The organism is Pseudomonas brassicacearum, assembly GCF_003732175.1.
Classification (GTDB): domain Bacteria; phylum Pseudomonadota; class Gammaproteobacteria; order Pseudomonadales; family Pseudomonadaceae; genus Aquipseudomonas; species Aquipseudomonas brassicacearum_G.
Map to the genome: position 1 here is coordinate 57,672 of NZ_MOBI01000027.1, position 55,867 is coordinate 113,538.

The window sequence follows — 55,867 nt, forward strand, 5'->3', positions numbered from 1 at the left end:
CCAGAAGTACTCGTCCGCAGCACCATTGACCGACAACTGATAGAGACCGAACGAGGCGATATAGACGATGTAATAGAGGTAACTGGTGTCACGCACGCTCAGGTAGATGAACAGGTTGTAGACCAGCATCCCGAGCAGTACGCCGTAAATCAGACCGAGCACATACAGGCGCAAGGGCAGGTCTTCCAGATAGGCGGTGCTCGACCAAAGGGTCAGTGGCGCCTGGATCGAACCCTCGCTTTGCAGGCGCAAGTACAGCGTTTCGCGCTGATCGGGAACGAAGTCCAGTTTGAACAGGTAGTTGTTTTGCCGGATCTGCCTACTGGAGAAAGGCAAGGTATCGCCGGTACGACTGGCCAATCGATATTCGCCGGTGCTGTCCGGCAGATAGAGGTCGATATGATCCATCGGCGGATAGGCCAACTCCAGCAGCCAGGTGCGTTGAGCGTCGGGGTTGTTCGGGCGGTAGTGCAGATCGACTTTCAACCAGAACACCGAATGCGAGTAACCGGCGTTCAGCGTGTCTTTGTCGTGGGTCTTGAAGTTGCCGGCCGCCGCTTGCGCGCGTACATCGGCGATGGATGCAGTGCCGGCGACATCTTCGTACACCTGCATGACTCGTCCCAAGGGGAGGCTTTGGGTGAGCTCATCAAAATCGGCTGCGGCCGCCGACATCGGCAAGCTCAACAGCAACATCAGCAAATAGCGCATAAAGCCCCAGCGTGGCCAGTCCGGTTGTGTCAGGAAGCCCCCCATTCCCTTTGAGTAGACGTAAAACCGGCATTACCTGTTATTGGTTTGGATCCACTCTAGCATAGCCGTTGATGGCCATTGAGCACCATTGGAAAATTTAGTCTAAAGGCTCTAGAGCGGGCGTTTCAGCGCAATCAATTGAGCTAGAGCGATTCGTTCGCCGCGAGAAAATCGTCCGAACGCGGCCCGAACCTTCGGCAACTCCTGCGGATTGGCTTTCATTCGCGACCTCTGTAGGAGCTGGCGAAGCCTGCGATCTTTTGATCTTCCAACAGGCAGCACTGACGAGCATGCACACCGAAAAAAGATGTTTGGTGGTAAGCTCGCGCACCATGAATATCTACAGCTCTCGCCCCGTTGTCCTCTGTCTCTCCGGCCACGACCCAAGTGGTGGCGCCGGCTTGCAGGCAGATATCGAAGCCCTGCTCGCTCAGGGTTGTCACGCTGCCCCGGCAGTTACTGCGCTGACCGTGCAAGACACGGTCAACGTCAGCGACTTCCGCGTTCTCGACCGTGAGTGGGTGCTGGCACAAGCCAACGCCGTGCTCAACGACTCGACGGTCGCGGCGGTCAAGCTGGGTATGCTCGGTTCACTGGAAATGGTCGACACCGTGGTCGAACTGCTTCAGGCGCATCCGCATTTGCCGGTGGTCTGTGACCCGGTGCTGCGCGCCGGCGGTGGTGGACGACTGGGCAAGGACGAGGTCGGCTACGCCATGCGCGAGCGCCTGCTGCCACTGGCGATCATCGCCACCCCTAACCTCCCGGAAGCACGCATCCTTGCCGAACTGCCCGAAGGCACGGCGGATGAATGCGCAGAGAAACTCCTGCCTTACGTCAAACACCTGCTGATCACCGGCGGTCATGGTGACGAACACGAAGTGCATAATCGCCTGTACAGCCGCGACGGCAGCCGCCACACCTACACCTGCCAGCGTCTGCCCGGCAGCTATCATGGTTCAGGCTGCACCTTGGCCAGCGCTCTGGCCGGACGTCTGGCCCAAGGCGAACACCTGGCCAGCGCGGTACAGTCGGCACTCAATTACACGTGGCGCACCCTGCGAGACGCCGAACAGCTGGGCAAAGGCCAGTTCGTGCCACGCCGTCTGCCGCTGGACTTTTGCTCGTAACGTCATGAGGCCTGCACGATGAGATTACGTGGCCTGTACGCCATTACCGACAGCCAACTGCTGGCCGGCAAGTTCCTGCCTTACGTGGAGGCTGCGCTGGACGGCGGCGTCACGCTGCTGCAGTACCGCGACAAAAGCAGCGACGAGGCCCGCCGACTGCGTGAGGCCGAGGCCTTGCATGACCTGTGCGGACGCTACAAGACCCAGCTGATCATCAATGACGACGCCGAACTGGCCGCGCGCCTGGGCGTCGGCGTACACCTGGGGCAGACCGATGGCCCGCTGACCCCGGCCCGTTCGCTGCTGGGTCGCCAGGCGATTATCGGTTCGACCTGCCACGCACAACTCGAACTCGCCGAACAAGCAGCAAAGGAAGGCGCCAGTTACGTCGCCTTCGGCCGCTTCTTCAATTCCAATACCAAGCCCGGCGCGCCGACATGCAGTCTCGAACTGCTCGACCAGGCCCGCAGCAAACTGCACCTGCCGATCTGCGCGATCGGCGGCATCACCCTCGACAACGCCGCCCCGCTGGTGGCCCACGGGGTTGATCTGCTGGCCGTGGTTCACGGGCTGTTTGGTGCCCAAGACACTCAAGAAGTGACGCGCCGTGCTCGCGCCTTCAACGACTTGTTCAAAGTTTAAGTATTCAATTACCGATTTTTGAGAGCCCAATCATGTCTCGTTCCGAAACCCTGTTTGCCAATGCCCAGAAACACATTCCCGGCGGTGTGAACTCGCCTGTTCGTGCCTTCAAGAGCGTCGGCGGCACGCCGTTGTTCTTCAAGCACGCCGAAGGCGCCTACGTGACGGACGAAGACGACAAGCGTTATGTCGATTACGTCGGCTCCTGGGGCCCGATGATTCTCGGCCACAGCCACCCGGACGTGCTCGACGCCGTGCGCAAGCAGCTTGACCACGGTCTGTCCTACGGCGCCCCGACCGAGATGGAAACCGAGATGGCCGACCTGGTCTGCTCGATCGTGCCGTCGATGGAAATGGTCCGCATGGTCAGCTCCGGCACCGAAGCGACCATGAGCGCCATTCGCCTGGCCCGCGGCTTCACCGGCCGCGACAGCATCATCAAGTTCGAAGGGTGCTACCACGGTCACTCCGACAGCCTGCTGGTGAAAGCCGGCTCCGGCCTGCTGACCCAAGGCGTGCCAAGTTCTGCCGGGGTTCCTGCCGCCTTCGCCAAACACACCCTGACGCTGCCATTCAACGACATCGACGCCGTTGAAAAAATGCTCGCCGAGGTTGGCCAGGAAGTGGCGTGCATCATCGTCGAGCCCGTGGCGGGCAACATGAACTGCGTGCCGCCAGCGCCAGGTTTCCTCGAAGGCCTGCGTACCTTGTGTGACAAACACGGCGTGGTGCTGATTTTCGACGAAGTGATGACCGGTTTCCGCGTCGCCCTCGGTGGTGCCCAGGCACACTACGGCGTGACCCCGGACCTGAGCACCTTCGGCAAGATCATCGGTGGCGGCATGCCGGTCGGCTGCTTCGGCGGCAAACGCGAAATCATGTCGCACATCGCACCACTGGGCCCGGTTTACCAGGCAGGCACCCTGTCGGGTAACCCACTGGCCATGGCCGCTGGCCTGACCACCCTGCGCCTGATCAGCCGCCCGGGCTTCCACGCCGAACTCAGCGAGTACACCAGTCGCCTGCTCGATGGCCTGCAACAGCGCGCCGACGCCGCTGGCATCCCGTTCGTGACCACCCAGGCCGGTGGCATGTTTGGCCTGTACTTCAGCGGCGCCGACGACATCGTGACCTTCGATGACGTGATGGCCAGCGATGCCAACCTGTTCAAGCGCTTCTTCCACCTGATGCTCGAAGGTGGCGTCTACCTGGCACCGAGCGCTTTCGAAGCCGGTTTCACCTCGATTGCTCACGGCGAAGCCGAGCTGAAGCTGACGCTGGACGCCGCTGAACGTGCATTCGCTGCGTTGAAGTAAGCGATAGACGCTGACGTCGACGATTGTCGGCGTCAGCTTTATCCCACATGCCTACGTTAATTTCTTACGCAACACCGATAATTCCGCAAAAAGCAGCAGATATAATCCCCGCGCGGCAGAAAAACGAGTAAAGACTTTGTAAGGTGGGTCCTGCTTATTTCATAATGCGCGCTTATTGGATCCCTCGACGGGTCCGCGCGCCCTTCAGAGGTAAGTCGATTCCCATGAACCGCACCGGCCGCGCCCTTGCACTGGGCTGCCTGTTGCTCCTTCAGCCCCTGCTCGCGCATGCACAAGCAGGCGGCAACTCGTTGTTGATCCCAGCGATGGGTCGTTGCACCCTCAATACCCAGCCTGAAGACCTGAAGGAGGCGCTCGCCGCCTGCCAGAAAGCGTCAGACGCCGGGGATGCGGAAGCGCAATACGAGTTGGGCGAGTTCTACTACGACGGCAAACGCGTGCCGCGCGACCTCAATCAAGCCCTGAGCTACTTCGAAAAAGCTTCGCTGCAAGGCCACGCTCAGGCGCAATTCAAACTCGGCATCATGTTCTTCCATGGCGAAGGCGTGCCGGCCAATAACGTTCAGGCGTATATCGTGCTGAAAATGGCCGCGGTCAACGGCGCAGAAGATGCGCTGGACACCGCCGACGAAGTCGCCGAGCACATGCAACGCAATGAACTGGAAGTCGCTACCCAGGTGCTGGGGCAAATTTTCCGTAAATACCTGATGGAACTGCAAAGCGCGGACGGGCGTACGCCTTTCTCACCTCTTCCTTAAGGTAGTCAGCTAGTTCCCACGCTCTGCGTGGGAATTCATCCAGTGACGCTCTGCGTCACCCGACGCAGAGCGTCGGCAGCGGCATTCCCACGCAGAGCGTGGGAACGATCACTCAATCAACTACTTCTCAGGCATCGGCATCGGAAACGGCATGACATTGCCGACCGCGCCACGGGCTTCGCTGATCTTCGGGGTGCCCATACGCTCGACTTCGTCGATGCGCACAATCGAATGCATCGGCACAAAACTGCGCACCACGCCCTCGAACTGAGCCTTGAGCTTCTCTTCGCTCGGATCGACGACCACTTGCGTGCGCTCGCCAAAGACGAACTCTTCCACTTCCAGAAAGCCCCACAGATCACTTTGATAGATCTGCTTGGCGTACATTTCGAACACCTGGCCCTGATTGAGGAAAATCACCTTGTAGATTGGAGCTTCACGTTTGGTCATGGTGGGCGAGCAACACATCGAGGGATAAAAATGAGGGCGCGAACTATAGCATAGCCGCTGGACGCACGACGGTAGGAACCTGGGGACTTGTTCCCTATAATGCACGGTTCTTTGAATCACGTGATGAACCCGTCCATGGCCAAGAAGCTTTATATCGAAACCCACGGTTGCCAGATGAACGAGTACGACAGCTCGCGCATGGTTGATCTGCTGGGCGAACATCAGGCCCTGGAAGTGACGGCGCGCGCCGAAGACGCAGACGTCATCCTGCTCAACACCTGCTCGATTCGCGAACGCGCCCAGGACCGGGTGTACTCCCAGCTTGGCCGCTGGCGCGAACTGAAGCTCGCCAACCCGGAAATGGTCATCGCCGTCGGCGGTTGCGTGGCCAGCCAGGAAGGCGCGGCAATCCGCGACCGTGCGCCCTATGTCGACGTGGTCTTCGGCCCGCAGACCCTGCACCGCCTACCGGAAATGATCGACGCCGCGCGCCTGACCAAACTGCCGCAAGTCGACGTCTCGTTCCCGGAAATCGAAAAATTCGACCACCTGCCAGAACCGCGCATCGATGGCCCAAGCGCCTATGTGTCGGTGATGGAAGGTTGCAGCAAGTACTGCACCTTCTGCGTAGTGCCCTATACCCGTGGCGAAGAAGTCAGCCGGCCGTTCGACGACGTGATCGCCGAGATCATTCACCTGGCCGAGAATGGCGTGCGTGAAGTCACCCTGCTGGGGCAGAACGTCAACGGCTATCGCGGCCTGACTCACGATGGGCGCCTGGCCGATCTGGCCGAACTGATCCGCGTGGTGGCGGCTGTCGATGGCATCGACCGCATCCGCTACACCACGTCGCACCCACTGGAGTTCTCCGACAGCCTGATCCAGGCCCACGCCGATGTACCGGAACTGGTCAAACACCTGCATTTGCCGGTGCAGTCGGGTTCGGACCGGATCCTTGCAGCCATGAAGCGCAACCACACGGCGCTCGAATACAAGTCGAAGCTGCGCAAGCTGCGGGCCGCAGTGCCGGGTATCTGCATCAGCTCGGACTTTATTGTCGGCTTCCCCGGCGAGACCGAAAAAGACTTCGAACAGACCATGAAGCTGATTGAAGACGTCGGCTTCGACTTCTCCTACTCGTTCGTCTACAGCCAGCGCCCGGGCACCCCGGCTGCCGACCTGGCCGACGAAACCCCGGAAGAGCTGAAAAAAGAGCGCCTGAACGCCCTGCAACATCGCCTCAACCAGCAAGGTTTCGAGATCAGCCGACAAATGGTCGGTTCGACCCAGCGGATCCTGGTGACCGATTACTCGAAAAAAGACCCGGGCGAACTGCAAGGCCGGACCGAGAATAATCGAATCGTAAACTTTCGCTGCGATAATCCGACCCTGATCGGCCAGTTCGCAGACGTGCACATCGACGCCGCACAGCCGCACTCGCTGCGTGGCTCGTTGATCCAATAACACCACATGCCACTGTGGGAGCGAGCCTGCTCGCGATGGCGCCAGGTCAGACGGCATAGATGTTGAATGTCAGACCGTCATCGCGAGCAGGCTCGCTCCCACAGGGTTGGTGTTTGACGCTGCGTTATTTAAGAGCTTTCGCACGTAGCTTGCTGGCGTTATCCTTGATTTATCTCCATTGCCCCAGGGCGGCTAAAAACAACCTTGAACGCACCCATAGAACCACATCGTTTCATCCTCGAGCCCTTTGAGGCTCATCGCTTCGCCAATCTGTGCGGGCAATTCGACGAGCATTTGCGCTTGATCGAACAGCGCCTGGCGATCGTGATCCGCAATCGCGGCAATCAGTTCGAATTGATCGGCGAACTCAAGCACACCACCTCTGCGGAAAACCTTCTGCGCCGCCTCTACCGTGAAACCAAGGCTAGCGAGCTGTCGCCAGACATGGTTCACCTGTTCCTGCAGGAATCGGCCGTGGAAGAAATGGACAACCATTCGCCCGCCGAACCCTCCGTCGCCCTGCGCACCAAAAAAGGCATGATTCGCCCTCGCGGCTTGAATCAGCAGCGCTACGTGAAGGAAATCCTCGCCAACGACATCAACTTCGGCATCGGCCCGGCCGGTACCGGCAAGACCTATCTGGCCGTTGCCTGCGCAGTCGATGCGCTGGAGCGCGAGCAAATCCGCCGCATCCTGCTGGTACGCCCGGCGGTCGAGGCAGGCGAGAAACTCGGCTTCCTGCCCGGCGACCTGTCTCAAAAAATCGACCCGTACCTGCGCCCGCTGTATGACGCGCTGTACGAAATGCTCGGTTTTGAATACGTCGCCAAGCTGATCGAGCGTCAGGTTATCGAAGTCGCGCCACTGGCTTACATGCGTGGCCGTACGCTGAACAACAGCTTCATCATCCTCGACGAAAGCCAGAACACCACCGTCGAACAGATGAAGATGTTCCTGACGCGGATCGGTTTCGGCTCGACGGCAGTCATCACCGGTGACATCACCCAGATCGACCTGCCAAAAGGCACCAAGTCCGGGCTGATTCATGTGATCGACGTGCTCAAGGAAGTACCGGGCATCAGTTTTACCCACTTCAAACCTAAAGACGTCGTGCGCCACCCGCTGGTGCAGCGCATTGTCGAAGCCTATGAGCGCTTCGAAAATCGCCTGATTGACGAACCTGCAACGCTTTCCGCCGAAAAGGGCAATCGCCACGATGCTTGAGCTTGATCTGCAACTGGCGACCGAAGCGCCTGCCCCCACCGAAGCCGAATTCCGGAAATGGTGCGAACTGGCCCTGCGTCAGCGCAGCGCCGACTCCGAGTTGACCATTCGCCTGGTCGACGAGGAAGAAGCTCGCGAGCTGAACTACACCTGGCGTCAAAAGGATTACGCAACTAACGTCCTGTCGTTCCCTGCCGACGTGCCCGATGAATTGCTGGACATCCCGTTGCTGGGTGATCTGGTGATCTGTGTCGCAGTGGTCGAGCGCGAAGCGGGCGAGCAAGGCAAGGATTTGAAGGCGCATTGGGCGCATCTGGTCATTCACGGCTGCTTGCATCTGCTTGGTTACGACCATATAGATGACGACGAAGCCGAGGAAATGGAAGCACTGGAACGAACGTTGCTTGCAGAACTGGGTCATCCTGACCCGTATGCAGACGACGAAACCGAAACATCCCCTATCGTGACAACAAAGGATTCAGAGTAATCGCTATGAGCGAAGATCGATCGAGCAACGGGCAAAAGTCCTGGCTGGGTAAGCTCACCCAGGCTTTTGCCCACGAGCCGAAAAACCGTCAGGAGCTACTGGAGCTTCTGCGTGATGCCCATCAGAACAAGTTGCTGGACAGCGAAGCGCTGGCCATCGTCGAGGGCGCCATTCAGGTCGCTGACCTGCAAGTACGCGACATCATGGTCCCGCGCTCGCAGATGGTCAGCATCAAGGCGACCCAGACACCCCGTGAATTCCTCCCGGCCGTGGTTGAGTCCGCGCACTCGCGTTATCCGGTAATCGGCGAGAGCCACGACGACGTCATGGGCGTGTTGCTGGCCAAGGATCTGCTGCCGCTGATCCTCAAGGAGAACGGCGACAGCTTCAACATCAAGGATTTGCTGCGTCCGGCCACTTTCGTGCCCGAGTCCAAGCGTCTGAACGTATTGCTGCGCGAGTTCCGCGCCAACCATAACCACATGGCCATCGTCATCGACGAATACGGCGGTGTGGCGGGCCTGGTGACCATCGAAGACGTGCTCGAGCAAATCGTCGGCGACATCGAAGACGAGCACGATGTCGAAGAAGACAGCTACATCAAGCCACTGCCAAGCGGCGACTTCCTGATCAAGGCCCTGACGCCGATCGAGAACTTCAACGAGTTCTTCGACAGCGAATTCTCCGACGACGAATTCGACACCGTTGGCGGCCTGGTGATGAGCGCGTTCGGGCACTTGCCAAAACGCAACGAAATTACTGAAATCGGCGCCTATCGCTTTCGCATCCTGAACGCCGACAGCCGTCGCATTCACTTGCTGCGCTTGACCCCTATAGCCCGCTAAGGACTTACATGCGTTGGATCACCCGCCCCGGCTGGCCCGGTAACCTGCTGGCCGTGGCGGCCGGTGCACTCACCACTCTGGCCTTGGCGCCATTCGATATCTGGCCGCTGGCATTGCTGGCGGTCGGTTTTTTCTATGCGGGCTTGCGTGAACTGACACCTCGTCAGGCGCTGGGTCGCGGCTGGTGTTTCGGTTTCGGCCTGTTTGGCGCCGGCACCAGCTGGATCTACTACAGCATCCACAACTTTGGTGGCGCTTCGATGCTGCTCGCCGGATTGCTGATGCTGGCGTTCACCGCCGCGATTGCCTGGTTCTTCGCCCTGCCCGCCTGGATCTGGGCGCGCTGGTTGCGCCGTAACGAAGCGCCATTGGCCGACGCCCTGGCATTCGCGGCGCTGTGGGTGGGGCAGGAAGCCTTCCGTGGCTGGTTCCTCACCGGTTTTCCATGGCTCTATTCCGGTTACAGCCAACTCGACGGTCCGCTCGCCGGATTGGCGCCATTGGGCGGCATGTGGCTGATTTCCTTCAGCCTGGCCCTGACCGCCGCGCTGGCGTACAACCTGCCACGCCTGATCAAGGCCGGACACAAAGGCTTTATCGTCGCCGGCCTGCTGTTGCTGGCTGCGCCTTGGGTCATCGGCCTGTCGTTCAAAGGCCACGCCTGGACCAGCCCTTCGGGCAATCCGCTGAGCGTCGCGGCGATTCAGGGCAACATCGAACAAAGCATGAAGTGGGACCCGGCGCAGCTCAACGCGCAACTGGCGCTGTACCGCGACATGAGCTTCACCTCCAAACGTGTCGACCTGCTGATCTGGCCGGAAACCGCGGTCCCGGTGCTCAAGGAGTCTGCCGAGGGCTACCTGAACATGATGGGCAGCTTCGCCGCCGAACGTAACTCGGCACTGATTACCGGCGTGCCGATTCGCCAGGAAGTGCATCACGAGAAGCGCTTCTACAATGGCATCACGGTGGTTGGCCAAGGCGATGGCACTTACCTCAAGCAGAAACTGGTGCCGTTTGGCGAATACGTACCGCTGCAAGAGTTACTGCGCGGCCTGATTGCTTTCTTCGATCTACCAATGTCGGATTTCGCCCGCGGCCCGACTGATCAACCGTTGTTGCAAGCCAAGGGTTATCAGATTGCACCGTTCATCTGTTACGAAGTGGTCTACCCGGAATTTGCTGCCAGCCTTTCGGCGCGCAGCGATTTGCTGCTGACCATCAGCAACGACACCTGGTTCGGCACCTCCATCGGCCCGCTACAACACCTGCAGATGGCACAGATGCGAGCGCTGGAAGCCGGGCGCTGGATGATTCGCGCGACCAACAACGGCGTCACCGGATTGATCGACCCCTTCGGCAAAATCACCGTGCAAATCCCGCAATTCGAACGCGGCATTCTCTATGGCGACGTGGTGCCGATGCACAACCTGACGCCTTACCTGCAATGGCGCTCGTGGCCACTACTCATCCTTTGTGTACTGCTGTTTGGCTGGGCATTGCTGGCCAGCCGGATCGCCAAGACGGTTTAAGCGCTGTTAAAAGATCGCAGCCTGCGGCAGCTCTACGGACTAATAGCAATCCACCGAGCTGCCGCAGGCTGCGATCTTTTTATCTTCAGCGATAAAAGATCGAATAGCCAATCTGCCCCACGGCCTCATTCAACAACTGACCCGATCGCCAGATCGATTTGAACGTCGGCATCCAGCCGCCCAACGGTTCGGCATTATCGGTGCCTAAAAAGCCCACCGGTGCCGGCACCACGGTCAACCCCGCGTGCTCGAAACTCCAGACGCTACGCGGCATGTGCCAGGCCTGCGTCACCACCACGACTCGCTTCAACCCCAAAGGCTCCAGCATTTCGGCGGTGAATTGAGCATTTTCCCACGTGGTGAGGCTGCGCCCTTCCTGCCAACGAACCGTGACACCAAAATCATCCTGCAACGAATCGGCCATCATCTTTGCTTCGGTCGGTGGCGTGCCATAGTGCAGGCCGCCACTGGTCAACACGGGGAGCCCCGATGCCTTGGCCAGTCGCGCGGCATAGCGCTCACGCTCCAGCGCCACACCCGTTGGCTGATCGGAACCCCAGGCAAGGTCACCGCGTTCGCGCCCCGCCCCCAGCACCACAATCACATCCGCGCGCTCGGCCAGAGTCGCCCATTCGCTGCGGGCCAGCGGTGCTTCACGCTCAAGGGCCTTCGCGCTCCACTGCACAACGACCGGCAAGCTCATCAACCAGAACCCACCAGCGCCCAAGGCAAAACACAGCCCCGCAAGGCGTGGTCTTGAGCGGCGCAACCACCAGGCAAGCGCAAGCAACAGAAAAAAAATACCGGGTGGCAGAAGCAGTTGTTTAACGAAATAACGAAAGGGCATCGGGCATCTCCAGAGATGCCCGAAGCCTAAGTGGGTTGAAGCAATGCGACAACTAAGATGGAAGGCCTTTTCTTCAAAAAGCCATCATGGGCGACTTCATGCGCCCGCTTGGGGCAACGAACATTTGCCTGATCACTTACTTCACCAGCAGGGACCGGACCTTTACCGCGTCTCTGCGAGACAGCTTGTCTTGTAACCAGATAATTTTTGCCGAACGGGGGACGTCCTTAGGCTTCACTGCTTCTGATAACAAGCATCCTTGCGCCTCACGCTCACTACGGTCCAGATAAGCCATGATCAGTTCGAACTCTGCGCGGCTCAACCCGCGAAGTTCCAGCTCCACCGGACGCTCATCGCGTAACCGGCCAGCTGTCCTTGCGGCATCCAGGGCCAGCCCCAGGCGCTCTATCAGTTTTTCGTACAACTGCGGCTTAGTTACTTTTCGTTGTGACTCAACCATCCCTCACCTCATTGAAGATAAGACTCACTCCCCATCTAGAGCTTAGCTTCGCTGAGAAAACCGTTCAGGTGCCGCGACCAACGGCCCTACACGTGTAATCAGGGTTTCCCTCGGTAGAGCGCGGTCATGTATGCTACGGCGCTTCCTGTAACTCCACTTCCAGCTCGACTGGGCATCGAAAACGCCACTTTTGGCGTCATCAGCGTCCAGCGTTGCATTGAAGAGGATTAGGCCACCCCTATTCAGTTCAAAAGTAGCCATGCACGAACAATACCAGCCCCGTGAAATCGAAGCCGCCGCCCAGTCGTTCTGGGACGAGCAAAAGTCCTTTGAAGTCAGTGAACAACCAGGCAAGGAGACTTTCTACTGCCTGTCGATGTTCCCTTACCCCAGCGGCAAGCTACACATGGGGCACGTGCGCAACTACACCATTGGCGACGTGATCTCCCGCTATCAGCGCATGCAAGGCAAAAACGTTCTGCAACCCATGGGTTGGGACGCTTTCGGCATGCCGGCGGAAAACGCCGCAATGAAGAACAACGTAGCGCCCGCCAAGTGGACCTACGAAAACATCGCCTACATGAAAACCCAGCTGCGCAGCCTGGGCCTGGCGGTCGACTGGTCGCGCGAAGTCACCACCTGCAAGCCGGATTACTACCGCTGGGAACAATGGCTGTTCACTCGCCTGTTCGAAAAAGGCGTGATCTACCGTAAAAACGGCACCGTGAACTGGGACCCGGTCGACCAGACCGTCCTGGCCAACGAACAGGTGATCGACGGTCGCGGCTGGCGCTCCGGCGCGCTGATCGAAAAACGCGAAATCCCGATGTACTATTTCAAGATCACCGCTTACGCGGATGAACTGCTGGAGAGTCTCGACGACCTGCCGGGCTGGCCTGAGCAAGTCAAAACCATGCAACGCAACTGGATTGGCAAATCCCGCGGCATGGAAGTGCAGTTCCCGTACAACGTCGACTCGATCGGCGAAACGGGCGCACTGAAAGTCTTCACCACCCGTCCGGACACCCTGATGGGCGCGACCTACGTTGCCGTGGCAGCCGAGCACCACCTGGCGGCCCTGGCCGCGCAGAACAACCCTGAGCTGCAAGCGTTCATCGCAGAATGCAAAGGCGGCAGCGTGGCCGAAGCCGACGTTGCCACCCAGGAGAAAAAAGGCCTGCCGACCGGCCTGTTCGTCGAGCACCCGCTGACCGGCGAAAAATTGCCGGTATGGGTCGCCAACTATGTGCTGATGCACTACGGCGACGGCGCGGTAATGGCGGTTCCGGCCCACGACGAGCGCGATTTCGAATTCGCCCACAAGTACAACCTGCCGGTTAAATCAGTAGTGCGTACCAGTTCCGGCGATAGCAACCCGACACCGTGGCAAGACGCCTATGGCGAACACGGCACGCTGATCAACTCCGGCGAGTTCGACGGGCTGGACTTCGCGGGCGCGTTCGACGCCATCGAAGTGGCCCTGATCAAGAAAAACCTCGGTGCCTCGCGCACCCAGTTCCGCCTGCGCGACTGGGGCATCAGCCGCCAGCGTTACTGGGGTTGCCCGATCCCGATCATCCACTGCGATACCTGCGGTGATGTGCCGGTGCCGGAAGATCAACTGCCTGTCGTGCTGCCGGAAGACGTCGTACCCGATGGCGCCGGTTCGCCATTGGCGCGCATGCCCGAGTTCTACGAATGCACGTGCCCGAAATGCGGTGCACCGGCCAAGCGTGAAACCGACACCATGGACACCTTCGTCGAGTCCTCGTGGTACTACGCCCGCTACGCCTCGCCGCACTATGAAGGTGGCCTGGTAGAAAAATCCGCGGCCGACCACTGGCTGCCGGTAGATCAATACATCGGCGGTATCGAACACGCGATCCTGCACCTGCTCTACGCGCGCTTCTTCCACAAGCTGATGCGCGACGAAGGCTTGGTGAGCTCCAACGAGCCGTTCAAGAACCTGCTGACCCAGGGCATGGTGATCGCCGAGACTTATTATCGTCGCGAAGCCAACGGTGCTTACACCTGGTTCAACCCGGCGGACGTAGTACTCGAGCGCGACAGCAAGGCCAAGGTCATTAGCGCCAAGTTGATCGCAGACGGCTTGCCGGTGGAAATCGGCGGCACCGAGAAGATGGCCAAGTCGAAGAACAACGGCGTCGACCCTCAGTCGATGATTGACCAGTTCGGCGCAGATACCTGCCGCTTGTTCATGATGTTCGCTTCGCCACCGGACATGAGCGCGGAATGGTCCGACTCCGGAGTAGAAGGTTCGCACCGCTTCCTCAAGCGCGTCTGGCGTCTGGCTCAAGCGCACGTCACTCAAGGCCTGCCGGGCAAACTGGACGTCGCCAGCCTGAACGACGAGCAGAAAGTCATTCGTCGCTCAATCCACCAGGCTATCAAACAGGCCAGCCACGACGTGGGCCAGAACCACAAATTCAACACCGCCATCGCCCAGGTGATGACGCTGATGAACGTGCTGGAAAAAGCCGCGCAAGGCACCGAACAGGACCGCGCGCTGATTCACGAAGGCCTGGAAACCGTGACCCTGCTGCTGGCCCCGATCACTCCGCACATCAGCCATGAGCTGTGGCATCGACTGGGTCACGCCGACCCAGTGATCGATGCCGGCTGGCCGATTCTGGACGACAGCGCTCTGGTTCAAGACAGCCTGCAACTGGTGATTCAGGTCAACGGCAAGTTGCGCGGCCAGATCGAAATGCCGGCCAGTGCCAGCCGCGAAGAAGTCGAAGCCGCCGCACGGACCAATGAAAACGTGCTGCGTTTTGTCGACGGCCTGACTATTCGTAAAGTGATCGTAGTGCCCGGGAAACTGGTCAATATCGTCGCTAGCTAATTGGATCAGGCGCCAGGTCGTATACCTGGCGCCGAACAGAACCTTTCGGGTCGCATGCTCGGCCCACATGGTTTCAAGGGGAGCAACAAGATGATCAAACGCAATCTGCTGGTGATGGGGCTCGCCGTTCTGTTGAGCGCCTGCGGCTTCCAGCTGCGCGGTACCGGCACCGCCGAACTGGCGATCAGGGAACTCGACCTGAGCGCACGCAACTCATATGGCGAAACCGTGACGCTGATGCGCCAGGTGCTTGAAAGCAGCGGCGTCAAAGTCTATGCCGGCGCACCTTACAAGCTGGTATTCACCGATGAACAGGAAAGCCAGCGCAGCCTCAGCTACTCCGGCGGCGGCCATTCGGCCGAGTATGAGCTGACCAACGTGCTGAACTATCAAATCGTGGGCCACAACAAGCTGTCCCTGCTCGACGACAAACTGCAAGTGCAGAAGGTCTTCATGCACGATGGCAACAACATCACTGGCTCCGACCAGGAAGCTGCCGAAGTGCGCAAGGAAATGCGTCGCGACCTGGTGCAACGCATGATGCTGCGTCTGCAACAGCTCACCCCGGCTCAGCTTGATCAGTTGCAACAGACTGCCGATGACCGTGCCAAAGCGGAAGCCGACGCGCTGGAAGCAGCCCGTAAAGCTGAAGCGAACACTCCGCGTCAGTCACCTATGCAAGTGCCGACCGAGTAAGTCGTACGGGGCGCTCCGGCGCCCCGTTCGCCCTGTCTTATGAAACTAGCCCCCGCCCAGCTCGGCAAACACCTGCAAGGCGCCCTTGCGCCCGTTTACATCATCAGTGGCGATGACCCACTGTTGTGCCAGGAAGCCGCCGACGCCATCCGCTCTGCTGCCCGCCAGCAAGGTTTTGACGAACGCCAGGTGTTCAGCGCAGACGCCAGTTTCGACTGGGGTACGCTGCTGCAAGCCGGCGCCAGCATGTCGTTGTTCGCCGAAAAGCGCCTGCTGGAGTTGCGCTTGCCATCCGGCAAACCGGGCGACAAAGGTGCAGCAGCGCTGATGGAGTATTGCTCGCGTCCAGCCGAAGATACCTTGCTGCTGATCAGCCTGCCAAAACTCGACGCCAGCGCGCAAAAAACCAAGTGGGGCAAGGCGCTGGTCGAAGGCCCGCAGACCCAGTTCGTGCAGATCTGGCCGGTGGATGCCAACCAGTTGCCGCAGTGGATTCGTCAGCGTTTGTCCCAGGCTGGGCTCGCTGCCAGCCAGGACGCTGTCGAACTGATCGCAGCAAGGGTCGAAGGCAACCTGCTGGCGGCCGCCCAGGAAATCGAAAAGCTCAAGCTGATGGCCGAAGGTGGCCAGATCACGCTCGAAACAGTGCAAGCCGCAGTTGCCGACAGCGCGCGCTTCGATGTTTTCGGGTTGACCGATGCCATTCTTAATGGCGAAGCGGCGCATGCGTTACGCATGCTTGAAGGTTTGCGCGGCGAAGGCGTCGAACCACCGGTGATTCTTTGGGCGCTGGCCCGAGAGCTTCGGCTATTGGCCAACCTGTCGCTGCAATACAGTCAGGGTGTGCCGCTGGACAAGGCCTTCAGCCAGGCCCGACCGCCCGTCTGGGACAAGCGCAAACCCCTGATGAGTAAAGCCCTGCAACGCCATTCGGCGCAGCGCTGGGCGCAACTGCTGCTCGATGCCCAGCGGATCGACGCACAAATCAAAGGCCAGGCCGCCGGTTCGCCGTGGATGAGCCTGAGCCGCTTGTCGTTGTTGATGGCCGGCCAGCGCCTGGCATTGCCAGCGGAATAAAGATCACATACCTCTGTAGGAGCTGCCGCAGGCTGCGATTTTTTGATCTTGATTCTTGGCGGCCTGATATCCGCCACAATTAAAAGCAAAGTCAAAAGATCGCAGCCTTCGGCTGCTCCTACTGGACAGAACCCCAACTTCGGCCGATGATTTGCTCCGCGAAATCCACTCAACGAGAGAACCGCCCATGAGCAAACACAAGCGGCCCAACAAGGCCAAATCCATTGTCGCCCAGCCACTGTTCCGCAGCCGTCAGGAACAACCCGGCAAGGGCAAAGGCAGCTACCGCCGCGAAGCCTTCCAGTCTAAAAGCTGGGAGGCTTCTTACTTTCTGGCGGCATGAAGTTTCAACATCACCTCGCTCCCTCTCGGCATGATAAGGTCTGCACCTGATTCGTATTATCTGGACCTGTGCATGCCCCTTTGTCTTTCCCGTCGTTGGCACCTGCGCCAACTGATTGCTGCCTCCAGCCTTGTTTTGCTTGTCGCCTGCGCGGAAAAACCCACCGCTGCCGACGCGCAACCGCTTCAATCCGCCCCCGTTGCGACTGCCCCGGCCATCATTCCTCCGGTAGTGCCGACTGGCGACAATCTCGACATCCAGCCGACCCAGACCTTCGAGGAATGGGAAGCCGGTTTTCGCAAGGATGCCCTCGCTGCTGGTATCAGCCCGGATGTGTTCGACCGCGCCTTCGCCGGCATCACGCCGGACATGAGCGTGATCCGCGCCGACCGCAGCCAACCGGAGTTCACCCGCCCGGTGTGGGAATACCTCGATGGCGCGCTCTCCGCCGCGCGCGTGCGCAAAGGCCAGGCATTACTCAGCCAGTACGCCGAGACCTTGACCGCCATCGAGCAGCGTTATGGTGTTGATCGCCAGGCGCTCGTGGCAGTCTGGGGCATGGAAAGTAACTTCGGCAGTTTCCAGGGCGACAAATCGGTGATCCGCTCGCTGGCGACCCTGGCCTACGAAGGTCGGCGCCCAGGCTTTGCTCACGCCCAATTGCTGGCCGCGCTACAGATTCTGCAGCAGGGTGATATCACGCCCGAGAAGATGCTCGGTTCCTGGGCTGGCGCCATGGGCCAGACCCAATTCATCCCGACCACCTACCTCACCCACGCGGTCGATTTTGACGGCACCGGTCGCCGCGATATCTGGGACAGCCCGACCGACGCATTGGCCTCCACCGCCCATTACCTGCAAAGTTCCGGCTGGCAGAAAGGTCAGCCTTGGGGTTTCGAAGTGCAACTGGCGAGTGGTTTCGACTATTCGCTGGCTGACGGTGCGATTCGCAAAAGCGTCTCCGAGTGGATGCAAATGGGCATCAAACTGCCCAACGGCGGCGTCGTTCCACCCGGTTCCGAGCAACTGTCAGCCGCCCTGCTGCTGCCAGCCGGTTATCGTGGCCCGGCGTTCCTGATCCTCGACAACTTCCGCGCAGTCCTCAAGTACAACAATTCGTCGTCCTACGCATTGGCGGTGAACCTGTTGTCCGAACGCTTCAACGGGGCGGGCCTGATCAACGGTGAATGGCCAAAGGATGACCTGCCCTTGAGCCGTTCCGAGCGCATCGAGCTGCAGAATTTGCTGAGTGCCAGCAACTACGACGCGGGCAACGCCGACGGCATCATCGGCGCCAACACCCGCAAGGCCATTCGCAGCGCCCAGCAGTCGTTTGGCTGGCCGGCAGATGGTTACCCGACGCACAAGTTGCTGGAAGGCCTGCGTAACCGCTGATTGGCTCCTGCCCCAAAAAGCTTCGCGAGCAAGCCCGCCCCCACACTGGATCCCGGTGTACACAAATATTGTGTTCACTGAAGATCTGATGTGGGAGCGGGCTTGCTCGCGAAGGCGGCCTGCAAGACAGCGAAAGTCTAAGGTTTGATCACCACATCCTGCTCCAGCCACAACTCCTTGCTCCCCGCATCCAGCCTCACCAGCGCCCCCATGGGCAGTGTCAGGTTCGGGTCGCAATGGCCGCTGCGCCAACCGGCAAGCACCGGAATCCGCAATGGTTCGAAGGTTTGCTTGAGCAACTGCGCCAATGCATCGCTGTCCACGCCGGCCACATCCCCCACCAGCACACCGCGCAGCGTGTTCAGCTTGCCGGCCAGGCGCAGATGGGTCAGCAACCGGTCGATGCGATACAACGGCTCGTTGACGTCCTCGATGAACAGAATGATCCCGTCAGTATCGATTTCAAAAGGTGTGCCCAGGGTCGCGGCAATCATCGACAGATTACCGCCCAGCAAACGCCCGCGAGCGATGCCTGGCTCGATCATGCTCAATGGGTAGGCCACCGGGTGCGCCAACTGGCTCCCGGCGTTCAGCTGGCCTCTCAGCAGGCTGAACAGCGAAGACTCGGTAGGTTGTTGCTTGCTCCCCAGCAGGTCGGCGTTGAGCATCGGCCCGTGAAAGGTCACGAACCCCGCATAACGGCTGATGGCCAGGTGCAGCGCCGTAATGTCGCTATAGCCGACAAACGGCTTGGCATTGCGCCGCAGCAACTCGAAGTCGATCCGGTCCAGCAAGCGTGGGCTGCCGTAGCCTCCGCGCAGGCAGAGAATCGCATCAATGGCCGGATCGCCAAACGCCTCATGCAAATCCTTCAGGCGAACGTCGTCACTGCCGGCCAGGTAGCCGTCACTTTCCAGGACGCCCGGAAATATCCGCAGCGAATACCCGCGTGTACGCATCCATTGAAGGGCCCTTTCGGTATCCAAAGCTGCGGGACCCGCCGGCGCAATGACACCGATCAGCCCTTCAGCGGGTAACGCCGGGACTGGAGCATGCTCAGAAATAACGAGGGTCGAGCGAGTGGTCATCCGTGATTCTCCCTGTGTGAATGCTTCAGCACACAGTAGTCAGGAACGGGGACAAACAGAAGAGGTTCAGCTGTCCCGCAGGGTGCAGGAAAAAACCGAGTGTGACGTGGTACCGAGTAGCTTTTAAACAAAAATGCCCGCAAGGCGTGAGTCTTGCGGGCATTTCAGATCAGGACGACATCAACTCGGCCTTGACCAGTTTCGCCTGCTCGTCGGCGTGATACGAGGAACGTACCAACGGGCCGGAAGCAACGTTCTTGAAGCCCATCTTGTAACCTTCCTCGGCGAACCAGGCGAAGGTGTCCGGGTGCACGAAACGTTGCACCGGCAAGTGGCTGCGGGACGGTTGCAGGTATTGGCCCAGGGTCAGCATGTCGATGTCGTGTTCGCGCATGCGCTTCATGACTTCGATGACTTCTTCGTCGGTTTCGCCCAGACCCAGCATCAAGCCGGACTTGGTCGGAATGTGCGGCATCATCTGCTTGAACTTCTGCAGCAGGGTCAGCGACCACTGATAGTCCGAACCCGGACGCGCAGCCTTGTACAGGCGCGGTACGGTTTCCAGGTTGTGGTTGAACACATCTGGCGGCTCGGCGGCGGTGATTGCCAGCGCCACGTCCATCCGGCCACGGTAGTCCGGGACTAGAGTCTCGAGCTGCACGTTCGGCGACAGTTTGCGGATTTCGCGGATGCAGTCGGCGAAGTGCTGGGCACCGCCGTCACGCAGGTCATCGCGGTCTACCGAGGTGATCACCACGTACTTCAGTTTCAGGTCGGCGATGGCGATGGCCAGACTTTCCGGTTCGTTGACGTCCAGCGGCTTCGGACGACCGTGGCCAACGTCACAGAACGGGCAACGACGGGTGCAGATGTCGCCCATGATCATGAAGGTCGCGGTCCCACCGGAGAAGCATTCGCCAAGGTTCGGGCAGGAAGCTTCTTCGCAGACGCTGTGCAACTTGTGTTTGCGCAGCAGGGCCTTGATGCGGTCGACTTCCGGGGAAACCGGGATGCGCACGCGAATCCAGTCAGGCTTTTTCGGCAATTCAGTGGTCGGAATGATCTTCACCGGGATGCGCGCAACCTTTTCGGCGCCGCGCAGCTTTACGCCAGCTTCCACTTTGGCACGCGGGGCCGGGCGCTCGGTAACATCCAGCGTCGGGATCATGGTTTGCACAGCGTCTTGCGCAGTAGTCATATCAGTCGATTCCGCCCGTTAGGGTCGTCTGCTCAGCATAGTCGAGGTGTTTGACGAGCTGCGCACGCAGCCGGGCACTTACCTCGGCAAATTCAATCGGCCCGGTGTGATCGCGCAGCTGGGTCATGGCCAGCCCGGCGTATCCACAGGGGTTAATCCGGCGAAACGGCTCCAGGTCCATATCCACGTTCAAGGCCAGGCCATGAAAGGAGCAACCGTGGCGGATCCGCAGACCCAGAGAAGCAATTTTTGCACCGTTGACGTAGACGCCCGGTGCATCGGCCTTGGCCACGGCGGTGACGCCGTAACTGGCCAGCAGTTCGATCAGGCACTGTTCCATCCGGCTGACCAGGTCGCGCACGCCGAAACCCAGCTTGCGCACATCCAGCAGCAGGTACGCCACCAACTGACCCGGGCCGTGGTAAGTCACTTGACCGCCACGGTCAACCTGCACCACCGGAATATCGCCGGGAAGCAGCAGATGCTCAGCCTTGCCGGCCTGGCCCTGGGTGAATACTGGCGGGTGCTCGACCAGCCAGATCTCATCGGCGCGGTCACTGCCACGCTCGTTGGTAAACCGTTGCATGGCATGCCAGACCGGCTCGTAAGCCAGCTGGCCGAGCTCGCGAAAGCCCAGCGGCTCGGACATCACAGCACCATGTGCACGAAACCGGTAGCCCGCAACTCGCTGTTGATGTCGTACAGCTGTTCTTGACCGGTAGCGATGATGTGCAACTGGATGGTCGTGTACTTGCCATTGGTACTCTGGCGCTCGGCCAGGGTCTTGTGGTCTACGGTGGCGTGCTTCTCAAGGATCGCGATGATCTTGTCCTTGAAGCCCACGCCGGTATCGCCAATTACCTTGATCGGGTAATCCGCGCATGGGAATTCGATCTTTGGCGCATTTACTTCGGTGTCTGTCATGGCGTAACGGCCTCGTAAGCCGTGGCAACGGACATGGCCCCGCTCCGGATTGGAACGGGGCCATGCAGGTCCACACTAATTCAGTTGAACAAGCCGTAGAAGAATAGACGGATGCTATCCCACATGCGGCGGAAGATACCACCTTGGTCGACCGCGTCCAGAGCAATCAGATCAGCGCTGTGCACGACCTTGTCGTCCAGCTTCACTTCGACTTTACCAATCACGTCGCCCTTGGCAATCGGCGCGACCAGTTGCGGGTTCATGGTCATGCTGGCAGCGAGCTTTTTCAGCTGGCCTTTTGGCAGGGTCATGGTCAGGTCTTCAGCCAGGCCGGCTTTGACCTGGTTGGTGGTGCCCTTCCAGACTGGAGCCTGAGCCAGCTCGGCGCCTTTCTGATAGAAGGTCTGGGTTTCGAAGAAGCGGAAACCGTAGGTCAAAAGCTTCTGGGTTTCAGCGGCGCGAGCGCTTTCGCTGTTGGTGCCGAATACCACGGCGATCAGGCGCATGCCGTCACGTACCGCCGAGGACACCATGCAGTAGCCGGCTTCTTCGGTGTGACCGGTTTTCAGACCGTCAACGGTCTTGTCACGCCACAGCAGCAGGTTGCGGTTGGGCTGCTTGATACCGTTCCAGAAGAACTCTTTCTGCGAGTAGATCGCATAGTGAGCCGGGTCTTCGTGGATGATCGCACGTGCCAGGATGGCCATGTCGTGAGCCGTGGAATAGTGCTCAGGGTTTGGCAGACCGGTCGGGTTCATGAAGTGACTGTTGTTCATGCCCAGGTCGGCAACGGTCTTGTTCATGAGGTCGGCGAACGCGTCTTCGCTGCCGGCGATGTGCTCGGAGAGCGCGACGCTGGCGTCGTTACCCGACTGGATGATGATGCCGTGCAGCAGGTCGCTGACCGTGACCTGCGAGCCGACCTTGATGAACATCCGCGAACCGCCGGTGCGCCAGGCGTTCTCACTGACGGTCACCGGATCGTTTTCACCGATCTGGCCGCGACGGATTTCCAGGGTCGCAATGTACGCTGTCATCAGCTTGGTCAAGCTGGCTGGCGGCAGACGCTGGTCACCGTTGTTCTCGACCAGCACGTTGCCGCTGCTGGCGTCCATGAGCACATAGGATTTAGCGGCCAGTTGTGGTGGCGACGGCATCATCTCGACCGCAAAAGCAGCGGGTGAGAGGAGCAGCGGGACTAGCAGGCACAGGCGTTTGGCAAAGGTGGTGATGTTCATCCGTCTCTCGAAATCGCTAATGGAAACTGCCCTAAGGGCAAAACTAATCAGACAACCTGCTTGGCTCTCTACGAAAACTGCCCGCGCGTCGACCAGACTGCGTTGAAAACAGGCTCGCAATGCTCATTTAGGTCCCTAAACTCCGCTTGCTCGCCTGTTTTCGCCTTGCCTGATCGTCGCTCGGCGAGTTTTCGCACGGAGCCGACTACTGCGGGTTATCGCGTGTTCAGTTGTTCACTCTCTAACCCTTGCCGGGCTTTTATTGTTCAACGAGCCAACAACTCAGGTTCACCCCCCAAACCGCAAGCGAACCTTGAATCAGGAATTACTTATTCAGCCGTCACCAGGCTCGGCGAACCGAGATTGGCCAGGCGCACGCTGTTTTGCACTTGCGTGATTTCACCCTGCGAGCCGATTGGCCCCAGGCGAACCCGATGCAGTGTCTGTTGGTTGCGCACGATCGAGCTGATGAACACCGGAGCGCTCACCATCCCGCTCAACTTCGATCTCAGGAGTTCTGCAGCGTCCGGGTTGGCGAACGCGCCCACCTGCAGATACTGGCCAGAGGCTGGTACAGAAGCGTTTTTTTTTGCATCGAGCTGCACCGGCACAACGGCCGCGGCATGTTGCTGCGGCGGTGGCGTCCATTGCTCGACGGTGCCGGCCGAAGCGGTAATCACCGGTGCGCTATTTTGCGCGACTTGCGGCTCGTTGAGCATCAACGGCGCAGGTCGGCCTTTTGCCGCCCACCACTCTTGCGGGTCGATGCCTTCAACCTTGACCCGCGCAGTGCCAATCTCGGCATACCCGAGTTTCTTGGCCGCGGCGTAGGACAAGTCGATGATGCGATCCGAATAGAACGGCCCACGGTCATTGACCCGCAGGATCACGCTCTTGTTGTTGTCCAGGTTGGTCACCCGAACATAGCTGGGCAATGGCAGGGTCTTGTGTGCGGCACTCATGCCGTACAGGTCATACACTTCGCCGTTGGCGGTGTTCTGCCCGTGAAACTTGGTGCCGTACCAGGAGGCCGTGCCCGAAGCGACGTAGCGCTTGGAATCGGCCAGCGGAAAGTAGGTCTTGCCCAACACGGTATACGGGTTGGCCTTGTAAGGGCCGGTGTGCAGGGTCGGCGTAGCGTCGGGAATGCGCGAAATGTCCACATCCCACCATGGCGCACCGTCTTTGTGGGCACGGTTGATATCCAGCCCTGGTGTCGCGCGTACGGCGGTCGTGTATTTCTGTTGCGGCGCACGACTGGTCGAACAGCTGACCACGAGCAACGACAACGCGGCGAAAGCCACCAGCTTCAGGGGTTTGCGGATTGGCGATGCCAGCATTACTTGACGCCCCGTGCTTGGACCAGCATTTCAGACAACTGATGTACAGCCATGGCGTACATCACGCTGCGGTTATAACGCGTAATCGCGTAAAAATTCTTCAGGCCCATCCAGTATTCAGGGCCATTGTCACCTTCCAGCCTGAAAGCCGTGACCGGCATATCATCGCGCAGCGCATCATGACTCGACCAGCCCAACGCTCGCAACTCCCCGACGGTTTTCGTCGGCTCGATGCCGGTGGTCAAGCCGTCGTCGACCTGATCGCCGCGCACATCGGCCCGGCTGACCACCGGTTCGCCCGCTTCCCAGCCGTGACGCTTGAAATAGCTGGCAACACTGCCGATGGCATCAATCGGGTTGGTCCAGATATTGATGTGGCCATCACCGTCGAAGTCCACCGCATAGGCGCGAAAGCTGCTCGGCATGAACTGCGGCAAACCCATGGCGCCGGCGTACGAGCCTTTAAGCGTCAGCGGGTCAACCTGCTCTTCGCGGGCCAGCAGCAAAAACTCGCGCAATTCCTTACGAAAGAATTCTGCACGTGGAGGGTAGTCGAAACTGAGGGTCGACAACGCGTCGATCACCCGATAATTGCCGGTATTTCGGCCGAAAAAGGTTTCAACGCCGATGATCGCGACGATCACCTGGGCCGGAACGCCGTATTCCTGCTCGGCGCGGGCCAGTGCCGCTTCGTGCTGACGCCAGAAATCCACGCCCCGGGCGATCCGCGCATCGGTCAGGAACATCGGGCGATATTCCTTCCATTGCTTGATCCGCTCGGCCGGTCGGGAAATCGCGTCGAGAATCGATTGTTTGCGCTCGGCTTCGCGGAACACGCCCATCAGCTGTTCACCGGCAAAACCATAGTCGCGGGTCATTTCACCGACGAATTCGGCTACTTGGGGCGAGCCTTCATAATCGCCGGCCAGCGCTTCCTGCGCTGCACCAAGGATGCTTACCAGGCCGACCCACGGAGCGTATCGAGTCACCCAGCCACGCATTACTTGCATTGAAATCTTCACCTTATTCAAACCTGTGCGATCCACTTACGATGGGTATGGATCGACATCAAAACCCCAAACGCTGACAGCAGCGTCACCAGCGAAGTTCCGCCGTAGCTAATGAACGGCAACGGCACCCCCACCACCGGCAACAGGCCACTGACCATACCGATGTTGACGAAAACGTAAACAAAAAACGTCATGGTCAGGCTACCGGCGAGCAATTTGCCGAACAATGTCTGCGCCTGGGCGGTAATCACCAGCCCACGGCCAATCAACAGCAGGTAAATCAGCAGCAAGGCGCAAATGCCCACCAGACCGAACTCTTCGCCCATCACCGCAATGATGAAGTCGGTGTGGCTTTCCGGCAGAAAGTCCAGGTGCGACTGGGTGCCCAGCAGCCAGCCTTTGCCAAACACGCCGCCGGAACCGATGGCGGCCTTGGACTGAATGATGTTCCAGCCGGTGCCGAGCGGATCGCTCTCCGGGTCGAGGAAGGTCAGGATCCGCTGCTTCTGGTAGTCATGCATGATGAAGAACCACATCGCGACCGCCACCGGCACGGCTGCCGCGACCACGCTGAGGATCCAGCGCCAGCGCAGGCCACCCATGAACAGCACGAAAGCACCGCCCGCAAGGATCAGCAGCGACGTGCCGAGGTCCGGCTGACGCACGATCAGTATGAACGGCAACCCGATCAGGAACAGACTGACCCCGACATGCTTGAGTTGCGGTGGCAACGTGCGCTTGGACAGGTACCAGGCAATCGTCGCCGGCATCAGGATCTTCATGAACTCCGAGGGCTGGAAGCGAATCACCCCGGGAATGTTGATCCAGCGCGTCGCGCCCATGGCGTTGTGGCCCATCACGTCCACCACCACCAGCAAGATCACCCCGAGCACATAGCCCAGCGGCACCCAACGTGCCATGAAGCGCGGTTCGAACTGCGCGATGACGATCATCGACACCAGGCCGATCCCGAACGACGTCGCTTGTTTGGCCAGCAGGTCCCAGCTCTTGCCACTCGCCGAATACAGCACGAACAGGCTGCCGGCCGCGAGGATCAGCAGCAGGATCAGCAAGGGGCCGTCGATGTGCATGCGTTGCAACAGCGTCGCGCGGCGACGCATCACATCCTCACTGGAGAGGATGCGATCAAAATTACTCTTCACGGGCCGTAGCCTCCGCGCTGATAGGGCTGTCGTACTCGGGCTTGAGTCGGCCATCCGGGCCCAGGAGCCAGGCATCCATGACTTGCCGCACCACTGGCGCCGCGACACCGGAGCCGGACTCACCGTTCTCGACCATCACCGCCACGGTGATTTTCGGGTTGTCGGCCGGCGCAAAGGCGACGAACAAGGCGTGGTCGCGGTGGCGTTCCTGAACCTTGGAGCGGTCGTACTTCTCACCCTGTTTGATCGCGACCACCTGGGCGGTACCCGACTTGCCGGCAATCCGGTATTGCGAGCCGATCGCCGCTTTACGTGCGGTGCCGCGGGCACCGTGCATCACTTGCTGCATGCCGTGATTGACCTTGGTCCAGTCCGACACATCACGCAGAACGATGTCCGGCATCGGGTTCGGATCCTGCGGCTTCTGGCCTTCAATGGTTTTCGCCAGGTGCGGACGGTTCCACTTGCCCTTGTTGGCGACCAGCGCCGTGGCCTGGGCCAACTGCAACGGGGTGGACTGCATGTAGCCCTGGCCGATCCCCAGAATCAGCGTTTCACCCGGGAACCAGGCCTGACGTCGGGTCGCGCGTTTCCATTCGCGGGACGGCATCAGCCCCGGCGACTCTTCGAACATGTCCAGCGAGACCTTCTGGCCGATGCCGAACTTGCCCATATAGGCCGCCAACCGATCGATCCCCAGCTTGTGCGCCAGGTCGTAGAAGTAGGTGTCGTTGGAACGCATGATCGCCGTGTCCAGATCCACATAGCCGTCGCCGGTGCGGTTCCAGTTACGGTATTTGTGATCGTAGTTGGGCAGCATGTAGTAACCCGGGTCGAAAACCCGGGTCGAGGCTGTCACGACGCCAGAGTCCAGTCCGGCAATTGCCACGGCCGGCTTGATGGTCGAACCCGGCGGGTACAGACCGCGCAGCACGCGGTTGAACAGTGGTCGGTCGATCGAGTCACGCAACTCGGCGTAGGCCTTGAAGCTGATGCCGGTCACGAACAGGTTCGGGTCAAAACTCGGCTGACTGACCATTGCCAGCACTTCGCCAGTGTTCGGGTCCAGCGCCACCACCGCACCACGGCGCCCACCCAATGCGGCTTCCGCGGCTTCCTGCAGCTTGATGTCCAGGCTCAGGACGATGTCCTTGCCGGGGATCGGATCGGTACGCTTGAGCACCCGCAATACGCGGCCACGGGCGTTGGTCTCGACTTCTTCGTAACCGACCTGACCGTGCAATTCCGGCTCGTAGAAGCGCTCGATGCCGGTTTTGCCAATTTGATGGGTGCCGCTGTAAGCCACCGGATCCAGAGTTTTCAGCTCTTTCTCGTTGATCCGCCCCATATACCCGACCGAGTGCGCGAAATGTGGACCCTGCGGATAGTGACGTACCAACTGCGCAACCACTTCAACGCCCGGCAGGCGGAACTGATTCACCGCGATCCGGGCGATCTGCTCTTCCGTCAGCTCGAACAGGATCGGCACCGGCTCAAACGGCCGGCGCCCCTGCTTCATGCGTTTTTCGAAGACCGCCCGATCTTCAGGCGTCAGTTGCAGGACTTCAACGATCACATCGAGCACTTGCTTCCAGTCACCGGAGCGCTCGCGAGTCATGCTCAGGCTGAAGCTGGGCCGGTTGTCGGCCACCACCACGCCATTACGGTCATAGATCAACCCGCGAGTCGGCGGAATCGGCTGAACGTGAACGCGGTTGTTTTCCGACAGTGTCGAGTGGTACTCGTACTGAATCACTTGCAGGAAATACAGCCGCGCGATCAGCACGCCGATCAGCGTGACCACCGCAATTGCCCCGAACACGACCCGGCCGCGCACCAGACGGGCGTCTTTCTCGTGGTCCTTGATGCGGATCGGCTGAGACATGGGAGCGCTGAGCTACTTGTGGTAAGGGTGCCCGGACAGCACTGTCCAGGCGCGATACAACTGTTCACCGATCAGGATCCGCACCAGCGGGTGCGGCAGGGTCAGGGGCGACAGCGACCAGCGCTGATCAGCCCGCGCGCAGACTTCCGGCGCCAGCCCTTCGGGACCACCGACCATGAAGTTCACCGTACGCGAGTCCAGCCGCCAGCGGTCCAGTTCGACCGCCAGTTGCTCGGTACTCCAGGGCTTGCCGTGAACCTCGAGGGTGACGATGCGCTCATTCGGGCCGACCTTGGCCAGCATGGCTTCGCCTTCCTGGCGAATGAAGCGCGCCACGTCAGCGTTCTTGCCACGGGTGTTGAGCGGTATTTCCACCAGTTCCAGCGCCAGCTCGGAAGGAAGACGCTTGGCATATTCATGCCAGCCTTCCTCCACCCATTTGGGCATGCGTGAACCAACGGCGATCAGACGCAGTCGCACAGTGAACCCTTATTGCTGGTCTTTGTTGAGCTTGGTGAAATGCTCGTGACCGACTTCAGGGCTGTGGTGCTTGCCATCGGTAGCACGGCTCAGCTCGGCACCTTCCCACAGACGCTCCAGGTCGTAGAACTGGCGGGCCGAGGCGGTCATCATGTGTACGATGACATCGTCCATATCCAGCAGTACCCAGTCACTGTCGCCCTTGCCTTCTTCACCCAGCGGCTTGACGCCTTGGGCCTTGACCGCCTCGCGGACCTTATCCAGCATCGCGCCGATCTGACGGTTGGAAGTACCTGTAGCGATGATCATGAAGTCAGTGATGCTCTGCTTTTCACGAACGTCGATCACCAGAATGTCCTGGGCCTTGACGTCTTCCAGAGCCGCTACGGCGACCTTGACCAGCTCTTCGCCGACGAGTGCCGGGCCGGTTTCAGCCACTACTGGCAGCGGGGCGCTCTTGAACGAACCTTTGCGCTTTACTTTAGTTACGTCTTTGTCAGTCATATAAAACTCGTTTTGCTCGTATGTTCGGGCGCTTCAATACACGTTGTTGCCACGTGCCTCAAAGCACTCCTATTCAGTTCGACGCACGGTAAAGTCCGTGCGCATCGATATAGGCCAGGACCGCGTCGGGCACCAGGAAACGTACCGACTTACCGCTGGCCAGCAGTTGACGGATCTGGGTGGCGGATACCGCGAGCGGCGTCTGCCAGACGAATGCAATCTGTCCGCTCGACCCTTTGAGGGCCAGCGGGTCGCTCACCGAGCGCGCTGCCAGCAGGTTGCGCAAGGCATCCGGCGGTTCGCTGTCGGCATCCGGGCGTTGCAGCACCAGGATGTGGCAATGCTGGAGCAACTCTTCCCAGCGGTGCCAAGTGGGCAGGCCGCAAAATGCGTCCCAGCCCAAAAGTAGAAACAACTGGTCATCAGCGGCGAGTTCCGCACGCATCAGTTCCAGGGTGTCGATAGTGTAGGACGGCTTGTCGCGCTTGAGCTCGCGGTCATCCACTACCAACGGTGCTATACCGGCCACCGCGCACTCGACCATCGCCAGACGGTCCTGCGCCGAAACCTGTGGCGTATCCCGATGCGGCGGCCTGGCGCTGGGCGTCAGGCGCAACTCATCGAGAGCCAGTGATTCAGCCACTTCCAGTGCACTGCGCAAATGGCCGATGTGCACCGGATCGAAGGTCCCGCCCAGGACGCCAATGCGCCGAGGGCCGGTTTCACTGGCGGTCACTGCGGCGCTCTGGCCGAGATCGCCCAAGTCAGACCGGCTCCTGGCCGCGCAACTGGCCATCACCGACCACGATGTACTTCTCGCAGGTCAGACCTTCGAGGCCCACCGGGCCGCGGGCGTGCAGCTTATCAGTAGAAATGCCAATCTCGGCACCCAATCCGTATTCGAAGCCATCGGCAAAGCACGTCGGCGTGTTGATCATCACCGAGGCCGAGTCGACTTCAGCCACGAAACGCCGGGTTTCACCCAAGTGTTCGCTGACGATCGAGTCGGTGTGGTGCGAGCCGTAATGGTTGATGTGCTCGATCGCCTGGTCCAGGCCGTCGACTACCAGGATCGACAGAATCGGCGCCAGGTATTCGGTGCTCCAGTCTTCTTCAGTCGCAGCCACGACGTCGATGATCGCCCGGGTGCGTTCGCAACCGCGCAGTTCGACGCCTTTTTCGCGGAACTGTTCAGCCATCGCCGGCAGGAATTCCTTGGCGACCGCTTGATCGACCAACAGGGTTTCCATGGCGCCGCAGATGCCGTAGCGGTAAGTCTTGGCGTTGAACGCAATGCGCTGGGCCTTCGGCAACTCGGCGTGGGCACTGACATACACGTGACAGATGCCGTCCAGGTGCTTGATAACCGGCACGCGAGCGTCGCGACTGACCCGTTCGATCAGGCCCTTGCCGCCGCGCGGTACGATCACGTCGACGTACTCGGGCATGGTGATCAACGCACCAACGGCAGCACGGTCGGTGGTTTCGACCACTTGCACCACGGCCGCCGGCAAACCGGCTTCAGCCAGGCCGCGCTGAATGCAGGCGGCAATCGCACGGTTGGAATGAATGGCCTCGGAACCACCACGCAAGATGGTTGCGTTACCCGACTTCAGGCACAGGCTCGCGGCATCGATGGTCACGTTTGGCCGCGACTCATAGATGATCCCGACCACGCCCAGGGGTACGCGCATCTTGCCGACCTGAATACCCGACGGCCGGTAACTCATGTCGCGGATCGAGCCGACCGGGTCGGGCAGCGCCGCCACCTGACGCAAACCGACGATCATGCCGTCAATGCGTGCGGGGGTCAGGGCCAGACGTTCGAGCATGGCCGGCTCAAGCCCATTGGCCCGGCCTGCGGCCAGATCCAGCTCATTGGCGGCGGTCAACTCGGCGCGAGCGTTATCCAAAGCGTTGGCGGCAGCCAGCAGGGCGCGGTTTTTCTGCCCTGTACTGGCATGGCCGATCACGCGGGAAGCGTCGCGGGCAGCGCGACCCAAACGGGTCATGTAGTCAAGAACGGACTCAGTCATGGTCTCTGTGGTCTTGGCAAAGAGGAAAGCGGCAGATTATAGCTGTCGCGCGCTCCTACTAACAGCAGTGACGGGCGGATGGTCGAAATGGGCAGTGTTCAGCCTCGATTAAGTCCGCAGTTGTTATCATTCCGTCATATTTACCTGATCTCTTCGGCCGCCATGCCTATTTTGACCACAGAGAAGTTGCCAAAAGCCCTGCCCGACAGCTTTTTCAACCGTGATGCTCAGCTACTTGCCTGTGACTTGCTGGGTAAAGTGATCCGCCATCGCGTCGGCGACCTGTGGCTTTCGGCGCGGATTATCGAGACCGAAGCCTATTACTGCGAAGAAAAAGGCAGCCACGCCTCGCTCGGCTACACAGAAAAACGTAAGGCTTTGTTTCTGGATGGCGGCCACATCTATATGTATTACGCCCGTGGTGGCGATTCGCTGAACTTCAGCGCCCACGGGCCGGGCAATGCGGTGCTGATCAAGTCGGCTTACCCGTGGGTCGATGAATTCTCCGGACCGGCAAGCCTGGCGCAGATGCTGCTCAACAACCCCGACGCCAAGGGCCGACCGCGCCCCTCGCAAAAGCTCTGCGCCGGTCAGACCTTGCTGTGCAAGGCGCTGGGCCTGAAAGTACCGATCTGGGATGCCAAACGCTTCGATCATGAAATACTGTTTGTCGAAGACGTTGGCACACCACCCGTGCATGTCATCCAGACCACACGCCTGGGCATTCCCCACGGCCGCGACGAACACCTGATGTACCGCTTCGTCGACAGCGCTTACGCACCCTACTGCAGCCGGAACCCCCTGCGACGTGGCCAGGTCGAAAACCGCGACTATTTTCTGCTTCCCTGAATGGCTCTGCGGCTAGCAGCAAAAACACTCACTGTGGGAGCGAGCTCGCTCCCACAGTTCATTTGATGATCTGATGGAGTTGTATGTATGGGCCCATGGCTCGATAGCCTGACCGCCTGGTTGACGGTCAACCCGCAATGGCTGGCGGTGGCGGTATTCATAGTGGCCTGCATTGAGTGCCTGGCAATTGTCGGGTTAATCGTGCCCGGGATAGTGTTGCTGTTTGCTATCACGGCGCTGGCCGGCAGCGGCGCGCTGTCGCTGGGTGAAACGCTACTGCTGGGTCTCCTCGGCGGCTTGTTCGGCGATCTGCTGTCGTATTTCCTGGGCAGACACTTCCACCAGAACATTCGGCGCTTGCCGGGGTTGCGTCACCATCCGGAATGGATCAATGGCGCCGAAAACTATTTCCAGCGTTATGGCATCGCAAGCTTATTGGTCGGGCGCTTTATCGGCCCTTTGCGCCCGATGCTGCCAATGGTTGCCGGGATGTTCGACATGCCGTTCCTGCGTTTCTTCGCCGTCAGCTTACTGGCGGGGGCCGGCTGGTCGGTGGTCTATTTACTGCCGGGCTGGGCCACGGGCGCAGCGATTCGCCTGCCGCTGCCGGAAGGTTTCTGGCCTCAAGCCGGTCTGATAGCCGGTAGCATCGCGGTATTGGTGGGCCTGAGCATCAACAGCAGCTTGCGCGGTCATCGCCAGGCCACCGCACTGATTGCCGGCCTCAGCCTGCTGATACTCGGCGGGCTGTTTATCGGATACCCGCACCTGAGCGCCTTCGATCAGGGCTTGATGACGCTGGTTCAAGAACACCGCAGCCCGGTGCTGGATGAAGCCGCGGTAATGCTCACCCAGGTCGGCGATTTCAAAAACATGCTGGTGATCAGCGCGGCGCTGACGATCCTGCTACTGATTACACGCCAATGGCGGCACATGATCTTCGCGGGCTGCACGCTGCTGATCACCGCGCTGGTGAACACTGGCACCAAGAACCTGTTCGCCCGGTTGCGCCCGGAAGTACTGACCGACCCACTGACCAGCTACAGCATGCCCAGTGGTCATGCGTCGGGCTCGTTTGCGTTGTTCCTGACCCTCGCGGTGCTGGCCGGCCGAGGCCAACCGCAGCGCATGCGCCTGACCTGGTTGCTGCTTGGTTGCTTGCCGGCAGCCGCCATCGCCCTGTCGCGGGTTTATCTCGGCGCACACTGGCCAACCGATATAACCGCCGGCGCGATGCTGGCGGCTTGCGTGTGTGCTGCCAGCCTGGCCGTGACCCAGCGCCAGACACCCTTGAGCCCTATGCCGGCCAAGGTATGGTGGCGGGTGTTGCCTGTAATGCTGGCATTGTTCGGGTTCTTCGCGCTGTGGAATTTGCCTCATACACTGCTGCGGTATGCGTATTAGCAAAAACAAAAGATCGCAGCCTGCGGCAGCTCCTACAGGACGCACACCGAATCCATGTAGGAGCTGCCGCAGGCTGCGATCTTTTAGCGGGCGTCAGGCAAACAACTCACCCTGCAACTCGTCCAACAGCGCCTGAATCGCATCCAGGCGCTGCTGCGGGTTGTCGAGTTGCAGCAGTTCGATCTTGTCCACTTCAGAAAACGGCAACAGGTACGCCAATTGATTGGCCAGTGACTGTTGCCCAGCCGCATCGGTGCCCATGTTCAACGCTTCGACCATCGGGTGTTCGGCCAAGGCCTTGAGCAGTGCGACCAGGTCGGCGTCTTCGTCCTGTAGCGGTTGCTCCGGTTCGTCTTCCAGCCACTCGACGTCAGCGACGGTCAACTGATCGCGCTGAGTCTCGGTGCGCAGCACGTGGAAACGCCGCCCGCCCTGCACCCGGATACCCAGCAGACCATTATCCTGCTGCTTGAAATCGGTAATCAGCGCTTCGCATCCCACCAGCGCGTAGCCCTCCGGGGCGATGCCGACTTCTTCGCCATCGAGGATGCACACCACGCCGAAGCCGCCGCCCTGTTTCATGCAGCGGCTGATCATGTCCAGATAGCGCGCCTCAAAAATCTGCAAGTCGAGGATGCAGCCAGGAAACAGCACCGTGTTCAGCGGAAAAAGCGGCAAGCTCATAGACATTTCCTTACACCACCATCGACACCGCCAACGGCAGGAACACCGCCGTGGCCACGCCCATCAGACTCATCGCCAGCGCCGCGAAGGCGCCGCACTCTTCACTTTCCTGCATCGCCACCGCAGTCCCGACAGCGTGGGCGGTCATACCCAGCGCCATGCCGCGGGCTTCGGGGCTGTGCACACCAAGCCGGTTCAACAGACTCGGGCCGAAAATTGCGCCAATCACCCCGGTGATCAACACGAACACCGCCGCCAGCGCCGCCACTCCGCCAATCTGCTCGGCCACCAGCATGGCAATCGGCGAGGTGACCGATTTGGGCGCCATGGTCATCAGGATCATGTGCTCGGCGCCAAACCACCAACCCAGCAGCACGCCCATGCCGGTGGCAACCACACCGCCTATCACCAGCGTAGTAAATATCGGCCAGAACAGCTGCCGAATCCGCCGCAGGTTCAGGTAGAGCGGCACCGCCAGCGCAACGGTCGCCGGCCCCAGCAGAATGCTGAGGATCTCGGTGCTTTTGCGGTACTCGGCATACGTCAGCCCGCACGCGAGCAACACGCCGATAACCAGCAGCATCGATACCAGCACAGGCTGCAGGAAGATCCAGCGGGTTTTCTCGAACGCGGCCAACACCAGTTGATAGGCGCCCAACGTAACGCCGATACCGAACAACGGGTGATGAATCACTGCCGCCAGCGCACCCTGCCAGTCGAAGATCATCACGACTCCTCCGAGCGCACGGCGTGGCGCTTGATCAGCCGTTGCATCAAGACTCCGGCGAACGCCATGGACAGCAGCAGCGACAACACCAGTGCGCCAACGATGGCCCAGAAATCCGCCGCGATATCGGCGGCATATACCATCACGCCCACCGCTGGCGGCACCAGCAGCAAGGGCAAATAACGCAGCAGGCTGCCAGCCGCCAGGCTCAGGGGTTCAGCCACTTCGCCACGAATGACCAGGAACCCCAGCAGCAACAGCAGGCCGATAATAGGCCCTGGCAGCACTGGCAAAATCAAATGGTTGAGGGCCGTGCCGAGTAATTGAAACAGCACCAGCCAGGTCAGGCCGCGTAGCAACATCCGTCATCTCCAGCAAAACTCGCCCCCACAAGCGGGCTGGACATTATAAGCATGGCACCCGCTATGCATGGGTATTCGCCAAAGGTATGGAAACTTGACCAGACCTAATCGCCATGATGATCTAAGGTGGTTGTTCCGGGGCCAATCCCCCACCTGAAAAAACTATAAAACCGATGAACCCAAGGAGAGTCTCAATGCCCTATGTTCCCGTTGCAGAGCTCAAAGACTATGTCGGCAAGGAACTCGGACGTTCCGAATGGCTCACGATCGATCAGGACCGCATCAACCTGTTCGCTGAAGCTACAGGCGATTATCAGTTCATCCACGTTGACCCGGTAAAAGCCGCACAAACCCCGTTTGGCAGCACGATCGCCCACGGTTTCCTGTCACTGTCGTTGATCCCTAAACTGATGGAAGACATCCTGGTCCTGCCGCAAGGCTTGAAGATGGTCGTCAATTACGGCCTGGACAGCGTGCGTTTCATTCAACCGGTGAAGGTCGACTCCAGAGTCCGGCTCAAGGTCGAACTGAGCGACGTTACCGAAAAGAAACCTGGCCAATGGCTGCTCAAGGCCACCGCCACGCTGGAAATCGAAGGCCAGGAAAAACCGGCGTACATCGCTGAACCGCTGTCGCTGGCGTTCGTTTAACCCCCGCCGGATGCGAAGCGAACAGACCGCGTAAAAACGTAGCGAGCGAAGGAAAGACAAGGCGAAAAAAGGTGAGGACGCGGAGTTTACGTGCTGTAAATGAGCAGTCCGAACCTTTTTTCAACGCAGTATTTCCGAGCGCAGTAGTTTTTACGCGGTCGGAGTTCCTACTGTTTCGCACCGCGTCTCTATATATCAGACACATAGCTGCGGCATACTCCCTCGCCTAATTGCCCGGATCCCGCTATGCGCTCACTTGCACCCCTTGCCCTGACCCTGTTGCTCACCGCATGTGGTGATGGCGAATCGCTGTTGCCGCCCGACGCACGCCTGCCTGATGGCGGCCGCTATCGGGGCGACCTGGTCAATGGGTTGCTGCAAGGCCAGGGCCGGATCGACTACCCGAACGGCAGTTGGTACGCCGGTCAGTTCGACAAGGGCCAGTGGCACGGTCAGGGCGAATGGCACGGCAGCAACGGCGAAGTTTACCGCGGGGAATTCCAGCAGGGGCTGTTCCATGGCCAGGGCACGCTGACCACCAACGGCAGCAGCTACACCGGCGGCTTCAAACTCGGGCGGCGCGACGGTGAAGGCACCCTCAAAGAAGATGGCATGACCTACCGTGGCGAGTTCAAGGCCGATCAGTATTCCGGCCTCGGCCGTCTCGAGCTTGAAGACGGCAGCCAGTATCAGGGCCAGTTCACCAACGGCAAACCCAACGGTGAAGGCCAGCGTGGCGATGCCAGCGGCAACCAGTTCACCGGTACTTTTGTCGACGGTCAGCTGGAAGGCAACGGCACCTTCAGCAGTGCCGAGGGCGACAGCTACGTCGGCGGTTTCAAACAGAATCAGTTGAACGGCAAAGGCCGCTATGAGAATGCCGACGGCGACGTGTGGGTCGGCCAGTTCAAGGAAGGCGCGCTGAACGGAAAAGGCGAATTGATCGGCGCCGACAACAGCCACTACATCGGCCAATTCAGTGATTGGCGTTTTACCGGCCAAGGCCGTTTGAACCTGGCGGACGGCAGCTTCTACATCGGCGAGTTCGATAACGACAGCTATCAAGGGCACGGCACGCTGGTGCTGACGGATGGCACCGTGCAAAGCGGCGACTGGATCAATGGCCAGCGTGTACGCGATGCCAATGGCAAGTTGCTGCCAGACACCCTCGAGCTGGGGTTGCTGGCGCAAGGGCGCCTGCTCGAAGACGCGCTGGCCAATGTGCCCGCCTCGACCCCGGCGATCGAGTTGTACACCCTGACCGTCGGCGGCGACGGCAAGCAGAGCGTGTTTCTGCGCGAGTCCGATTACGTCAGCAACATGCTCGCCAGCCGCTTCGGCGCATACGGTCAGATCCGCCTGGTCAACCATCGCGACCACCTCGGCGACCGGCCGATGGCCACGCGCGAGAACCTGCGCCGCGCCGCCCTGACCCTGGCCGAACGCAGCGGGCCGGAAGACCTGGTGTTCATCTACCTGACCAGCCACGGCACCCACGAACACGAACTGGTGCTCGACCAACCGCGCATGGAGCTGGCCGATTTGCCGGCTGACGAATTGGCCGCCGTCCTCGCACCGCTGAAAAACCGCGACAAGATCATCGTGATTTCGGCCTGCTACTCCGGCGGTTTCATCCCGGCACTCAAAGACGAGCGCACACTGATCATGACCGCCTCGCGCGCCGACCGAGTGTCATTTGGCTGCTCGGAGGAAGCTGACTTCACTTACTTTGGCGACGCGTTGTTCGTTCAGGCGCTGAACCAGACCGACGATCTGGAGCAGGCGTTCAAACTGGCCAAGGCCACAGTCGCCGAGCGCGAACTGGCAGATAACTTCGAGGCATCGGAACCACAGATCTGGGCGCCTAAAGGGGTGTTGGCGCATTGGCAATTACTGCGCAAGCAGCAAGCACGCAAAGCACTACAAAGTGCCGCTTTAACCAGCAAGGAAGCAAAGAGCAACTAAGCTGAAACAGTATCAAGGGGGAAACACTATGTACTTGACGCCTCAGCATGTATTGCTCGCTGGAGCCACCGGCCTGACCGGTGAACACTTACTCGATCGGCTGCTCAACGAGCCGACCATCAGCCGCGTACTGGCACCGTCACGCCGACCACTGGCTGAACATCCTCATCTGGAAAATCCGGTTGGCGATCCGGCGGTGCTTCTCCCCCAACTCAGTGGCCGCGTCGACATTGCCTACTGCTGCCTGGGCACGACGATCAAACAGGCCGGCTCCGAACAAGCCTTTCGCGCAGTCGATCTGGACTTAGTGGTGGCGTTCGCCAAACGTGCACGGGAAATGGGCGCACGGCACTTGATCGTGATCAGCGCCCTGGGGGCTGATCGCAGATCCTCGATTTTCTACAACCGGGTCAAGGGCGAGATGGAATACGCATTGCGCGCACAGAACTGGCCGCAACTGACTATTTGCCGGCCGTCCCTGCTACTGGGTGATCGCCTTGAACCGCGACTCGCCGAACAGCTGGCGGGACCATTGTCCAAATTGATTCCCGGCAAATACCACGGCATCGAAGCCTGCCAACTGGCCCGCGCCATGTGGCGCCTGGCGCTGGAAGAACAGGATGGCTTGCGGATTGTCGAGTCGGATGAGTTGCGCAAGCTCGGCAAATAACCCCCCCTGATCGTTCCCACGCTCTGCGTGGGAATGCAGCCCGTGACACTCCGCGTCACATCCAGGAGCAGACGCAGAGCGTCCTTTGATGCATTCCCACGCAGAGCATGGGAACGATCGGTGAAAAAGGCTACAACCCGCCCGTCGCCTGAAACCCTACCCCTAGCACCGTCAACACCGACAGCGGCAACAGCAGCGTGTCGAGCAGCGCGCTGGCCGGCAGGTCGATGCCGGGGTAGCTCGGTGCTTCGGCGCCAAAACGATCCTTGGCACAACAACCGCCGTCCAGTGCATACAGATCAAGGCGCATTCCCGAATACACCACCGGTGCGCCGGGCTTGGCTGCGTCCAGCGTGCGTGCGGTGGCACAGCCACCCAATTGCAGGGCGAGCAGAAGACTCAATAGCTTATTCATCGCTGCTCAAATGGTGTTCACCCCAACGCGGCAGCATGTCTTGCGGGATGTTCAACAGATTGAGAATCCGCGCCACGACAAAGTCCACCAGATCATCGATGGTCTGCGGCTGGTGATAGAAGCCCGGCGAGGCCGGCAGAATGGTCACGCCCATGTTCGACAGCTTGAGCATGTTTTCCAGGTGAATACTGGAATACGGTGCCTCGCGTGGCACCAGAATCAACTGCCGACGCTCTTTCAAAGTCACGTCGGCGGCGCGCTCGATCAGGTTGTTACAGGCGCCTGTGGCAATCGCCGACAAGGTCCCGGTCGAACACGGCACCACCACCATCGCGGCCGGCGAGCCGGAGCCCGAGGCCACGGGCGACATCCAGTCTTCCTTGCCATACACCCGAATCTGCCCGGCAGCAGCGCCAGTGTATTCGGTGAGGAAGGCCTGCATCATCTGCGGTTTCGGCGGCAGCGTGACGTCGGTCTCGGTCGCCATCACCAATTGCGCCGCCTTGGAGATCAGGAAGTGCACCTCGCGGTCTTCGCGCACCAGGCAATCGAGCAGGCGCAAACCGTACTGGGCGCCGGAAGCGCCGGTCATGGCCAGCGTGATGCGATCCGGACCGTTACTCATTTAAGCGCCTCGGCCAATTTGCCGTGCAGGCCGCCGAAACCGCCGTTGCTCATGATCACCACGTGGGTGCCCGGTTTGGCCTGGCTCTTCACCTGCTCGATAATGCCATCCAGCGAATCGCAGACCATAGATGGCACGGTGCACAGCGCAGCAACGGCGGGCAAGTCCCAGCCAAGGTTGGCCGGTGCGTACCAGATCACCTGATCGGCATCGACCACGCTTTCCGGCAAACCGTCTCGGTGTGCGCCGAGCTTCATCGAGTTGGAACGCGGCTCGATGATCGCGATCAACGGTGCGTCGCCGATGCGTTTGCGCAGACCGTCAAGGGTGGTCGCAATGGCGGTCGGGTGGTGAGCGAAGTCGTCGTAGATGGTGACGCCGTGAACTTCAGCGACTTTTTCCATACGACGCTTGACGCTCTTGAACGCGCTCAACGCGGCGATACCCATCGCCGGAACCACACCCACATGCCGCGCGGCCGCCAGAGTGGCCAAGGCGTTGGCAACGTTGTGCTGGCCAGTCATGTCCCACTCGACCACGCCCTGGGCGACGCCTTCGAACATCACTTCAAACTTCGAGCCGTCTTCGCTGAGTAACTTGACCTGCCACTGCCCGCCTGCGCCGGTGGTTTGCACCGGGGTCCAGCAACCCATTTCGATCACGCGTTGCAACGCGGGTTCGGTAGTCGGGTGGATCACCAGGCCTTCGCTCGGGATGGTCCGCACCAGGTGGTGGAACTGTCGTTCGATGGCCGGCAGATCGGGGAAGATGTCGGCGTGATCGAACTCAAGGTTATTGAGGATCGCGGTACGCGGACGGTAGTGAACGAATTTCGAACGCTTGTCGAAGAAGGCGCTGTCGTATTCATCGGCTTCGATCACGAAGAACGGCGTTTCACCCAGACGCGCCGATACCGAGAAGTTCTGCGGCACACCGCCGATCAAAAAGCCCGGGCTCATGCCGGCGTGTTCCAGCACCCAGGCGAGCATGCTGCTGGTGGTGGTTTTACCGTGAGTGCCGGCAACTGCCAGCACCCAGCGACCTTGCAGCACGTGATCAGCCAGCCATTGCGGACCGGAGACATACGGCAGGCCTTTGTTCAATACGTATTCGACCGCCGGGTTGCCGCGCGACATCGCATTGCCGATCACCACCAGATCCGGGGCCGGATCGAGTTGGGCAGGATCATAGCCTTGCGTCAGCTCGATGCCCTGCGCCTGCAACTGAGTGCTCATCGGCGGGTAGACGTTGGCATCGGAGCCCGTCACATGATGGCCCAGTTCTTTGGCCAGAACCGCCATCGAACCCATGAAAGTGCCGCAAATACCCAGAATATGAATGTGCATAGTCAACCTCATAAAACATCGAGGCAGGTTAGCGTAGAGGGCCGAAAATCGCACTCTTTAGGTGATGGGCTGGCTTTGCTCTCTCGTTCCCACGCTCTGCGTGGGAACGATCAGTTACCGGGCGATGCCGTGTTTGCGCAGTTTTCTATAGAGGGTGTTGCGGCTGACACCCAGCTGTTCAGCGGTATGGGTCATGTGCCAACGCTGCTGCTCCAGCGCATTGAGTAACGCCAGGCGCTCGGCATCATCCAGCGGATATTCGGACACCTCTTGCGCCTGCGCTAACAGCGGAGCCGGTCGGGCCTGACGAATCATCACCGGCAAATCCTCAACCCCGATCCTTCCGTCATCGCACAATGCCGCCAGGGTCCGCAGCACATTGCGCAATTGCCGCACGTTACCTGGCCAGGCGAAGTCGAGCAGCGCCTGTCGCGCCGCAGGGTCAATCAGCACCGCCTCCCCGCCCGACTCTTCAGCCAGCAAAAAGTCCAGCAACTGCGACTTGTCGCTGCGTTCACGCAACGCCGGCAAGGCGACTTCCAGGCCATTGAGGCGGTAATACAAATCTTCGCGGAAACTGCCATCCTGCACCCGCTCGAGCAAATTCCGGTGAGTGGCACTGATGATCCGCACGTTGACCGGCAGCGGCTCACCACCGATCGGCACCACCTGCCGATCTTCCAGCACCCTTAATAGTCGGGTTTGCAACGCCAGCGGCATGTCACCGATTTCGTCGAGGAACAGCGTGCCGCCATCGGCCTGCTGCAACTTGCCGCGCATGCCTTCTTTGCGGGCGCCAGTAAAACTGCCGCCGCGATAGCCGAACAGTTCGCTCTCGATCAGGCTTTCCGGGATCGCCGCACAGTTGAGCGCGACGAAGGCCTTGTCGGCGCGCTGACTGGCCTGGTGCACGGCCTTGGCGAAGGCTTCTTTACCTGAGCCGGTTTCACCGTTGATCAACAGCGGCACATCACGCTCGAAGACCCGCAAGGCTTTGCGAAAATCAGCCTGCAGCCCTTCATCTCCCAGACAAATACCCGTAAGAACCGGGCGTTCGGCAATGACCGGCGGTTGCAGCACCGGGGTCGGCACGCTACGCGGCTGGCCGCGCAACAGCGCAAACAACACCCGCCCATCGCGGGTGCGCAGCGGCCAACTGGCGGCGGCATTGATGCTCGCGCGCCCCAGCAGCTCGTCCAGCGAACAATCGAAAAACGCCTCGACCGGCTTGCCCAGCAACCCGCCACGAATATGCCCCAGCAGGTTCAACGCGCTCTGATTGACCGCGCTGATCCGCCCTTCGCCGTCGAATGCCAGCAGCCCTTCACTGAACAGCCCGACCGACTCGGCCTGCAAGTGAAAGCGCAGCAGCCATTGATTGTCGAAGTAACGCAGGAAGTAGCAGCTCTCGATCATCTTCGCCGAGAGGTTGACCAGCGCCATGGTGTGGAACTGGCTCTGACGCGAGACATCGTGGCGCGCCGACGAAACGTCGAGCACCGCCAGCAGTTCGCCATGCGGGTCGAACACCGGGCTCGCAGAACAGGTCAGGCCGGTGTGGCGACCGCGAAAGTGTTCATCCTGGTGAATGGTCAGCGACTGCCGCTCCACCAGGCAGGTGCCGATGCCATTGGTGCCTTCGCAGGCTTCACTCCAGTCGGCACCAAGCCAGAGACCGGCACGCTCGAAAATCTTCCGTTCGGCAGGCGCCGTGACACAGTTGAGGATCACCCCGCGGGCGTCGGTCAACAGCACGGCGTGGCCGGCACCGGAAAGTTGTTGATGCAGGCTGGTCATTTCGCCACCGGCAATCTGCAGGACTTGCTGCAAGCGCTCGCGACTCTCCAGCACACGACCATGTTCAAGCACCGTCGGCGCCATGGTCAGGGCCGGGTCGAGGTGATAGTCCTCAAGACAACGCAGCCAGGAACGGGCGATGGACGGATCGCTGCCCGGCCCCTGCAAATGGGATTTGCCTTGGGTCACGGTCAAGACTTGCTGGGCATGGCGACTCAAATGGTTGCTGTGCATTTTTTATTATTCTCCCCGCTGTTGTGGCGAGGGGGCTTGCCCCCGTCGGGTCGCAAAGCGCCCCCAAAACTGCCACCGCGTTTCTTCAGGTCAATCGCATCCAACGGATGACGACTGCTTCGCAGCCGAACGGGGGCAAGCCCCCTCGCCACAATGACGCCCAGCATCCTCCAGCCTCGATTGCTTTGCAATGCTGGCCTGACCACCAAGTCACAGGCTGTGCCACAAGCGGTACAAACTGTCACAAGGCCTGTACCGCATCTGTCACAGGCCCTGTATCACCACCCCCTCTAAAAAGCCGTAAGCCCTTGATTTACCTGACCTGCAAAGCACTGGCCCGACCTTTGCTCTACGCTTCTCAAGCGCTTACTGCGCGTACTCCCTTATAAGCACAAAAGCCAAGGAGATACTCACCATGCGTTACGCTCACCCAGGTACTGAAGGCGCTATCGTTTCGTTCAAGAGTAAATACGGCAACTACATCGGCGGCGAATTCGTCGCGCCTGTCAAAGGTCAGTACTTCACCAATACCTCCCCGGTCAACGGTCAACCGATTGCCGAATTCCCCCGCTCCACGGCCGAAGACATCGAAAAAGCCCTGGACGCTGCCCACGCAGCCGCCGACGCCTGGGGCAGCACGTCTGCTCAGGCGCGCTCGCTGGTGCTGCTGAAAATCGCCGACCGCATCGAGCAAAACCTCGAAGTCCTGGCGATCACCGAAAGCTGGGACAACGGCAAAGCCGTGCGTGAAACCCTCAACGCCGACATCCCGCTGGCCGCTGACCACTTCCGCTACTTCGCCGGTTGCCTGCGCGCCCAGGAAGGCAGCGCCGCGGAAATCGACGGCAACACCGTGGCGTATCACATTCACGAACCGCTGGGCGTGGTCGGGCAGATCATCCCGTGGAACTTCCCGATCCTGATGGCCGCCTGGAAACTCGCCCCGGCACTGGCCGCCGGTAACTGCGTGGTGCTCAAGCCCGCCGAGCAAACCCCGTTGGGCATTACCGTCCTGCTGGAACTGATCGGTGACCTGCTGCCGCCCGGCGTGCTGAACGTCGTGCAAGGTTTCGGCAAAGAAGCCGGTGAAGCCCTGGCCACCAGCAAACGCATCGCCAAAATTGCCTTTACCGGCTCGACGCCGGTCGGCTCGCACATCATGAAATGCGCTGCCGAAAACATCATTCCGTCCACCGTGGAGCTGGGCGGAAAATCGCCGAACATCTTCTTCGCCGACATCATGCAAGCCGAACCGACCTTCATCGAGAAAGCCGCCGAAGGCCTGGTGCTGGCGTTCTTCAACCAGGGTGAAGTCTGCACCTGCCCGTCCCGCGCGCTGGTGCAAGAGTCGATCTACGACGACTTCATGAAAGTGGTGATGAAGAAGGTCCTGCAAATCAAACGTGGCGACCCGCTGGACACCGACACCATGGTCGGCGCCCAGGCGTCCGAGCAGCAATTCGACAAGATCCTCTCGTACCTGGAAATCGCCAAAGGCGAAGGTGCCGAGTTGCTGACCGGCGGCAAGGTGGAAAAACTCGAGGGCAACCTGGCGACCGGGTATTACATCCAGCCGACCCTGCTCAAGGGCACCAACAAAATGCGTGTGTTCCAGGAAGAAATCTTTGGCCCGGTGGTGAGCATCACCACCTTCAAGGACGAGGCCGAAGCCCTGGCGATTGCCAACGACACCGAGTTCGGCCTCGGCGCCGGTCTCTGGACCCGCGACATCAACCGCGCCTATCGCATGGGCCGGGCGATCAAGGCCGGTCGCGTCTGGACCAACTGCTACCACCTGTACCCGGCCCACGCCGCGTTCGGTGGTTACAAGAAGTCCGGTGTCGGCCGTGAAACTCACAAAATGATGCTCGACCACTACCAGCAAACCAAAAACCTGCTGGTGAGCTACGACATCAATCCGCTGGGCTTCTTCTAAAAACCGGGGGGCGACGCTGATATTTCGGCGTCGCCCTTCAAATAGCTATCGCGAGCAGGCTCGCTCCCACAGTGGTTCTCCAGCGTTCACAGAACCCTTGTGGGAGCGAGCCTGCTCGCGATGGCGTCCTAACTGACACACCGAATATCGCCCTGCCGCTCTGGCACGGGCTTTGCGTGCCCGTTCGACAGATTAACCGCTGCGTGAACAGCGTCGATCCACCCAAACCGCCACACCCGAAAGTCCAACAGATCAAACAATAAAAAACAGAGAGGACTTATGACTTCTTCAACAACGCTCAAACCCACACTCGGCACCTTGCATCTATGGGGCATTGCCGTCGGCTTGGTGATTTCCGGCGAATACTTCGGCTGGAGTTACGGCTGGGGCACCGCAGGCACCCTGGGGTTCCTCGTCACCGCGTTGATGGTGGCGACGATGTACACCTGCTTCATCTTCAGTTTCACCGAACTCACCACCGCAATTCCCCACGCTGGCGGGCCCTTTGCCTACAGCCGACGGGCCTTTGGCGAAAAAGGCGGCTTGATCGCCGGGATCGCCACGCTGATCGAATTCGTCTTTGCGCCACCAGCCATTGCGATGGCCATCGGCGCCTACCTGAACGTGCAATACCCGGATCTTGACCCGAAAATCGCCGCGGTCGGCGCCTATTTCGTGTTCATGGGCCTGAACATCCTGGGCGTCAGCATTGCCGCGACCTTCGAACTGGTGGTGACCGTTCTGGCGGTAGCCGAACTGCTGGTATTCATGGGCGTGGTTGCACCGGGCTTCAGCTTCAGCAATTTCGTGCTCAACGGCTGGTCCGGCTCCAATGAGTTCACGGTCGCCTCGATCCCCGGCATCTTTGCGGCGATCCCCTTCGCGATCTGGTTCTTCCTCGCCATCGAAGGCGCGGCCATGGCTGCCGAAGAAGCCAAGGACCCGAAACGCACCATCCCACGGGCCTACGTCAGCGGCATCCTGACCCTGGTGTTCCTGGCCATCGGCGTGATGGTGATGGCCGGCGGTGTGGGCGACTGGCGCCAACTGGCGAACATCAACGATCCACTGCCTCAGGCAATGAAAGCCGTGGTCGGCAACAACTCCAGCTGGATGCACATGCTGGTGTGGATTGGTCTGTTCGGTCTGGTGGCGAGCTTCCACGGGATCATCCTCGGCTACTCGCGACAGTTCTTCGCCCTCGCTCGCGCCGGCTACCTGCCTCGCGGCCTGGCCAAGCTCTCGCGTTTCCAGACCCCGCACCGGGCAATTCTGGCGGGTGGCGTGATCGGCATCGCGGCGATCTACAGCGATGGGCTGGTCAACCTGCAAGGCATGACCCTGACCGCCGCGATGATCACCATGTCGGTGTTCGGCGCTATCGTGATGTACATCATCAGCATGCTCAGCCTGTTCAAACTGCGCAAAACCGAGCCGAACCTGGAGCGTACCTTCCGCGCCCCGGGTTATCCGATCGTGCCGGGCATCGCGCTGTTCCTGGCAGTGGTCTGCCTGGTGGCGATGGCCTGGTTCAACACCTTGATCGGGATGATTTTCCTCGGTTTCATGGTGGCAGGCTTCATCTACTTCCAATTGACCGCCAAACAGCGCTTCGACGCCCCGGCGGACGCGATGCTCACGGGTATCTGAGTCGCACCGGCGCCGGGCGGTTTTCCCGGCGCCTGCATTTTTGAAGTGCACTGATACCCAGGCTCGCTCCCACAGGGGTTGGTCAGTGTTATCAAGACTTGTACACATCAAGAGGACACCGCTCATGGCTGCATTTGCCCATACCGTCGGCGCCCGGACTTACCGATTCGATGGCCTCAAGGAAGTCATGGCCAAGGCCAGCCCGGCACGCTCCGGGGATTTTCTGGCCGGCGTCGCCGCCCTGAACGATGGCGAGCGGGTCGCCGCGCAAATGACCTTGGCTGACATCCCGCTCAAGCATTTCCTGCAAGAAGTACTGATCCCCTACGAATCCGATGAAGTCACGCGGTTGATCATCGATACCCACGATGCACGCGCCTTTGAGACCGTCAGCCACCTGACCGTTGGCGGTTTTCGCGACTGGCTGCTCAGCGACGCGGCCGACGAGCAGAGCCTGCGGGCGCTAGCTCCTGGCCTGACCCCGGAAATGGCCGCTGCCGTGTCGAAGATCATGCGCGTGCAGGACCTGGTGCTGGTGGCGCAGAAGATCCGCGTGGTGACTCAATTTCGCGGCACCATGGGCCTGCGCGGGCGCCTGTCGACCCGCCTGCAACCCAACCACCCCACCGACGAACCCGCCGGGATTGCCGCGAGCATTCTCGACGGTCTGCTCTACGGAAATGGCGATGCGATGATCGGCATCAACCCGGCCACCGACAGCATCGCCTCGATCTGCGCCATGCTGGAAATGCTCGACGCGGTCATCCAGCGCTACGAAATCCCGACCCAAGCCTGCGTGCTGACCCACGTCACCACCTCCATCGAGGCGATCAACCGTGGCGTGCCGCTGGACCTGGTGTTCCAGTCGATCGCCGGCACCGAAGCGGCCAACGCCAGTTTCGGCATCAGCCTGAGCGTGCTGCAGGAAGGTTATGAAGCAGGCTTGAGCCTCAATCGCGGTACCCTGGGGCAAAACCTGATGTACTTCGAAACCGGCCAGGGCAGCGCGCTCTCGGCCAACGCCCATCACGGTATCGACCAACAAACCTGCGAAACCCGCGCCTACGCCGTGGCGCGGCACTTCAAGCCGTTTCTGGTGAACACAGTGGTCGGCTTCATTGGCCCGGAATACCTCTACAACGGCAAACAGATCATCCGCGCCGGTCTCGAAGACCACTTCTGCGGCAAGTTGCTGGGGGTGCCGATGGGGTGCGACATCTGCTACACCAACCACGCCGAAGCCGATCAGGACGATATGGACACCCTGCTGACGCTGCTGGGCGTGGCCGGGATCAACTTCATCATGGGCATCCCCGGCTCCGACGACATCATGCTCAACTACCAGACCACGTCGTTCCACGACGCGCTCTACGCGCGCCAGACCCTGGGGCTCAAACCTGCGCCGGAGTTCGAGGTGTGGCTGGCAAAAATGGGCATTTTCACCCAAGGTGACGGCAAGGTTCACTTCGGCAACAACCTGCCGCCGGCTTTCCGCCAAGCCATGGCGCAACTGGGATGAGTAATCTGCTGATGGATAAACCAACCGTCGATCCGCAAAACCCCTGGCTGGGACTGCGCCGTCTGACCCCGGCACGCATCGCCCTGGGTCGTACCGGCACCAGCATGCCGACCGGCGCGCAATTGGACTTCCAGTACGCCCACGCCGAGGCGCGCGATGCCGTGCACCTGCCCTTCGATCATGTCGGGCTCAGCCAGCAACTGGCCGAGCGCGGACGCGACAGTCTGCTGCTGCACAGCGCAGCCCGCGATCGCCACAGTTATCTGCAACGGCCAGACCTGGGGCGCAAGTTGAGTGATGTGTCCGCACAAACGCTGCGTGAATACGCGTTGGCCAACCCGGGCGGCGTTGATCTGGCGATAGTCGTGGCCGATGGCCTGTCGGCGCTGGCGGTGCATCGGCATACGTTGCCGTTTCTGGCGCGCATGGAAGAACAGACTCACGCCGAAGGCTGGTCATTGTCGCCAGTGATTCTGGTGGAACAGGGTCGCGTCGCCGTGGCTGACGAAATCGGCGAATTGCTGGGTGCAAAAATGGTCGTGATCCTGATCGGCGAACGCCCTGGACTCAGCTCGCCAGACAGTCTCGGCTTGTATTTCACCTATAATCCAAAGGTCGGCCTGACGGACGCCTATCGCAACTGTATTTCCAACGTCCGCCTTGAAGGTTTGAGCTATGGCATGGCGGCACACCGTTTGCTGTACTTGATGCGCGAGGCCTGTCGACGGCAGTTGTCGGGGGTTAACCTGAAAGACGAAGCCCAGGTCCAGACTATCGGGTCGAAAGATGACGCTGATATGAAAGGAAATTTCCTACTGAGTCTGCCGGATGCCTGACCCGTATTGGAATTGCGTTTTTGATCCGCTTTCAGGCAGAGTCGACGAACGGCTGCCCGAGCAGTGAACCGATTGCCGTCGTATCCACTGGAAACTGCCGCCCTATCTACTTGAAAGTTGAGGCCTAGCATGCGGATTACTCAAGCAACCCTCGAGCACCTGGACCTTCTGACGCCGTTGTTCGTCAAATACCGCGAGTTTTATGGCTCGTTGCCTTACCCGGACTCGTCCCGGGCCTTTCTGGAAAAGCGCCTGCGCCGCAAGGAGTCGGTGATCTATCTGGCCCTGCCCGATGATGACGACAACAAATTGCTGGGCTTTTGTCAGCTGTACCCAAGCTTTTCGTCCCTGTCGCTCAAGCGCGTGTGGATCCTCAACGACATCTACGTCGCCGAAGATGCCCGCCGCCAACTGGTTGCCGACAACCTGATGCGCACCGCAAAGAAAATGGCCAAGGAAACCCAGGCCGTGCGCATGCGCGTCTCGACCAGCAGCGACAACAAAATTGCGCAGAAAACCTACGAATCCATCGGTTTTCGCGAAGACACCGAGTTCAAGAACTACGTCTTGCCGATCAGTGAAGAGCTCTGAACCAGAGTCGGACACTGTGGGAGCGAACTTTTGTGGCGAGGGGGCTTGCCCCCGTTCGGCTGCGAAGCAGTCGTAAACCAGACAATGTTTTGTATCTGTCACACCGCGAGGAGCGCTTCGCACTCCAACGGGGGCAAGCCCCCTCGCCACAAGAACACAAGGACCTCCGCTAACCGCTGGTCCCCAAGAGCGCCCTTCGAAATCCCTCGCTACAAACTCGACACGCTTTTCACCTTTCAGTCCGTATAATCACGAACCTCACGGGCTGTAAGAAAAACTCCGCAGCCCTGTAGCCCAATTTTCCAAAATATTCGCACAGGCCTGCTGAGTCGGGTCGTTACCACAGGTGCCCACCATGGATTTCAACCCGATCGACCTAATCCTGCATCTCGATGTCTACCTCGACTTGCTGGTGACCAACTACGGGCCATGGATCTACGCCATCCTGTTCATGGTTATTTTCTGCGAAACCGGCCTGGTCGTGATGCCTTTCCTGCCGGGCGATTCGTTGTTGTTCATCGCCGGCGCTGTAGCGGCCGGTGGCGGCATGGACCCGGTGCTGCTCGGCGGCTTGCTGATGCTGGCGGCGATTCTCGGTGACAGTACCAACTACCTTGTCGGACGAACGGCGGGCGAAAAACTGTTCAGCAATCCGAATTCGAAGATCTTCCGTCGCGATTACCTGCAACAAACCCATGACTTCTACGACAAGCATGGCGGCAAGACCGTGACCCTGGCGCGCTTCCTGCCGATCATTCGGACCTTCGCACCGTTCGTCGCCGGCGTAGGCAAAATGCCTTACCCGCGCTTCTTCGCCTTCAGCGTGTTCGGCACCATCCTCTGGGTCGGCGGCCTGGTGACCCTGGGTTATTTCTTCGGTAACGTGCCGTTCATCAAGAAGAACCTGTCGTTGCTGGTAGTGGGCATCATCCTGCTGTCGCTGGTACCGATGATCATTGGGGTGATCCGCAATCGCCTGGCCAACGCGAGCTCCAAAGCCGAGTCACGCTGAGCGTCCATGTGGTTCCTCAACGCCTGGCGCCGCCAGCGCACGCTGGCCAAACACCCCGTTGCCGATGAAACCTGGCAGCGGGTGCGCCAACACCTGAGCTTTCTCGACGGCCTCAGCGAGGCCGAAGACCGCTGGCTGCGCGAAGCCGCCGTGCTCTTTCTGCAAGAAAAACACCTGAGCTGCCTGCCCGGCGTTGAACTGCACCAGGAGCAGCGCCTGTTGCTCGCCGCGCAGGCGCAATTACCGTTGCTGCACCTGGGCGATTTGAACTGGTATCAGGGTTTCCACGAAATCGTGCTCTACCCCGACGACTTCCTCAGCCCGCAGCGCCATCGCGATGCCAGCGGCGTCGAGCATGAATGGAACGGCGAGCACAGCGGCGAAGCCTGGCAACAGGGGCCGATCATTCTGGCCTGGCCGGGCGTGATGGCCAGCGGGGGCTGGGAAGGCTACAACCTGGTGATCCACGAACTGGCGCACAAACTCGACATGCTCAACGGCAATGCCAACGGCTTGCCGCCGCTGCACAGTGATATGCGCGTCAGCGACTGGGCGAAAGTCATGCAACACGCCTACGACGACCTTAATCGCCAACTGGATCGCCATCCGCACGCCAACACCGCCATCGACCCTTATGCTGCGGAAAACCCGGCCGAGTTCTTCGCCGTCACCAGCGAATACTTCTTCAGCGCCCCGGACTTGCTGCACGCAACTTATCCACAGGTCTATCAGCAACTGCAGCTGTTTTACCGCCAGGACCCGCTGGCCAGGCTTGAGCAACTGCAAGCCACACATCCGGGCTATCAGGCACACGACTAGCTTCCTGCCTGGGTCTATACGACCTCTGGTACATGGCGCAGACGACGGAATATGCCTATAATCGCCGCCACTTTTTGGTCAATCCGGCCAAGTCATTTGGCCACTTACGGGGGCACCGCCCAATGAGCTACAGCAAGATTCCGGCTGGCAAAGACCTGCCGAACGACATCTACGTCGCGATCGAGATTCCGGCCAACCACGCGCCGATCAAATACGAAATCGACAAAGACAGCGATTGCCTGTTCGTTGACCGTTTCATGGCCACCCCAATGTTCTACCCGGCCAACTACGGTTACATCCCGAACACCCTGGCAGACGACGGTGATCCCCTCGACGTGCTGGTCGTGACCCCTTACCCGGTTGCTCCAGGCTCGGTGATCCGCGCGCGTCCAGTCGGCATCCTGAACATGACCGACGACGGCGGCGGCGACGCTAAAGTCATCGCAGTTCCACACGACAAGCTGTCCCAGCTGTACGTCGACGTGAAGGAATACACCGACCTGCCACCGCTGCTGATTCAGCAGATCGAGCACTTCTTCGCGAACTACAAAGATCTCGAAAAAGGCAAATGGGTGAAGATCGAAGGTTGGGCCGACGCAGATGCCGCTCGCGCCGCGATCACCAAGTCGGTTGCTGCCTATAAAGGCTGAGACGGCATTGGCTGAACGCCACTGGCCTCTTGAAGAAACCCCGGTTATCCGGGGTTTTTTTATGAGCGTTAAAACATCAAGTTAAACAGGGCGTTTAATGAAACAAAAGTCTAACGTTTAGACATGTTTAATATGAACTAACAATATCCTGCACTACAGCAGAATATTCCCGCGAAAATTGATCCGGTTGTTTATTTAATCCGGCCACCCCGGCCCGTAAACTCCGTATTCATGAAAAAGCACAAATGCGGCCCACGCTTCAAAGCGCTCCTGAAAGAGGTGAACATCACCCCGACGGCATTCGCGGCTTTCTGCAACGTCGAGCCCCAGCACGTGAACAACTGGTACATCCGCGGCGTCCCCTATCCGCGCATGGACGAAATCGCCCGCCTGTTAAGCGTCAACAGCCTGTGGCTGCTCAATGGCGAAGGTCCCAGGCACCCAGGCGCGGGCCAACTGGCCGATCAGACCGGCAACGTTTTCGACGCGCAAGAAACACGCGGCGTGTACACCGTGAACATCGATTCGCTCGATGTAGAAATCCCGCTGTATAAAGAAGTCCCTATTACCGCTGGCGCCAGCGAAACCGAGGTCGTCGAAATCCCCGGCGAGTTCATCCGCCTGCCGCGAAGCCACCTCGAGAGCCTGGAGGTCGAACCGGCCCAAGCCATCTGCGTGCCCATGATCGGCGACAGCATGTCGGAGAAAATCGAAGATGGCTCGACCCTCGCCATCGACCGCAGCCTGACCCAGGTCGTCGACGGCCAGATCTACGCCCTCGAACACGCCGGCATGCTGCGCATCAAATACCTGCACCGCCTCCCCTCCGGCGCGCTGCGACTGCGCAGCCACAACAGCAGCGGCTACCCCGACGAAATCTTCAGCGCCAAACAGATCGAAGAACAAAACATCGAAATCCTCGGCTGGGTCTTCTGGTGGTCCACGCTGAACAAGCGACGGCCACCTGTACCATTTTGCTGACACCACACCGCCCTTTTAAGCAGCACAACGCTCTGGGCGGCACTTCAAGCTGGGAATTCCCCAAAAAAATCAGTATGCTGCGCCCCACATTTGCATCGCCCCGCCCTGTGCTGGTCCGATCGCACCGACAAGGCAGATGATTTTCTCGCCAAGTCCCACAGCCGGACGCAAGATCCGGGTGTACGTTTTGAAGGCTGGTACGGTTTACCAAAAATAAACCAAGCCCGTCCCCGAGAAGCCGGCCACAAGCCGGCTTTTTAATGCCTGAAATAATCCTGTCTCATAAGAGAATCCACCTGATTGCCTGGCTATTACGGGGACTTCAGGCATTCCCCTGTCCTATCGTGTTCAACGCCACTTGACCTCATCCGACGATGAAGTGGGGGGACAATAGGACGACAGGGGAAATCCAATAGGTAAGCCGAATCCGAAACAAGTCGAATACCTGACCGAACCCGGCACCTACGAAGTGGGTTTTACGGTGCAGACTCCAAAAAATGCCACAGGACATCGTCATTAAAGTCACGAATGACACTCTGGGCACCGGCTTCTCGAAGCTGCTGATCTTGCAACCCCGATAACACACCAAAGGTATGGATACCGGCCGCATAGGCTGACTGGACACCGGCCAGCGAGTCCTCGAAGGCGATGGCGTTGTCAGCGGTTACGCCCAGCAGCTCAAGAGCCGTCAGATAAGGCATCGGATGGGGCTTGCCGAGTTCGAGCTCACCGCCGATGACGATGGTATCGAAACGATCGACGATGTTCAGGCCCGTCAGCATGGCCATCGCATTTTCTCGCGGCGCGTTTGTCACCACCGCCGTGCGCAGGCCGAGCTGCTGTGCATGGTCGAGAATCCGTGACACTCCAGGTGTGGGGATTGTTTTACCCAGCTGGGCGCGGAACATCGCCTCTTTTTCCGCCGCCAACTCAGGGTATTTCGAAGCCGGCAGACCGGGAAACAGACCGCCAAAGATCATGTCATCGGGAAAACCCATGACGTTGGCCTTGTAGTAGGTGATGTCCATCGACCGATACCAGCGCGCCAACAATTGGTTATAGGCTTTCAAGTGCAGTTCATCGGTGTCGATGAGTGTACCGTCCAGGTCGAACAACAGTGCGGATAGGCCCATTGACCCTTACTCCTGTAAATTTACGGCCGTGTTGCCGGCAGACGAGGAGGAACGCAGCCCTCGCACCAACGGCAACATAAGAATGGGATAGACGATCAGCAGGCTGAAGGCCGCCTCGACCCCGATCCGCTCGGACAGCAGCCCCAGCAGGAACGGCGCCAGCAACAGCGCCACGCCAACCGCTTGCGACGCCTGGGTGCTGAGTACTGAACTCGCCTCAGGGGCGACTCTCATTGCAGAACCGAGGATCAGCGGGAAAAAATTGCCGAGACAGGCCCCCAGCAAGAACGTGAAGATCGCGGTGGCCGCCATCCCCCGGATGAAGAACAGCGCCAGCAGTGTTGCGATCGCCCCCAGTATCACACCGGTCAGCAGCACCAACGGCGTTACCCGGCGCAAGGCGTGACTGCTGGCCAGACGCCCACAAACGGTGCCGGCGAAATACACGCTCATCAACGTCGCGGCGACGGATGCCGTGATCTGCACATGGGCCTTCATGTATTCGGCGCCCCAGAAGCCAACGCCCCACTCGGCCGAAATCCCCAAAAGCACCAGGGCCCACAGGCTTGAGCGGGTCATTCGCGCAAGGCGCAAGGTGTCCGGGGAAATGGTCGGCCGCCCGCTCTGGGCAGGCGATTGTTCCGGGCGATGGATCTTCAGCGGTGCCGCGAACAGCAACAAGGCACACGCGCTGACGATCAGTGGAGCCGTGCGCCACGACAGCCCGAGGGCCGTAACCCCGCCCACCAGCAATGCCCCTCCCAACACGCAGAGACCAGCCACCACATGCGCCTCCACCAGTTTCGCGGCGGCATGCTGGCGATAGCGCACGCCGAGCATGGCCTGACCAACGGCCAATACCAGACCACCCGACAGCCCCATCAACACGCTGCCAGACAGCGTCATCGGTAAACCGTTGGCCACGGCAAACAGCCCGCTGGCCACGACAACGCAGCCTGTTGCGATACGCCCCATGCCGACCCGCAACGCCCGGCGCTCCAGCCAGCGATACGGAACACCGATCAATACCAGCCCCAAGGCATACGCCGCGAAGTGCAAGCCCGTCCAGCGCAGGTCCAGATCGAACTCGGCGCGCAGGAACGGCATGATCGGGCCAAGCATGCCTTGCTGGGCGCCAAACAGCCCGAACATCAGATAGATCGCCCACGGGCGCCGCTCAAGCCCTGCGTCTCGGGATGACGGGAGCGGCCTTGTCGATTCGTTGCGCGTCATCTCTGTCATTGATCGGCCGCCCCCTCGAAAAGCGAATGCCATCGCGCGCAACGGGCAACCTTGGCGCGACTGGCCTTGCCCGCATCCAGCGTTCGCAGATCGACCGCGGCCAGTCCAGCGCTCGATACACCGCCCACCACAACCTTGCCATAACGCCGGCTGATCGCTGCGGCGTCCGGTGAGAGCATCCAGGCCAGTGCTTGTACGGCCTGTGTCGTCAGGCGCGAGCCGGCTCGACAGCCGAAGACCTCGAACTCATAGCGACGCGTGTCGTCGGGTACGCACCAGCGCAACGACGGATGCTCCAGGGCAGCTCGGGTCGCGGCGGTCGAGACCGTGACACCGACCCACGCACGGCCTTCGAGCACGGCCTCGATCGGCGCCGTGGACGACCCGCTGATCGAAGGCCGCAGCCGGGCAATATCGGCAAGCATCTCCCACGCCCCATCGCCGTAATGTTCCAGGAGTGCACTCAGATGCAGATAACCGGCGCCCGATCGGGCCGGGTCCGGCAGCGCGATGCGTTGCGACCACGCCAACGTGTTGAGCGCTTCCCAGTTATGGGGTGGCGCCAGACCGTGTTCGGCAAGCACTCGCGGGTCGTAGC

Annotated in this window: 55 protein-coding genes (2 of these 55 only partly in view); 28 read left to right on the forward strand and 27 right to left on the reverse strand. The window is 60.1% G+C overall.

Annotated elements, in window-relative coordinates; all coding sequences use genetic code 11:
• Nucleotides 1-711 carry the beginning of a hybrid sensor histidine kinase/response regulator gene (locus BK658_RS24115; RefSeq protein WP_123584561.1) on the reverse strand. Its footprint begins 1,677 nt before the window's first position, so only the first 711 of its 2,388 coding nucleotides appear in the window; it begins with the start codon at nucleotides 709-711; its stop codon lies beyond the left edge, outside the window.
• Nucleotides 712-1,085: 374 nt separating this feature from the next.
• Between BK658_RS24115 and BK658_RS24120 the strand changes: the two genes are divergently transcribed.
• From BK658_RS24120 to BK658_RS24135, 4 genes are all read left to right on the forward strand, one after another.
• Nucleotides 1,086-1,883, forward strand: coding sequence for a hydroxymethylpyrimidine/phosphomethylpyrimidine kinase (locus BK658_RS24120; protein WP_019691830.1), 798 nt, complete (start codon nucleotides 1,086-1,088; stop codon nucleotides 1,881-1,883).
• Nucleotides 1,884-1,901: 18 nt separating this feature from the next.
• The gene (gene thiE, locus BK658_RS24125) at nucleotides 1,902-2,525 is read left to right on the forward strand and encodes a thiamine phosphate synthase (RefSeq protein ID WP_123584492.1); all 624 of its coding nucleotides are present in this window, start codon (nucleotides 1,902-1,904) and stop codon (nucleotides 2,523-2,525) included.
• Nucleotides 2,526-2,557: 32 nt separating this feature from the next.
• A complete protein-coding gene (gene hemL / locus BK658_RS24130) occupies nucleotides 2,558-3,841 on the forward strand; it encodes a glutamate-1-semialdehyde 2,1-aminomutase (RefSeq protein ID WP_123584493.1) in 1,284 nt (427 codons plus the stop codon).
• A gap of 224 nt (nucleotides 3,842-4,065) precedes the next feature.
• Nucleotides 4,066-4,620 carry a tetratricopeptide repeat protein gene (locus BK658_RS24135; RefSeq protein ID WP_123584494.1) on the forward strand — a complete coding sequence of 185 codons (555 nt, stop codon included), beginning with the start codon at nucleotides 4,066-4,068 and terminating at the stop codon, nucleotides 4,618-4,620.
• A 120-nt stretch (nucleotides 4,621-4,740) separates the two neighbouring features.
• Here BK658_RS24135 and BK658_RS24140 read toward each other — a convergent pair whose 3' ends face one another.
• A complete protein-coding gene (locus BK658_RS24140) occupies nucleotides 4,741-5,070 on the reverse strand; it encodes a DUF1820 family protein (protein ID WP_008052403.1) in 330 nt (109 codons plus the stop codon).
• A gap of 135 nt (nucleotides 5,071-5,205) precedes the next feature.
• On the opposite strand from BK658_RS24140, the gene miaB reads away from it, so the two are divergent.
• From miaB to lnt, 5 genes are all read left to right on the forward strand, one after another.
• Nucleotides 5,206-6,534: a tRNA (N6-isopentenyl adenosine(37)-C2)-methylthiotransferase MiaB gene (gene miaB / locus BK658_RS24145; RefSeq protein ID WP_185019891.1), complete on the forward strand. Its 1,329-nt coding sequence runs from the start codon at nucleotides 5,206-5,208 to the stop codon at nucleotides 6,532-6,534.
• Nucleotides 6,535-6,738: 204 nt separating this feature from the next.
• A complete protein-coding gene (locus BK658_RS24150; RefSeq protein ID WP_123584496.1) occupies nucleotides 6,739-7,758 on the forward strand; it encodes a PhoH family protein in 1,020 nt (339 codons plus the stop codon).
• On the forward strand, nucleotides 7,751-8,245 hold the full coding sequence (ybeY, locus tag BK658_RS24155; RefSeq protein WP_123584497.1) for an rRNA maturation RNase YbeY: 495 nt from the start codon (nucleotides 7,751-7,753) through the stop codon (nucleotides 8,243-8,245). Before BK658_RS24150 ends, ybeY begins: the two co-directional genes overlap by 8 nt.
• A 5-nt stretch (nucleotides 8,246-8,250) precedes the next feature.
• Nucleotides 8,251-9,090, forward strand: coding sequence for an HlyC/CorC family transporter (locus tag BK658_RS24160; RefSeq protein ID WP_019691823.1), 840 nt, complete (start codon nucleotides 8,251-8,253; stop codon nucleotides 9,088-9,090).
• Nucleotides 9,091-9,098: 8 nt separating this feature from the next.
• The gene (lnt, locus tag BK658_RS24165) at nucleotides 9,099-10,622 is read left to right on the forward strand and encodes an apolipoprotein N-acyltransferase (RefSeq protein ID WP_123584498.1); all 1,524 of its coding nucleotides are present in this window, start codon (nucleotides 9,099-9,101) and stop codon (nucleotides 10,620-10,622) included.
• Between the two features lie 85 nt (nucleotides 10,623-10,707).
• Here lnt and BK658_RS24170 read toward each other — a convergent pair whose 3' ends face one another.
• Both BK658_RS24170 and BK658_RS24175 read right to left on the reverse strand, forming a co-directional pair.
• Nucleotides 10,708-11,469, reverse strand: coding sequence for a YdcF family protein (locus BK658_RS24170; protein WP_123584499.1), 762 nt, complete (start codon nucleotides 11,467-11,469; stop codon nucleotides 10,708-10,710).
• A gap of 136 nt (nucleotides 11,470-11,605) precedes the next feature.
• Nucleotides 11,606-11,929: a hypothetical protein gene (locus tag BK658_RS24175; protein WP_123584500.1), complete on the reverse strand. Its 324-nt coding sequence runs from the start codon at nucleotides 11,927-11,929 to the stop codon at nucleotides 11,606-11,608.
• A gap of 259 nt (nucleotides 11,930-12,188) precedes the next feature.
• Here BK658_RS24175 and leuS point away from each other — a divergent pair, with 259 nt between their 5' ends.
• The 5 genes from leuS to BK658_RS24200 all read left to right on the forward strand — a co-directional run bounded on the left by leuS (nucleotide 12,189) and on the right by BK658_RS24200 (nucleotide 18,306).
• Nucleotides 12,189-14,795 (forward strand): leucine--tRNA ligase, encoded by a 2,607-nt coding sequence (gene leuS, locus BK658_RS24180; RefSeq protein ID WP_123584501.1) that lies wholly within the window; start codon nucleotides 12,189-12,191, stop codon nucleotides 14,793-14,795.
• 90 nt (nucleotides 14,796-14,885) lie between these two features.
• The gene (locus tag BK658_RS24185) at nucleotides 14,886-15,491 is read left to right on the forward strand and encodes an LPS-assembly lipoprotein LptE (RefSeq protein WP_123584562.1); all 606 of its coding nucleotides are present in this window, start codon (nucleotides 14,886-14,888) and stop codon (nucleotides 15,489-15,491) included.
• Between the two features lie 39 nt (nucleotides 15,492-15,530).
• A complete protein-coding gene (holA, locus tag BK658_RS24190; protein ID WP_123584502.1) occupies nucleotides 15,531-16,568 on the forward strand; it encodes a DNA polymerase III subunit delta in 1,038 nt (345 codons plus the stop codon).
• 187 nt (nucleotides 16,569-16,755) lie between these two features.
• Nucleotides 16,756-16,911 (forward strand): alternative ribosome rescue factor ArfA, encoded by a 156-nt coding sequence (gene arfA, locus BK658_RS24195; protein ID WP_019693801.1) that lies wholly within the window; start codon nucleotides 16,756-16,758, stop codon nucleotides 16,909-16,911.
• 72 nt (nucleotides 16,912-16,983) lie between these two features.
• Nucleotides 16,984-18,306: a lytic murein transglycosylase gene (locus tag BK658_RS24200; RefSeq protein WP_123584503.1), complete on the forward strand. Its 1,323-nt coding sequence runs from the start codon at nucleotides 16,984-16,986 to the stop codon at nucleotides 18,304-18,306.
• Between the two features lie 137 nt (nucleotides 18,307-18,443).
• Here BK658_RS24200 and BK658_RS24205 read toward each other — a convergent pair whose 3' ends face one another.
• The 13 genes from BK658_RS24205 to BK658_RS24265 form a co-directional block, all read right to left on the reverse strand.
• A complete protein-coding gene (locus BK658_RS24205; protein WP_123584504.1) occupies nucleotides 18,444-19,394 on the reverse strand; it encodes a S66 peptidase family protein in 951 nt (316 codons plus the stop codon).
• Between the two features lie 169 nt (nucleotides 19,395-19,563).
• Nucleotides 19,564-20,562 carry a lipoyl synthase gene (lipA, locus tag BK658_RS24210; RefSeq protein ID WP_162491279.1) on the reverse strand — a complete coding sequence of 333 codons (999 nt, stop codon included), beginning with the start codon at nucleotides 20,560-20,562 and terminating at the stop codon, nucleotides 19,564-19,566.
• Nucleotides 20,563-20,593: 31 nt separating this feature from the next.
• Nucleotides 20,594-21,241, reverse strand: a complete 648-nt coding sequence (gene lipB / locus BK658_RS24215; RefSeq protein WP_054594204.1) for a lipoyl(octanoyl) transferase LipB — start codon at nucleotides 21,239-21,241, stop codon at nucleotides 20,594-20,596.
• Complete coding sequence (locus tag BK658_RS24220) at nucleotides 21,241-21,516, reverse strand: DUF493 domain-containing protein (protein ID WP_017340995.1); 276 nt, start codon at nucleotides 21,514-21,516, stop codon at nucleotides 21,241-21,243. The genes lipB and BK658_RS24220 overlap by 1 nt, the downstream gene beginning before the upstream one ends.
• An 80-nt stretch (nucleotides 21,517-21,596) precedes the next feature.
• Nucleotides 21,597-22,754, reverse strand: coding sequence for a D-alanyl-D-alanine carboxypeptidase family protein (locus tag BK658_RS24225; RefSeq protein WP_054594205.1), 1,158 nt, complete (start codon nucleotides 22,752-22,754; stop codon nucleotides 21,597-21,599).
• A 329-nt stretch (nucleotides 22,755-23,083) separates the two neighbouring features.
• Complete coding sequence (locus BK658_RS24230) at nucleotides 23,084-24,094, reverse strand: septal ring lytic transglycosylase RlpA family protein (protein WP_123584505.1); 1,011 nt, start codon at nucleotides 24,092-24,094, stop codon at nucleotides 23,084-23,086.
• Nucleotides 24,094-25,104, reverse strand: a complete 1,011-nt coding sequence (gene mltB / locus BK658_RS24235) for a lytic murein transglycosylase B (RefSeq protein ID WP_123584506.1) — start codon at nucleotides 25,102-25,104, stop codon at nucleotides 24,094-24,096. Before mltB ends, BK658_RS24230 begins: the two co-directional genes overlap by 1 nt.
• A 17-nt stretch (nucleotides 25,105-25,121) precedes the next feature.
• Entirely contained in the window at nucleotides 25,122-26,225 is a 1,104-nt protein-coding gene (rodA, locus tag BK658_RS24240) for a rod shape-determining protein RodA (protein ID WP_123423501.1), read from the reverse strand.
• 31 nt (nucleotides 26,226-26,256) lie between these two features.
• Nucleotides 26,257-28,152 carry a penicillin-binding protein 2 gene (mrdA, locus tag BK658_RS24245; protein ID WP_123584507.1) on the reverse strand — a complete coding sequence of 632 codons (1,896 nt, stop codon included), beginning with the start codon at nucleotides 28,150-28,152 and terminating at the stop codon, nucleotides 26,257-26,259.
• 12 nt (nucleotides 28,153-28,164) lie between these two features.
• Nucleotides 28,165-28,632 carry a 23S rRNA (pseudouridine(1915)-N(3))-methyltransferase RlmH gene (rlmH, locus tag BK658_RS24250; protein ID WP_003185785.1) on the reverse strand — a complete coding sequence of 156 codons (468 nt, stop codon included), beginning with the start codon at nucleotides 28,630-28,632 and terminating at the stop codon, nucleotides 28,165-28,167.
• Between the two features lie 9 nt (nucleotides 28,633-28,641).
• A complete protein-coding gene (gene rsfS, locus BK658_RS24255) occupies nucleotides 28,642-29,136 on the reverse strand; it encodes a ribosome silencing factor (RefSeq protein WP_123584508.1) in 495 nt (164 codons plus the stop codon).
• 73 nt (nucleotides 29,137-29,209) lie between these two features.
• Complete coding sequence (gene nadD / locus BK658_RS24260) at nucleotides 29,210-29,932, reverse strand: nicotinate-nucleotide adenylyltransferase (protein WP_259740127.1); 723 nt, start codon at nucleotides 29,930-29,932, stop codon at nucleotides 29,210-29,212.
• Nucleotides 29,901-31,172 carry a glutamate-5-semialdehyde dehydrogenase gene (locus BK658_RS24265; RefSeq protein ID WP_123584510.1) on the reverse strand — a complete coding sequence of 424 codons (1,272 nt, stop codon included), beginning with the start codon at nucleotides 31,170-31,172 and terminating at the stop codon, nucleotides 29,901-29,903. Before BK658_RS24265 ends, nadD begins: the two co-directional genes overlap by 32 nt.
• A gap of 162 nt (nucleotides 31,173-31,334) precedes the next feature.
• Here BK658_RS24265 and BK658_RS24270 point away from each other — a divergent pair, with 162 nt between their 5' ends.
• A complete protein-coding gene (locus tag BK658_RS24270; protein ID WP_123584563.1) occupies nucleotides 31,335-32,021 on the forward strand; it encodes a DNA-3-methyladenine glycosylase in 687 nt (228 codons plus the stop codon).
• 87 nt (nucleotides 32,022-32,108) lie between these two features.
• Complete coding sequence (locus BK658_RS24275; RefSeq protein WP_123584511.1) at nucleotides 32,109-33,425, forward strand: bifunctional DedA family/phosphatase PAP2 family protein; 1,317 nt, start codon at nucleotides 32,109-32,111, stop codon at nucleotides 33,423-33,425.
• Between the two features lie 93 nt (nucleotides 33,426-33,518).
• Here the strand turns inward: BK658_RS24275 and BK658_RS24280 are convergent, their stop codons facing one another.
• From BK658_RS24280 to BK658_RS24290, 3 genes are read right to left on the reverse strand one after another with little or no spacing between them, the layout of a single operon-like run.
• Complete coding sequence (locus BK658_RS24280) at nucleotides 33,519-34,109, reverse strand: LON peptidase substrate-binding domain-containing protein (protein WP_123584512.1); 591 nt, start codon at nucleotides 34,107-34,109, stop codon at nucleotides 33,519-33,521.
• A gap of 10 nt (nucleotides 34,110-34,119) precedes the next feature.
• The gene (locus BK658_RS24285; RefSeq protein WP_054594215.1) at nucleotides 34,120-34,836 is read right to left on the reverse strand and encodes an LrgB family protein; all 717 of its coding nucleotides are present in this window, start codon (nucleotides 34,834-34,836) and stop codon (nucleotides 34,120-34,122) included.
• Complete coding sequence (locus BK658_RS24290) at nucleotides 34,836-35,198, reverse strand: CidA/LrgA family protein (RefSeq protein ID WP_123584513.1); 363 nt, start codon at nucleotides 35,196-35,198, stop codon at nucleotides 34,836-34,838. The genes BK658_RS24285 and BK658_RS24290 overlap by 1 nt, the downstream gene beginning before the upstream one ends.
• Before the next feature lie 194 nt (nucleotides 35,199-35,392).
• On the opposite strand from BK658_RS24290, the gene BK658_RS24295 reads away from it, so the two are divergent.
• From BK658_RS24295 to BK658_RS24305, 3 genes are all read left to right on the forward strand, one after another.
• The gene (locus BK658_RS24295; RefSeq protein WP_019693819.1) at nucleotides 35,393-35,848 is read left to right on the forward strand and encodes a MaoC family dehydratase; all 456 of its coding nucleotides are present in this window, start codon (nucleotides 35,393-35,395) and stop codon (nucleotides 35,846-35,848) included.
• Between the two features lie 246 nt (nucleotides 35,849-36,094).
• Nucleotides 36,095-37,813: a C13 family peptidase gene (locus BK658_RS24300; protein WP_123584514.1), complete on the forward strand. Its 1,719-nt coding sequence runs from the start codon at nucleotides 36,095-36,097 to the stop codon at nucleotides 37,811-37,813.
• Between the two features lie 28 nt (nucleotides 37,814-37,841).
• Nucleotides 37,842-38,483 (forward strand): oxidoreductase, encoded by a 642-nt coding sequence (locus tag BK658_RS24305; protein ID WP_123584515.1) that lies wholly within the window; start codon nucleotides 37,842-37,844, stop codon nucleotides 38,481-38,483.
• A gap of 130 nt (nucleotides 38,484-38,613) precedes the next feature.
• Here BK658_RS24305 and BK658_RS24310 read toward each other — a convergent pair whose 3' ends face one another.
• The 4 genes from BK658_RS24310 to BK658_RS24325 all read right to left on the reverse strand — a co-directional run bounded on the left by BK658_RS24310 (nucleotide 38,614) and on the right by BK658_RS24325 (nucleotide 42,900).
• Nucleotides 38,614-38,898, reverse strand: coding sequence for a YceK/YidQ family lipoprotein (locus BK658_RS24310; RefSeq protein WP_123584516.1), 285 nt, complete (start codon nucleotides 38,896-38,898; stop codon nucleotides 38,614-38,616).
• Complete coding sequence (gene ubiX / locus BK658_RS24315) at nucleotides 38,891-39,523, reverse strand: flavin prenyltransferase UbiX (protein ID WP_019693823.1); 633 nt, start codon at nucleotides 39,521-39,523, stop codon at nucleotides 38,891-38,893. Before ubiX ends, BK658_RS24310 begins: the two co-directional genes overlap by 8 nt.
• The gene (gene mpl, locus BK658_RS24320; RefSeq protein ID WP_123584517.1) at nucleotides 39,520-40,869 is read right to left on the reverse strand and encodes a UDP-N-acetylmuramate:L-alanyl-gamma-D-glutamyl-meso-diaminopimelate ligase; all 1,350 of its coding nucleotides are present in this window, start codon (nucleotides 40,867-40,869) and stop codon (nucleotides 39,520-39,522) included. The genes ubiX and mpl overlap by 4 nt, the downstream gene beginning before the upstream one ends.
• Nucleotides 40,870-40,983: 114 nt before the next feature.
• On the reverse strand, nucleotides 40,984-42,900 hold the full coding sequence (locus BK658_RS24325; RefSeq protein ID WP_123584518.1) for a sigma-54-dependent Fis family transcriptional regulator: 1,917 nt from the start codon (nucleotides 42,898-42,900) through the stop codon (nucleotides 40,984-40,986).
• 415 nt (nucleotides 42,901-43,315) lie between these two features.
• Between BK658_RS24325 and exaC the strand changes: the two genes are divergently transcribed.
• The 9 genes from exaC (at nucleotide 43,316) to BK658_RS24370 (ending at nucleotide 52,894) form a co-directional block, all read left to right on the forward strand.
• Nucleotides 43,316-44,836: an acetaldehyde dehydrogenase ExaC gene (gene exaC, locus BK658_RS24330; protein ID WP_054594222.1), complete on the forward strand. Its 1,521-nt coding sequence runs from the start codon at nucleotides 43,316-43,318 to the stop codon at nucleotides 44,834-44,836.
• A gap of 279 nt (nucleotides 44,837-45,115) precedes the next feature.
• Nucleotides 45,116-46,486, forward strand: coding sequence for an ethanolamine permease (gene eat / locus BK658_RS24335; RefSeq protein WP_123584519.1), 1,371 nt, complete (start codon nucleotides 45,116-45,118; stop codon nucleotides 46,484-46,486).
• 124 nt (nucleotides 46,487-46,610) lie between these two features.
• On the forward strand, nucleotides 46,611-48,005 hold the full coding sequence (locus BK658_RS24340; RefSeq protein WP_123584520.1) for an ethanolamine ammonia-lyase subunit EutB: 1,395 nt from the start codon (nucleotides 46,611-46,613) through the stop codon (nucleotides 48,003-48,005).
• Nucleotides 48,006-48,016: 11 nt separating this feature from the next.
• On the forward strand, nucleotides 48,017-48,841 hold the full coding sequence (gene eutC / locus BK658_RS24345; RefSeq protein WP_123584564.1) for an ethanolamine ammonia-lyase subunit EutC: 825 nt from the start codon (nucleotides 48,017-48,019) through the stop codon (nucleotides 48,839-48,841).
• Nucleotides 48,842-48,970: 129 nt separating this feature from the next.
• On the forward strand, nucleotides 48,971-49,432 hold the full coding sequence (locus BK658_RS24350) for a GNAT family N-acetyltransferase (protein ID WP_054594225.1): 462 nt from the start codon (nucleotides 48,971-48,973) through the stop codon (nucleotides 49,430-49,432).
• 355 nt (nucleotides 49,433-49,787) lie between these two features.
• On the forward strand, nucleotides 49,788-50,444 hold the full coding sequence (locus BK658_RS24355) for a DedA family protein (RefSeq protein WP_123584521.1): 657 nt from the start codon (nucleotides 49,788-49,790) through the stop codon (nucleotides 50,442-50,444).
• A gap of 6 nt (nucleotides 50,445-50,450) precedes the next feature.
• Nucleotides 50,451-51,263, forward strand: coding sequence for a M90 family metallopeptidase (locus BK658_RS24360; RefSeq protein ID WP_123584522.1), 813 nt, complete (start codon nucleotides 50,451-50,453; stop codon nucleotides 51,261-51,263).
• Between the two features lie 122 nt (nucleotides 51,264-51,385).
• Nucleotides 51,386-51,913, forward strand: a complete 528-nt coding sequence (gene ppa / locus BK658_RS24365) for an inorganic diphosphatase (RefSeq protein ID WP_071552079.1) — start codon at nucleotides 51,386-51,388, stop codon at nucleotides 51,911-51,913.
• Between the two features lie 231 nt (nucleotides 51,914-52,144).
• On the forward strand, nucleotides 52,145-52,894 hold the full coding sequence (locus tag BK658_RS24370; protein WP_123584523.1) for a S24 family peptidase: 750 nt from the start codon (nucleotides 52,145-52,147) through the stop codon (nucleotides 52,892-52,894).
• Nucleotides 52,895-53,370: 476 nt separating this feature from the next.
• On the opposite strand, the gene BK658_RS24375 is transcribed toward BK658_RS24370, so the two are convergent.
• The 3 genes from BK658_RS24375 to BK658_RS24385 all read right to left on the reverse strand — a co-directional run.
• Nucleotides 53,371-54,027 carry an HAD family hydrolase gene (locus BK658_RS24375; protein WP_123584524.1) on the reverse strand — a complete coding sequence of 219 codons (657 nt, stop codon included), beginning with the start codon at nucleotides 54,025-54,027 and terminating at the stop codon, nucleotides 53,371-53,373.
• A 6-nt stretch (nucleotides 54,028-54,033) separates the two neighbouring features.
• The gene (locus tag BK658_RS24380; protein ID WP_259740128.1) at nucleotides 54,034-55,179 is read right to left on the reverse strand and encodes an MFS transporter; all 1,146 of its coding nucleotides are present in this window, start codon (nucleotides 55,177-55,179) and stop codon (nucleotides 54,034-54,036) included.
• A gap of 86 nt (nucleotides 55,180-55,265) precedes the next feature.
• Nucleotides 55,266-55,867, reverse strand: the 3' portion of a protein-coding gene (locus tag BK658_RS24385; protein ID WP_123584526.1) for an ABC transporter substrate-binding protein. It continues 313 nt past the right edge of the window; only the last 602 of its 915 coding nucleotides appear in the window; its start codon lies off the right edge, out of view; it ends in the stop codon at nucleotides 55,266-55,268.

What these genes read in the sequence shown, in the direction of transcription:
- leuS (WP_123584501.1), top strand. Translation starts at nt 12,189, where the DNA reads ATGCACGAACAATACCAGCCCCGTGAAATCGAAGCCGCCGCCCAGTCG.
- BK658_RS24265 (WP_123584510.1), bottom strand. Translation starts at nt 31,172, where the DNA reads ATGACTGAGTCCGTTCTTGACTACATGACCCGTTTGGGTCGCGCTGCC.
- lipB (WP_054594204.1), bottom strand. Translation starts at nt 21,241, where the DNA reads ATGTCCGAGCCGCTGGGCTTTCGCGAGCTCGGCCAGCTGGCTTACGAG.
- BK658_RS24375 (WP_123584524.1), bottom strand. Translation starts at nt 54,027, where the DNA reads ATGGGCCTATCCGCACTGTTGTTCGACCTGGACGGTACACTCATCGAC.
- BK658_RS24270 (WP_123584563.1), top strand. Translation starts at nt 31,335, where the DNA reads ATGCCTATTTTGACCACAGAGAAGTTGCCAAAAGCCCTGCCCGACAGC.
- BK658_RS24230 (WP_123584505.1), bottom strand. Translation starts at nt 24,094, where the DNA reads ATGCTGGCATCGCCAATCCGCAAACCCCTGAAGCTGGTGGCTTTCGCC.
- BK658_RS24170 (WP_123584499.1), bottom strand. Translation starts at nt 11,469, where the DNA reads ATGCCCTTTCGTTATTTCGTTAAACAACTGCTTCTGCCACCCGGTATT.
- mpl (WP_123584517.1), bottom strand. Translation starts at nt 40,869, where the DNA reads ATGCACATTCATATTCTGGGTATTTGCGGCACTTTCATGGGTTCGATG.
- BK658_RS24160 (WP_019691823.1), top strand. Translation starts at nt 8,251, where the DNA reads ATGAGCGAAGATCGATCGAGCAACGGGCAAAAGTCCTGGCTGGGTAAG.
- BK658_RS24325 (WP_123584518.1), bottom strand. Translation starts at nt 42,900, where the DNA reads ATGCACAGCAACCATTTGAGTCGCCATGCCCAGCAAGTCTTGACCGTG.
- BK658_RS24340 (WP_123584520.1), top strand. Translation starts at nt 46,611, where the DNA reads ATGGCTGCATTTGCCCATACCGTCGGCGCCCGGACTTACCGATTCGAT.
- BK658_RS24300 (WP_123584514.1), top strand. Translation starts at nt 36,095, where the DNA reads ATGCGCTCACTTGCACCCCTTGCCCTGACCCTGTTGCTCACCGCATGT.
- BK658_RS24200 (WP_123584503.1), top strand. Translation starts at nt 16,984, where the DNA reads ATGCCCCTTTGTCTTTCCCGTCGTTGGCACCTGCGCCAACTGATTGCT.
- holA (WP_123584502.1), top strand. Translation starts at nt 15,531, where the DNA reads ATGAAACTAGCCCCCGCCCAGCTCGGCAAACACCTGCAAGGCGCCCTT.
- BK658_RS24175 (WP_123584500.1), bottom strand. Translation starts at nt 11,929, where the DNA reads ATGGTTGAGTCACAACGAAAAGTAACTAAGCCGCAGTTGTACGAAAAA.
- lipA (WP_162491279.1), bottom strand. Translation starts at nt 20,562, where the DNA reads ATGATCCCGACGCTGGATGTTACCGAGCGCCCGGCCCCGCGTGCCAAA.
- exaC (WP_054594222.1), top strand. Translation starts at nt 43,316, where the DNA reads ATGCGTTACGCTCACCCAGGTACTGAAGGCGCTATCGTTTCGTTCAAG.
- arfA (WP_019693801.1), top strand. Translation starts at nt 16,756, where the DNA reads ATGAGCAAACACAAGCGGCCCAACAAGGCCAAATCCATTGTCGCCCAG.
- BK658_RS24290 (WP_123584513.1), bottom strand. Translation starts at nt 35,198, where the DNA reads ATGTTGCTACGCGGCCTGACCTGGCTGGTGCTGTTTCAATTACTCGGC.
- BK658_RS24275 (WP_123584511.1), top strand. Translation starts at nt 32,109, where the DNA reads ATGGGCCCATGGCTCGATAGCCTGACCGCCTGGTTGACGGTCAACCCG.
- BK658_RS24280 (WP_123584512.1), bottom strand. Translation starts at nt 34,109, where the DNA reads ATGAGCTTGCCGCTTTTTCCGCTGAACACGGTGCTGTTTCCTGGCTGC.
- BK658_RS24225 (WP_054594205.1), bottom strand. Translation starts at nt 22,754, where the DNA reads ATGAACATCACCACCTTTGCCAAACGCCTGTGCCTGCTAGTCCCGCTG.
- mltB (WP_123584506.1), bottom strand. Translation starts at nt 25,104, where the DNA reads ATGCAAGTAATGCGTGGCTGGGTGACTCGATACGCTCCGTGGGTCGGC.
- ybeY (WP_123584497.1), top strand. Translation starts at nt 7,751, where the DNA reads ATGCTTGAGCTTGATCTGCAACTGGCGACCGAAGCGCCTGCCCCCACC.
- ppa (WP_071552079.1), top strand. Translation starts at nt 51,386, where the DNA reads ATGAGCTACAGCAAGATTCCGGCTGGCAAAGACCTGCCGAACGACATC.
- BK658_RS24140 (WP_008052403.1), bottom strand. Translation starts at nt 5,070, where the DNA reads ATGACCAAACGTGAAGCTCCAATCTACAAGGTGATTTTCCTCAATCAG.
- BK658_RS24380 (WP_259740128.1), bottom strand. Translation starts at nt 55,179, where the DNA reads ATGTTCGGGCTGTTTGGCGCCCAGCAAGGCATGCTTGGCCCGATCATG.
- lnt (WP_123584498.1), top strand. Translation starts at nt 9,099, where the DNA reads ATGCGTTGGATCACCCGCCCCGGCTGGCCCGGTAACCTGCTGGCCGTG.
- BK658_RS24205 (WP_123584504.1), bottom strand. Translation starts at nt 19,394, where the DNA reads ATGACCACTCGCTCGACCCTCGTTATTTCTGAGCATGCTCCAGTCCCG.
- mrdA (WP_123584507.1), bottom strand. Translation starts at nt 28,152, where the DNA reads ATGTCTCAGCCGATCCGCATCAAGGACCACGAGAAAGACGCCCGTCTG.
- BK658_RS24220 (WP_017340995.1), bottom strand. Translation starts at nt 21,516, where the DNA reads ATGACAGACACCGAAGTAAATGCGCCAAAGATCGAATTCCCATGCGCG.
- BK658_RS24370 (WP_123584523.1), top strand. Translation starts at nt 52,145, where the DNA reads ATGAAAAAGCACAAATGCGGCCCACGCTTCAAAGCGCTCCTGAAAGAG.
- BK658_RS24185 (WP_123584562.1), top strand. Translation starts at nt 14,886, where the DNA reads ATGATCAAACGCAATCTGCTGGTGATGGGGCTCGCCGTTCTGTTGAGC.
- BK658_RS24360 (WP_123584522.1), top strand. Translation starts at nt 50,451, where the DNA reads ATGTGGTTCCTCAACGCCTGGCGCCGCCAGCGCACGCTGGCCAAACAC.
- ubiX (WP_019693823.1), bottom strand. Translation starts at nt 39,523, where the DNA reads ATGAGTAACGGTCCGGATCGCATCACGCTGGCCATGACCGGCGCTTCC.
- thiE (WP_123584492.1), top strand. Translation starts at nt 1,902, where the DNA reads ATGAGATTACGTGGCCTGTACGCCATTACCGACAGCCAACTGCTGGCC.
- rsfS (WP_123584508.1), bottom strand. Translation starts at nt 29,136, where the DNA reads ATGACTGACAAAGACGTAACTAAAGTAAAGCGCAAAGGTTCGTTCAAG.
- BK658_RS24350 (WP_054594225.1), top strand. Translation starts at nt 48,971, where the DNA reads ATGCGGATTACTCAAGCAACCCTCGAGCACCTGGACCTTCTGACGCCG.
- nadD (WP_259740127.1), bottom strand. Translation starts at nt 29,932, where the DNA reads ATGGCCAGTTGCGCGGCCAGGAGCCGGTCTGACTTGGGCGATCTCGGC.
- BK658_RS24135 (WP_123584494.1), top strand. Translation starts at nt 4,066, where the DNA reads ATGAACCGCACCGGCCGCGCCCTTGCACTGGGCTGCCTGTTGCTCCTT.
- eat (WP_123584519.1), top strand. Translation starts at nt 45,116, where the DNA reads ATGACTTCTTCAACAACGCTCAAACCCACACTCGGCACCTTGCATCTA.
- BK658_RS24305 (WP_123584515.1), top strand. Translation starts at nt 37,842, where the DNA reads ATGTACTTGACGCCTCAGCATGTATTGCTCGCTGGAGCCACCGGCCTG.
- BK658_RS24285 (WP_054594215.1), bottom strand. Translation starts at nt 34,836, where the DNA reads ATGATCTTCGACTGGCAGGGTGCGCTGGCGGCAGTGATTCATCACCCG.
- BK658_RS24120 (WP_019691830.1), top strand. Translation starts at nt 1,086, where the DNA reads ATGAATATCTACAGCTCTCGCCCCGTTGTCCTCTGTCTCTCCGGCCAC.
- rodA (WP_123423501.1), bottom strand. Translation starts at nt 26,225, where the DNA reads ATGCGTCGCCGCGCGACGCTGTTGCAACGCATGCACATCGACGGCCCC.
- eutC (WP_123584564.1), top strand. Translation starts at nt 48,017, where the DNA reads ATGGATAAACCAACCGTCGATCCGCAAAACCCCTGGCTGGGACTGCGC.
- BK658_RS24310 (WP_123584516.1), bottom strand. Translation starts at nt 38,898, where the DNA reads ATGAATAAGCTATTGAGTCTTCTGCTCGCCCTGCAATTGGGTGGCTGT.
- BK658_RS24295 (WP_019693819.1), top strand. Translation starts at nt 35,393, where the DNA reads ATGCCCTATGTTCCCGTTGCAGAGCTCAAAGACTATGTCGGCAAGGAA.
- miaB (WP_185019891.1), top strand. Translation starts at nt 5,206, where the DNA reads ATGGCCAAGAAGCTTTATATCGAAACCCACGGTTGCCAGATGAACGAG.
- BK658_RS24355 (WP_123584521.1), top strand. Translation starts at nt 49,788, where the DNA reads ATGGATTTCAACCCGATCGACCTAATCCTGCATCTCGATGTCTACCTC.
- hemL (WP_123584493.1), top strand. Translation starts at nt 2,558, where the DNA reads ATGTCTCGTTCCGAAACCCTGTTTGCCAATGCCCAGAAACACATTCCC.